Annotated in this window: 43 protein-coding genes, 2 pseudogenes and 2 riboswitches (1 of these 47 running past the window's edge); of the genes and pseudogenes, 7 read left to right on the top strand and 38 right to left on the bottom strand. The window is 59.5% G+C overall.

Annotation, left to right across the window (positions count from 1 at the left end):
* A protein-coding gene (locus G485_RS0121090) for a carbohydrate ABC transporter permease (RefSeq protein WP_027094169.1) crosses the window boundary here: on the bottom strand, window positions 1-159 show its start. The gene continues 1,137 nt to the left of window position 1, outside the view; the window shows 159 of its 1,296 coding nt (coding positions 1-159); its start codon is at window positions 157-159; its stop codon lies off the left edge, out of view.
* A gap of 88 nt (window positions 160-247) precedes the next feature.
* Entirely contained in the window at window positions 248-1,579 is a 1,332-nt protein-coding gene (locus tag G485_RS0121085; RefSeq protein ID WP_027094168.1) for a sugar ABC transporter substrate-binding protein, read from the bottom strand.
* A 456-nt stretch (window positions 1,580-2,035) separates the two neighbouring features.
* On the opposite strand from G485_RS0121085, the gene G485_RS0121080 reads away from it, so the two are divergent.
* Both G485_RS0121080 and G485_RS0121075 read left to right on the top strand, forming a co-directional pair.
* The gene (locus G485_RS0121080; RefSeq protein WP_027094167.1) at window positions 2,036-3,067 is read left to right on the top strand and encodes a LacI family DNA-binding transcriptional regulator; all 1,032 of its coding nucleotides are present in this window, start codon (window positions 2,036-2,038) and stop codon (window positions 3,065-3,067) included.
* Window positions 3,068-3,072: 5 nt separating this feature from the next.
* Window positions 3,073-5,076, top strand: coding sequence for a glycoside hydrolase family 15 protein (locus G485_RS0121075; RefSeq protein WP_035157569.1), 2,004 nt, complete (start codon window positions 3,073-3,075; stop codon window positions 5,074-5,076).
* Here G485_RS0121075 and G485_RS0121070 read toward each other — a convergent pair.
* From G485_RS0121070 to G485_RS0120975, 19 genes are all read right to left on the bottom strand, one after another.
* A complete protein-coding gene (locus G485_RS0121070) occupies window positions 5,061-5,882 on the bottom strand; it encodes an alpha/beta hydrolase (protein ID WP_027094165.1) in 822 nt (273 codons plus the stop codon). The genes G485_RS0121075 and G485_RS0121070 overlap by 16 nt on opposite strands.
* A gap of 706 nt (window positions 5,883-6,588) precedes the next feature.
* On the bottom strand, window positions 6,589-7,848 hold the full coding sequence (purD, locus tag G485_RS0121060) for a phosphoribosylamine--glycine ligase (protein ID WP_027094164.1): 1,260 nt from the start codon (window positions 7,846-7,848) through the stop codon (window positions 6,589-6,591).
* 2 nt (window positions 7,849-7,850) lie between these two features.
* Window positions 7,851-8,597 carry an IMP cyclohydrolase gene (locus G485_RS0121055; protein WP_084423431.1) on the bottom strand — a complete coding sequence of 249 codons (747 nt, stop codon included), beginning with the start codon at window positions 8,595-8,597 and terminating at the stop codon, window positions 7,851-7,853.
* A 20-nt stretch (window positions 8,598-8,617) separates the two neighbouring features.
* Window positions 8,618-9,796, bottom strand: coding sequence for a phosphoribosylaminoimidazolecarboxamide formyltransferase (locus G485_RS0121050; RefSeq protein WP_027094162.1), 1,179 nt, complete (start codon window positions 9,794-9,796; stop codon window positions 8,618-8,620).
* A 42-nt stretch (window positions 9,797-9,838) separates the two neighbouring features.
* On the bottom strand, window positions 9,839-10,456 hold the full coding sequence (gene purN, locus G485_RS0121045; RefSeq protein ID WP_027094161.1) for a phosphoribosylglycinamide formyltransferase: 618 nt from the start codon (window positions 10,454-10,456) through the stop codon (window positions 9,839-9,841).
* Between the two features lie 5 nt (window positions 10,457-10,461).
* Window positions 10,462-11,505, bottom strand: coding sequence for a phosphoribosylformylglycinamidine cyclo-ligase (purM, locus tag G485_RS0121040; protein WP_027094160.1), 1,044 nt, complete (start codon window positions 11,503-11,505; stop codon window positions 10,462-10,464).
* A 32-nt stretch (window positions 11,506-11,537) separates the two neighbouring features.
* On the bottom strand, window positions 11,538-13,268 hold the full coding sequence (gene purF / locus G485_RS0121035) for an amidophosphoribosyltransferase (protein ID WP_240489233.1): 1,731 nt from the start codon (window positions 13,266-13,268) through the stop codon (window positions 11,538-11,540).
* On the bottom strand, window positions 13,253-15,496 hold the full coding sequence (gene purL / locus G485_RS0121030; RefSeq protein ID WP_027094158.1) for a phosphoribosylformylglycinamidine synthase subunit PurL: 2,244 nt from the start codon (window positions 15,494-15,496) through the stop codon (window positions 13,253-13,255). Before purL ends, purF begins: the two co-directional genes overlap by 16 nt.
* 13 nt (window positions 15,497-15,509) lie before the next feature.
* Window positions 15,510-16,217: a phosphoribosylformylglycinamidine synthase subunit PurQ gene (gene purQ, locus G485_RS0121025; protein WP_027094157.1), complete on the bottom strand. Its 708-nt coding sequence runs from the start codon at window positions 16,215-16,217 to the stop codon at window positions 15,510-15,512.
* Window positions 16,218-16,222: 5 nt separating this feature from the next.
* On the bottom strand, window positions 16,223-16,465 hold the full coding sequence (gene purS, locus G485_RS0121020) for a phosphoribosylformylglycinamidine synthase subunit PurS (protein WP_027094156.1): 243 nt from the start codon (window positions 16,463-16,465) through the stop codon (window positions 16,223-16,225).
* Between the two features lie 41 nt (window positions 16,466-16,506).
* The gene (locus G485_RS0121015) at window positions 16,507-17,421 is read right to left on the bottom strand and encodes a phosphoribosylaminoimidazolesuccinocarboxamide synthase (protein WP_027094155.1); all 915 of its coding nucleotides are present in this window, start codon (window positions 17,419-17,421) and stop codon (window positions 16,507-16,509) included.
* A 128-nt stretch (window positions 17,422-17,549) separates the two neighbouring features.
* Window positions 17,550-18,848, bottom strand: a complete 1,299-nt coding sequence (purB, locus tag G485_RS0121010; protein ID WP_027094154.1) for an adenylosuccinate lyase — start codon at window positions 18,846-18,848, stop codon at window positions 17,550-17,552.
* A 6-nt stretch (window positions 18,849-18,854) separates the two neighbouring features.
* Entirely contained in the window at window positions 18,855-20,120 is a 1,266-nt protein-coding gene (gene purK / locus G485_RS0121005) for a 5-(carboxyamino)imidazole ribonucleotide synthase (protein ID WP_027094153.1), read from the bottom strand.
* Window positions 20,117-20,602: a 5-(carboxyamino)imidazole ribonucleotide mutase gene (purE, locus tag G485_RS0121000; protein ID WP_027094152.1), complete on the bottom strand. Its 486-nt coding sequence runs from the start codon at window positions 20,600-20,602 to the stop codon at window positions 20,117-20,119. The genes purK and purE overlap by 4 nt, the downstream gene beginning before the upstream one ends.
* A 193-nt stretch (window positions 20,603-20,795) precedes the next feature.
* A riboswitch (purine riboswitch) is annotated at window positions 20,796-20,897 on the bottom strand.
* Between the two features lie 296 nt (window positions 20,898-21,193).
* Window positions 21,194-22,924, bottom strand: a complete 1,731-nt coding sequence (locus G485_RS0120995; protein WP_027094151.1) for an ABC transporter substrate-binding protein — start codon at window positions 22,922-22,924, stop codon at window positions 21,194-21,196.
* A 92-nt stretch (window positions 22,925-23,016) separates the two neighbouring features.
* Window positions 23,017-23,856: a carbohydrate ABC transporter permease gene (locus G485_RS0120990; protein WP_420805810.1), complete on the bottom strand. Its 840-nt coding sequence runs from the start codon at window positions 23,854-23,856 to the stop codon at window positions 23,017-23,019.
* A gap of 85 nt (window positions 23,857-23,941) precedes the next feature.
* Window positions 23,942-24,910: an ABC transporter permease gene (locus tag G485_RS0120985; RefSeq protein WP_027094149.1), complete on the bottom strand. Its 969-nt coding sequence runs from the start codon at window positions 24,908-24,910 to the stop codon at window positions 23,942-23,944.
* Window positions 24,911-25,012: 102 nt separating this feature from the next.
* Window positions 25,013-26,548, bottom strand: coding sequence for a response regulator transcription factor (locus tag G485_RS0120980; protein ID WP_027094148.1), 1,536 nt, complete (start codon window positions 26,546-26,548; stop codon window positions 25,013-25,015).
* Window positions 26,549-26,552: 4 nt separating this feature from the next.
* The gene (locus G485_RS0120975; protein ID WP_169732351.1) at window positions 26,553-28,295 is read right to left on the bottom strand and encodes a cache domain-containing sensor histidine kinase; all 1,743 of its coding nucleotides are present in this window, start codon (window positions 28,293-28,295) and stop codon (window positions 26,553-26,555) included.
* 240 nt (window positions 28,296-28,535) lie between these two features.
* Here G485_RS0120975 and G485_RS0120970 point away from each other — a divergent pair, with 240 nt between their 5' ends.
* On the top strand, window positions 28,536-31,514 hold the full coding sequence (locus G485_RS0120970) for a glycoside hydrolase family 3 protein (protein ID WP_035157564.1): 2,979 nt from the start codon (window positions 28,536-28,538) through the stop codon (window positions 31,512-31,514).
* Between the two features lie 397 nt (window positions 31,515-31,911).
* Complete coding sequence (locus G485_RS27605) at window positions 31,912-32,805, top strand: transposase (protein ID WP_051318456.1); 894 nt, start codon at window positions 31,912-31,914, stop codon at window positions 32,803-32,805.
* A gap of 524 nt (window positions 32,806-33,329) precedes the next feature.
* On the opposite strand, the gene G485_RS0120960 is transcribed toward G485_RS27605, so the two are convergent.
* The 14 genes from G485_RS0120960 to G485_RS0120895 all read right to left on the bottom strand — a co-directional run bounded on the left by G485_RS0120960 (window position 33,330) and on the right by G485_RS0120895 (window position 51,401).
* Entirely contained in the window at window positions 33,330-34,724 is a 1,395-nt protein-coding gene (locus G485_RS0120960; RefSeq protein ID WP_027094145.1) for an NCS2 family permease, read from the bottom strand.
* Window positions 34,725-34,849: 125 nt separating this feature from the next.
* Window positions 34,850-34,949: riboswitch (purine riboswitch) on the bottom strand.
* 216 nt (window positions 34,950-35,165) lie between these two features.
* A complete protein-coding gene (gene mgrA / locus G485_RS0120955; RefSeq protein WP_027094144.1) occupies window positions 35,166-36,155 on the bottom strand; it encodes an L-glyceraldehyde 3-phosphate reductase in 990 nt (329 codons plus the stop codon).
* A 79-nt stretch (window positions 36,156-36,234) separates the two neighbouring features.
* Window positions 36,235-37,086 carry an AraC family transcriptional regulator gene (locus tag G485_RS27600; protein WP_035157561.1) on the bottom strand — a complete coding sequence of 284 codons (852 nt, stop codon included), beginning with the start codon at window positions 37,084-37,086 and terminating at the stop codon, window positions 36,235-36,237.
* Window positions 37,087-37,167: 81 nt separating this feature from the next.
* Window positions 37,168-38,688, bottom strand: a complete 1,521-nt coding sequence (guaA, locus tag G485_RS0120945) for a glutamine-hydrolyzing GMP synthase (RefSeq protein ID WP_035157578.1) — start codon at window positions 38,686-38,688, stop codon at window positions 37,168-37,170.
* 135 nt (window positions 38,689-38,823) lie between these two features.
* On the bottom strand, window positions 38,824-40,446 hold the full coding sequence (locus tag G485_RS27595) for a cellulase family glycosylhydrolase (protein ID WP_035157559.1): 1,623 nt from the start codon (window positions 40,444-40,446) through the stop codon (window positions 38,824-38,826).
* 17 nt (window positions 40,447-40,463) lie between these two features.
* Window positions 40,464-41,999, bottom strand: coding sequence for a response regulator (locus tag G485_RS0120935; protein WP_035157556.1), 1,536 nt, complete (start codon window positions 41,997-41,999; stop codon window positions 40,464-40,466).
* Window positions 41,996-43,912 (bottom strand): sensor histidine kinase, encoded by a 1,917-nt coding sequence (locus tag G485_RS0120930; protein WP_240489232.1) that lies wholly within the window; start codon window positions 43,910-43,912, stop codon window positions 41,996-41,998. The genes G485_RS0120935 and G485_RS0120930 overlap by 4 nt, the downstream gene beginning before the upstream one ends.
* Before the next feature lie 55 nt (window positions 43,913-43,967).
* On the bottom strand, window positions 43,968-45,650 hold the full coding sequence (locus G485_RS0120925) for a type 2 periplasmic-binding domain-containing protein (RefSeq protein WP_027094140.1): 1,683 nt from the start codon (window positions 45,648-45,650) through the stop codon (window positions 43,968-43,970).
* Between the two features lie 94 nt (window positions 45,651-45,744).
* Window positions 45,745-46,632, bottom strand: coding sequence for a carbohydrate ABC transporter permease (locus tag G485_RS0120920; protein WP_027094139.1), 888 nt, complete (start codon window positions 46,630-46,632; stop codon window positions 45,745-45,747).
* A 40-nt stretch (window positions 46,633-46,672) separates the two neighbouring features.
* Window positions 46,673-47,641, bottom strand: coding sequence for an ABC transporter permease (locus G485_RS0120915; protein WP_027094138.1), 969 nt, complete (start codon window positions 47,639-47,641; stop codon window positions 46,673-46,675).
* Between the two features lie 585 nt (window positions 47,642-48,226).
* Complete coding sequence (bcp, locus tag G485_RS0120910) at window positions 48,227-48,691, bottom strand: thioredoxin-dependent thiol peroxidase (RefSeq protein WP_027094137.1); 465 nt, start codon at window positions 48,689-48,691, stop codon at window positions 48,227-48,229.
* A 93-nt stretch (window positions 48,692-48,784) separates the two neighbouring features.
* Window positions 48,785-49,582 (bottom strand): ABC transporter permease, encoded by a 798-nt coding sequence (locus G485_RS0120905; RefSeq protein ID WP_420805809.1) that lies wholly within the window; start codon window positions 49,580-49,582, stop codon window positions 48,785-48,787.
* Window positions 49,583-49,588: 6 nt separating this feature from the next.
* The gene (locus G485_RS0120900; protein WP_027094135.1) at window positions 49,589-50,383 is read right to left on the bottom strand and encodes an ABC transporter permease; all 795 of its coding nucleotides are present in this window, start codon (window positions 50,381-50,383) and stop codon (window positions 49,589-49,591) included.
* Entirely contained in the window at window positions 50,376-51,401 is a 1,026-nt protein-coding gene (locus G485_RS0120895; RefSeq protein WP_027094134.1) for an ABC transporter ATP-binding protein, read from the bottom strand. The genes G485_RS0120900 and G485_RS0120895 overlap by 8 nt, the downstream gene beginning before the upstream one ends.
* 171 nt (window positions 51,402-51,572) lie before the next feature.
* Here G485_RS0120895 and G485_RS27590 point away from each other — a divergent pair, with 171 nt between their 5' ends.
* Window positions 51,573-52,586: an LCP family protein gene (locus G485_RS27590; protein ID WP_035157553.1), complete on the top strand. Its 1,014-nt coding sequence runs from the start codon at window positions 51,573-51,575 to the stop codon at window positions 52,584-52,586.
* 152 nt (window positions 52,587-52,738) lie between these two features.
* The gene (locus G485_RS0120885; protein WP_027094133.1) at window positions 52,739-54,055 is read left to right on the top strand and encodes a glutamate-1-semialdehyde 2,1-aminomutase; all 1,317 of its coding nucleotides are present in this window, start codon (window positions 52,739-52,741) and stop codon (window positions 54,053-54,055) included.
* 508 nt (window positions 54,056-54,563) lie between these two features.
* Here the strand turns inward: G485_RS0120885 and G485_RS28620 are convergent.
* The 3 genes and pseudogenes from G485_RS28620 to cas5c all read right to left on the bottom strand — a co-directional run bounded on the left by G485_RS28620 (window position 54,564) and on the right by cas5c (window position 57,221).
* Window positions 54,564-55,982: an S-layer homology domain-containing protein gene (locus tag G485_RS28620; RefSeq protein ID WP_051318455.1), complete on the bottom strand. Its 1,419-nt coding sequence runs from the start codon at window positions 55,980-55,982 to the stop codon at window positions 54,564-54,566.
* A 104-nt stretch (window positions 55,983-56,086) separates the two neighbouring features.
* A pseudogene (locus tag G485_RS0120875) lies at window positions 56,087-56,506 on the bottom strand (type I-C CRISPR-associated protein Cas8c/Csd1); the annotation flags it as partial.
* Window positions 56,503-57,221 (bottom strand): annotated as a pseudogene (cas5c, locus tag G485_RS27580) (type I-C CRISPR-associated protein Cas5c). The pseudogenes G485_RS0120875 and cas5c, both read right to left, overlap by 4 nt.
* A gap of 193 nt (window positions 57,222-57,414) precedes the next feature.
* Here cas5c and G485_RS0120865 point away from each other — a divergent pair.
* Window positions 57,415-57,671: transposase (locus G485_RS0120865; RefSeq protein WP_027094131.1), on the top strand; the 257-nt coding region annotated here is incomplete at its 3' end.

The following is a 57,671-nucleotide window of genomic DNA, read 5'->3' as shown; positions in this document are numbered from 1 at the left end:
CCACATGGCATGACCCAATCGGGTGGAGAAATAAGTTACGGCGACGATCTCGAACGCCAGAAAAAGAATTCCTTTCACAAACTGCCGGTTATAGATCTGACCGAGTCCCAAGGACAGCGCCGATAGCACGGCGGCAACGGAAGCTTTCTTCTGCGGCATGGTCTCCCCTGTCTCCCTTCGCGTAAAACGGAGGAATCACCCGCCGCTCCAGCGAGCAGCGGGTGACGGCTCCTTGCAAATTCACTGCTTATTTCGCCGTTCCGTTGTTCAGATCTTTGATTTGCTGCGCGGCTGCGTCCAGAGCGGCCTTCGGATCTTTGCCGTTGTCCCAGATCTCGGTCAGAGCGGCGCCGGCCGGAGACCAGGCGTTGTTCATTTCCGGAATGGAAGGCATCGGCTGCGAGTTGTTGAACTGGGTAACGAAGGCGCTGATAACCGGATCGTCCTTCACTTGCGGATCGTTCTGAGCTTCCTTGTTCGTCGGCACAGAGCCGACCAGCTTGTTCAGCTTCAGTTGAGCGTCCTTCGTCGAAGCGAAGCGTGCGAATAGCTTGGCCGCGTTCGGATATTTCGTGTACGAGCTGACATACCAGGCTTTGACGCCGGAGAAGGAGACGGACGGCTTGTCGCCGAAAGACGGAAGCGGAGCGACGCCCAGGTTGTCGCCCAGAGCGGCCTTGTAGCCTGCGAGCTCCCAAGGACCGTTGATGTCCATGGCGATGTCGCCGGCGGTGAATTGCCCGCGCTTGATGTCCGGCGTGATGTCGGCCGCTTTGACCGGCAGCACTTCCTTCAGGCTCTTGTACACCGTCATCGATTGAACGGCGCCGTCGTTGTTGATGCCGATATCGTTCTTGTCCGTGCCGTTGCTGCCGTACAGGTAGCCGCCGGTGGAGGCGATAAACGGATAGTTGAAGTAGAAGTTGCCGACTTCCCATTCGATGCCGAACTTGTTCTTCTTGGCGTCCGTCAGCGTTTTGCTGATCGCCAGCACATCGTCCCAAGTCTTGGGAGCTTCCTTCACCAGGGACTTATTGTAATAAAGCGCATAGGTTTCCGCGGCGCGCGGATAGCCGTAAATTTTGCCGTTGTAGGTGACGCCTGTGATGGCGCTGTCCGAGTTCTCTTGCTTGGTCACGTCGCCGAACACGTCGTTCTCGAGCACCAGGTTGCCCGTGACGGCGCGGCCCAGATGGTCGTGAGGGAAAATGACGACGTCGGCGCCCAGGTCGGAAGGTCCGTCCGTGGAGAGGCGGGTTACCTGATCGGTCGGCGCCACTTCGGCGATCTCGACGGGAACGCCGTACTTCTCCGTAAATTCCGCTGCGATCTCGTCGGTGAAGACCCGTTCGTCCTTGCTCTCCCAGACGAGCAGCTTGGCGCCTTCCTCCGGCTTCAGTTCGCCGGTCGCGGCCGAACCGGACGCGGATGCGGACGGCGATGCGCTGGAAGCGGAAGGCGAGACGCCGGATGCGGACGGCGACGCGTTGCCGGAATTGTTGCCCCCGCCGCAAGCCGCGAGAGACACGGCCATCAACGATAATGCGGAGACCATCGATAGCGTTTTGTTGAGTTTCACTTTGTTTTCCCCTCTCTTTTAGTGGCGAATCGGCCAGACGTTGTTGCGCAAACGTTTGAATCGCGAATGCAAATCAAGGTTTGAAATGATTCCATATCCGATCAAAATATGGATTTCAGTCGGAAGAATCGCTTTCAAACGTATGGAAGCGCTTCACGCCTCGCCTTTATACTATACAACTTTTCGAGGGGATTGCAAAAACGTTTGCACAAACAAATCCGGAAAGCAGCTAGACTTTATCTTCGAATTTCTTCTGATTTCTCGATTTTTCTAATGGATTCATCGGATGGGTCTTTTCTTTCCTTCTATTATAAATAGCCTGATCTGCACAATCGGAACGTGCAAGCGCGGTGCTTTTACCGCCAAAAGCACCCGTTTACAACGCCTTATTGTTCATGTAACATTAAGCTAAGAGCAAGCGCAGTTCAAACGGTTGCATAACCTGCGGAGGTCACAATGGCTGTCACGATCAAAGATGTCGCCAAGAAAGCGGGCGTTTCCCCTTCCACCGTATCCCGCGTGCTGTCCAACCATCCCCGAATCAGCAGGGAGACGGCCCGGAAAGTGAAAGAGGTCATGGACGAGATGGGTTATCACTCGAATATTATGGCCCGCAGTCTGGTATCCAATAAGACGTATACGCTTGGCATGGTTCTTCCCCGTCCGGCCGAGGAGCTGTTCCAGAACCACTTCTTCGCGGAGAACATCCGCGGGATTACGACGCAAGCTTCCCGCAACGGCTACGATGTGCTGATGACGGCAGGACATTCCGAACAGGGCGAGCTCGAAGCCGTTACCCGGCTCGTCAAGGGCCGGCGGGTCGACGGGATCATTCTGCTGCAATCGAGGCGCAACGATCCGATCATTCGCTTTCTCAAATCGGAAGCGTTTCCGTTTATTCTGATCGGCCACTACGCCGACGACGACGACATTCTGTGCGTGGACAACGACAACGTGCAGGCTTCGTTCGACGCGACGCAGCATCTGATCTCGCAAGGCCACGAGCGCATCGGCTTCGTCAGCGGACCGCCGAATTTGACCGTCTCGCAGGATCGGCTGGAAGGGTACAAGCGGGCGATGGAGGAAAACGGGCTGCGCATGCTGCCGGAGTGGATCGTGGAAGGCGAGTTTTTGCAGGAGAGCGGTTACCGGGCCATGTCGTTCTTCATGAACTTGCCCGAACGTCCGACCGCGCTCGTCGTCGTCGACGATCTGGTCACGTTCGGCGTGCTGCGCGGGCTGACCGAGCTCGGCTTCCGGGTCCCGGACGATCTGAGCCTCGTCAGCTTCAACAACATCGCATTGGCCGAACTGTCGTCCCCTCCGCTCAGCAGCATCGACATCGGCATTTATCAGCTGGGCTATATGGCCTCGCAGTTATTGATCCGGTACATTCAGGGAGACAAGCCGCAGCAGATGCGCGTCATCGTGCCCCACCGGCTGATCGTCCGCGAATCATCTCTCAAAACAATTCCTAAATGGAGCTGAACCCTATGACCCCCAACCTGGACAAAAAGCCTTATCTTATCGACGCCGTCATCGGCAATTCCCGGTTTCTGGCGTCGCTCCTCAAGACCGGAAGACTCGTGCGCTTCTGGTGGCCGCATGTCGACTTCCCGCAGCATGCGGACACGATCCGCAGCGGCATCCGCATGGCCGGAACGGACGCGCGCACGACCTGGTTCGACTCGGCCGAAGACGGCTGGAGCCATGAGTCCGGTTACGTGCCTCGCACGAACATTTATGCGGTTCGCGCTTCCTCGCCCCGGTACCCGCTCGAAGTCCGTTCCGAGCTGTACGCGGTTCCCGGCGAAGACGTCCTCGTTTTCGATTATCGGTTGACCAACACGGGCGCCGATCCGGTCTCGTTTTCTTTTTACTTCTATTCGTCCATCGCCGCGACCGAGAGCCCGTTCTATCATACGACGCAATTCCATCCGCAAGCCGATGCGCTCGTTCATTACCGCCACCGCTATTATTTTTCGGTCTCGAGTGCAAACGTATGCACTAGATACCAGGCCTGTCACGCCTGGGAAGCGGCCAACAGCGGCGAGCTGAACGGCGACAATGTGCAGATGGCATCCGACGGCGCGCTGGAATGGGCGTTCCGGGACGTCGCTCCCGGACAGACCGTCAACCTGACCGTCTATTTGGCCGCCGGCGATCGGCTGGAACCGTCTTTGGCCGCACTGGAGAAGGCCAAAGCGAGCGGAGCCGCCGCCTTGCGCGAACGCACCGCCCGTTACTGGCATGCGTTCGTCGATTCCGCGTCGCCTTGCCCGATCGGCCGGGAAGACGTCCGCGAGCTGTACGAACGCTCCGTCCTGACGATGAAGCTGATGTCCGACGAGCAGACCGGCAGCATTATCGCCGCTCCGGAATTCGACGAACATTTCTCGCGCTGCGGAGGCTACGCCTACTGTTGGGGCCGGGACGCCGCTTTCATTACGACCGCCCTCGACAAAGCGGGCCTGATGGAGCTGTCCACCCGCTTCTACGAATGGACGTTGACCGCGCAGGACGCGGACGGAGCCTGGCAGCAGCGCCACTACCACGACGGTTCTCTCGCTCCGAACTGGGGGCTGCAGATCGACGAAGGCTCTTCGATCCTCTGGGGGATGCATCAGCACTACCTGGCGCTTCCGGAAAGCGAGCGCGAATCGTTCCTCCGGCTCGTATGGGACGCGGTGCTTAGGGGCGCCGAATTCCTGGTCCGCTCGATCGACCCGGACAACGGCCTTCCCGCGGCGAGCCGCGATCTGTGGGAAGAGCGCGAAGGCCAGCATACGTATTCCTCCGCCGCCGTCTTCGCCGGTCTCAAGGCCGCCGCTTCCTTCGCCGCGCTTCGCGGCGAGACGGAGCTCGCCGCGAAGTGGAACGGCGTCGCCGATACGATCGCCCGGCAAATTACTTCGCTCTGCTGGAACGAGGAGAAGGGCGCCTTCTACCGCGGCGTCACGCTGACCGTCAATAAAAGCGAATACGAGCAAGCCGCTCAAGCCGGCCTGCCCGTATCCAGCATCGTGGATGCCAAAGGATATTCCCGCTATCGCCTGGCCTACGACCCGATCGTCGACGTCAGCCTGCTCGGCGTCTCCGTACCGTTCGCCGTCGTGCCTCCGGAGCACTCGCAAGCCGTCCGGACGGCCGATGCGGTCGAGAAGGAGCTGACCGTCGCGGGGGTCGGGGGAATCAAACGTTACGAGAACGACTCGTACATCGGAGGCAATCCGTGGATTCTGACCACGCTGTGGCTGGCCCAATACCGCGCCTGCAGCGGCCGCGTCGACGAAGCCCGGAAGCTTCTCGATTGGGCGGTCCGGCATCGCACCTACGCCGGTCTGCTGCCCGAGCAAGTCGACCGCCATACCGGCGAGACCGCATGGGTCGTACCGCTCACATGGTCGCACGCCATGTTTATCCTGACCGTCCATCTGATCGCCGAAGCTTCCGCAGCCGACGCATCAGCGTCGCAAGCCGCTCAGATGCTCCAGTGATACCATTCCTGCTGCCGCTGTTCATAGCCGTTCAGCCAATCGGCTGTCGCTTTGAACAGCTCTTTTTTATGCTCGCCGCGCGAATAAGTGTGATCCGCCTGGAAAATGATCACCTTCTCGCAGCGCCCTTCGCCCCTTAGCCAGAACGTTTTTTCCAGCAAAAAGGTGTAGTCGACCGGGATCGTCTCGTCCCCCGTTCCATGCACGAGGAGCACGTCTCCCGAAAACTTCTGCGTCTCCTGGAACGGCTGGTGGCGCAAAAGCGCGTCGAAAAAGTTCGGCGTAAGCGAGTAGCCCAAGTAATCGGCCGCCCCTTTCGTCACCGCCTCGTCGTACGTCTTCCGTCCCACAATCCGCATGATGTCGTTGAACGGATAACCGACCGGCGACCAGAGCACGAGCGATTTGACCCGCCGGTCGCGGACCGCGGTCAGCAGCGCGACGGCGGCCCCCAGGCTGTGGCCCAGCAGCGTGACCCGGCACGGATCGACGATATCCAGCCCCAGCGCGTAGTCGAGCACCGTCCGCGTCTGCTCGATCATCGAATCCAGCCCGTGATCCCCGTAATTGCCTTCGCTCTCGCCGCAGCCCGCGTAGTCGAACCGAAGAACGAGGTGGCCTTGCTGCGCCAACTCTCTCGCCGCCAGGACGAACAGCCGGTCCACGCCGATCCGGGTGCCGGCGAAGCCATGGTTGATGATGACGAGCGGCAGCTTCCGGTCACCCCGCTCTCCCGCCTGCTGCGGATAGTGAATAGTCGCGGCTAGCGCCAGTCCTTCGTAACGTATCGTCAGCGAGTGTACCATCCTGAGTCCTCCTCAAATTCCGGTAATTCCGATTATTTTAGTATGTATTAAATCCTATCACCCGGAGACGTACCTGTCAATACGGTTCGCCCAAGAGAGAACTCCGTCGCTCATCGCCTCGCACGCCCATGCTCATGAGCGGCTCGGTTCATGGGTATCCTAACCAAAGAAGCGCTATCGAATTCGATCATCCCAAAGGAAAGGAGCTCCTTCGATGGAAGCGTTCGTCTCCTGGGTTTCGCACCATGTGTTGACGTCGATTCTGATTATCGGCACCATTTTCGCGATCGTCTACGTCATTAGGAACCGCAAGGCTTTGTTCTGGAAGGAATGAAGGGGCGCATCCCCCCGGGGACCGGGCTCTCAACGGACAAACCGTCCGCTGATCGCTCCTTTGCGCTCGTGCCTATCCCTAACGGACACACAGTCCGCTATTTGCCGAAAATAAGGCGAATCCAAACTCTAACGGACGCTGGTTCCGTTATTTCCCGGATTTCCCTCGAATGTGGCGCCTTCGCAAGCGTTTAACGGATCTCCTGTCCGTTACGGAACCAAAAACGGCCCCATACCCGGAAATAACGGCCGTACGGTCCGTTAAATCTGCCGCCGCGCCATCAAAAAAGAGTCCGACGTGAACACTCTGGCTGATCTAATAAAACAAAAGAATGTCCCGCCGGTCTTTCCGGACCGGCAGGACAACCCTGGATCATACAAGCGCCTTGGCGGCGATATCGGTGCGGTTCATCTTGCCTTCGAACGCAATGCGGTTCGCCGCTTCGTAGGCTTTGTCGCGGGCGGCGGCAATATCGCCGCCCAGACCGACGACGCCGAGCACGCGGCCGCCGTTCGTCACGATCCGGCCGTCCTTCACGGCCGTGCCCGCATGGAACACCAGCGCGTCGCCGGCCCGATCCAGCCCTTCGATCGGCAAGCCCTTGGCGTACGAGCCGGGATAGCCTTCCGACGCGAGAATGACGCAGACCGCCGCTTCGTCGCTCCAGGCGATGTCGATCTCGTTCAGGCGGCCGTTCAGCGACGCCAGAATAATGTCGACGAGATCCGTCTTCAAGCGCGGGAGCACCACTTGCGCTTCCGGGTCGCCGAAGCGGGCGTTGAACTCGATCGTCTTCGGGCCGTCCTTCGTAATCATCAGCCCCGCGAACAAGACGCCGCGGAACGGGCGGCCTTCCGCGACCATGGCGCGCGCGGTCGGCTTGATAATGTTCTCGATCGCGTCGTCCACGATCGATTGCGGGATGTGCGGCAGCGGCGAATACGTGCCCATGCCGCCCGTGTTCGGCCCCTTGTCGCCGTCGAACACCGGCTTGTGGTCCTGCGCCGGCGACATCGGGCGAACCGTCTCGCCGTCGACGAACGCGAGAATGGACATCTCCTGCCCCTCGAGGTATTCCTCGATGACCACCTTGTCCCCCGCCGCGCCGAACGATTTGTTCACCATCGCGTCGGCGAGCGCCTGCTCCGCTTGCTCGCGGGTGAAGCAGACGGTGACGCCTTTGCCCGCCGCCAGGCCGTCCGCCTTGATGACGATCGGCAGCGGCTGTCCCCGCAAGTAGGCGAGCGCCGTCTCGTAGTCGGAGAACGTCTCGTACCTGGCGGTCGGGATGCCGTATTTTTTCAGCAAATTTTTCATGAAAATTTTGCTGCCTTCGATTTCCGCGGCGTTTTTGCGCGGTCCGTACACGGGAATGTTCGCCGCTTCGAAGGCGTCGACGATGCCCGCCGCGAGCGGGTCGTCCGGTCCGACGACGACGAGATCGATCGCGTTGTCGAGCGCGAATTGAACGAGTTGGTCGAATTCGAACTCGCCGATGGCGACATTCTCGGCCAGCAGAGCCGTTCCCGCGTTGCCGGGCGCGCAGTACACCTGCTTCACTTTCTCGCTCCGCTTGAGCGCCCAGATGATCGCGTGCTCGCGGCCGCCTCGTCCGATCACGAGAATGCGCACGATCAGGCCCCTCCTTCGGATTCCTTGTTGATCACCGTCAGGGAGACCGCGCCGCCCTCGATGCGGATCGTCTTGACGAGCAAGGAAATTTTGTTGTCCTCGTTCAGCAGATTCCAGTAGAACCGCGCCGTCTCCCGCTCGTCGTCGAACAGCGGAGCGAGCTGCGGCTCGCCTGCGAACGAAGGCAGCGGATTGCCGTCTCCCTGGTACGTCGAGATGAAGTGGCCGTAACCCGGAATCGCTTTTTCATAGTGGAAAAATTGGCGGGTCGTCTGGGCCTCGTCGTTCTCGTTCGTCTTGAGGATGGACAGCTTGTAGGCGTTCTGCGGATCGTTCAGATCGACAATGCCGGAGATGCGCGGCGTGAAGTTCGGCGGGTCCGGCTCATAGGTGCGCTGCGCCAAAGCCTGCTCGAACGTGCCTCCCTGCCGCAGCGTCTCCCAGATCGTATCGGTCTGATCGCCGTTCGTCACGATATGCGCGCCGCCTTCGTGCCGAAGCGGATAATAAATGATGAGCGAAGGATCGGACAGCTTCGCGGGATCGCGCGCTTCCGTGCGCAGAAATCCGTTCTCTTCCGGCACGAATACGCGGTTGCGGCTGTTCTCGCTTCTTCCCATAATCCAGTAAACCTGTACGTAACGCGAGGCGTCCGGCGTCAAGCCGATGATAATCCCGCGTCCCGGATAAGCGTTCGTCTTCAATTGCCGGACGGTGCGATCCGCCAGCGATTGCCATTTCGTAGACAAATTCGTCGTCCCCTCTCCCGTCAATGGTGGAACAGGCGCACGCCCGAATACACCATCACCATGCCGTAGTCGTTCGCCGCCTTCACCACTTCTTCGTCCCGCAGCGAGCTGCCGGCCTGAATGACGTATTTCACGCCGCTGCGGCTTGCCCGGTCGAGATTGTCGCGGAACGGCAGGAAGGCGTCGGAGCCGTACGAGACGCCGGTCAATCCTTTGAGCCATTCGCGCTTCTCCTCCCGCGTCAGGCGGGCCGGCACGACTTCGAAGCAGCTCTCCCAAGCCGCTTGCTCGACCGGCGTCACTTCGTCTTCCAGCCACAGGTCGATGGCGTTGTTCTGCTCGGCGCGCGCCAGCCCTTCGCGGAACTTCATGTTCAGCGCGGCCGGATGCTGCCGGAGATACCAGCGGTCCGCCTTGTCGCCGGCGAGGCGCGTGCAGTGAATACGCGACTGCTGGCCTGCGCCGATGCCGATCGTCTGGCCGTCAAGCGCATAGCAGATGGAGTTGGACTGCGTATATTTCAGCGTGATAAGCGCCACAAGCAAATCGCGTTTCGCGTTGTCCGGCAAATCTTTGTTCTCCGTGACGATGCGGTCGAACACCGAAGCGTCCGGCACGGCGTTGTTGCGCTCCTGCTGCAGCTTCAGGCCGAACAGCGTGCGGGTCTCGATCGGGTCCGGCACGTAATCCGGATCGATCTGCAGAATGAGGTATTTGCCGCCCTTCTTCTGCTTCAGAATGTCGAGCGCTTCCGGCGTATAGCCCGGCGCTACGACGAGATCGGACACTTCGCGCTTCAGCAGCGCCGCGGTCTGCACATCCACCACATCGCTAAGCGCAGCGGCGTCGCCGAAGGAGGACATGCGGTCGGCGCCGCGCGCGCGGGCGTACGCGGTCGCAAGCTCCGACAGCTCCGCGCCTTCGACGAAGTACGCTTTCGCCAATTCGGGCGTAAGCGGCGAGTACACGGCCGCTCCGGCCGGGCTCACGTGCTTGAAGGAAGCCGCGGCCGGAAGCCCGGTCGCTTGACGAAGCTCGCGCACGAGCTGGAACGCGTTCAGCGCGTCGAGCAGATTGATGAAGCCGGGTTCTCCGTTCAAAACCTTCAGCGGCAGCGGCTTGCCGTCCGCCGTCAGCTTCGCTTCTTTCTGGTGCGGGTTCATGCCGTATCGCAGCGCAATTTCGTAATTCTCGCTCATGAATCGTTCTCGCCCTTTCTCGTATCCCGTTTTCGCACGGCCTTATTCGCCGCGCCGAACTGTCACTTTCCTGCCTTCCAACGCCACGCGCCCTTCCGCGATCCAACGGACCGCCCGCGGCAGCAGCTCGTGCTCGACCGCGTGCACCCGCTCCGTAAGCGACTCTTCCGTATCGTCGTCCCGAATCTCAACGGCCTGCTGGGCGATAATCGGCCCCGAATCCATGCCGCCGTCGACGTAATGAACGGTGACGCCCGTCAGCTTGACGCCGTATTCGAGCGCCTGACGGACGGCCCGCACACCCGGAAAAGCAGGCAGCAGCGCCGGATGAACGTTGATCATGCGGCCGTAGTACGGCTTGACGAGCACGTCCGTAATCAGTCTCATATAGCCGGCGAGAACGACGAGCTCCACGCCCTCGTCCCGCAGCCGGCCCAAGATTTCCGCTTCGTAAGCTTCGCGGGAAGGATAAGATTTCGGGTCGAAAAGAAACGTCGGCACGCGCAGCGCCTCCGCCCGCCGCACGACCCCGGCCGCCGGCTTGTCGCAGACGAGGAGCGCGATCGTCGCGGGAAGTCCCGCGTCCCGAATCGCTGCGGCCAGCGCCTGGAAGTTGCTTCCGCTGCCGGACGCGAACACCGCGATTCTGAGTGGCGACATTCCCATTACAGCTCGACGCCCCCGAACGTTACGACCTTGCTTCCCGGGGTCACTTTGCCGATGACGTACGCCTGCTCCCCGTTCTCCTTGGCGATCGCCACCGCTTGCTCGGCCTGCTCCCTTGGCACGACGAGCACCATGCCGATGCCGTTGTTGAACGTCGTGAACATGTCGCGGTCGCTAATGTTGCCGTCCCGCTGCATCAGCTTGAAAATCGGATGCACCGGCCAGGAGCCGAGCTCGATGTCGACGTTCACGCCTTCCGGCAGCACGCGCGGAATGTTCTCGATGAAGCCGCCGCCCGTAATGTGCGCCATGCCTTTGATTTTCACGCTTTCGAGCAGCTTCAGGACCGGCTTCACATAGATGCGGGTCGGCTCGATGAGCACTTCGCCCAGCGTCTTCCCTTCCAGCTCGGGAAGCCTGTCGCCGTAAGCGTATCCCTTCTCTTCGAGCAGCAGCCGGCGGACGAGCGAATAGCCGTTGGAGTGCACGCCGCTGGAGGCCAGCCCGATCACGGCGTCGCCCGGCGCGATCGTGGAGCCGTCGATCGCTTTCGGCCGGTCGACGATGCCGACCGTGAAGCCCGCGATGTCGTATTCGCCGGCCGGGTACATGCCCGGCATCTCCGCCGTCTCGCCGCCGATCAGCGCGCAGCCCGCCTGCCGGCAGCCTTCGGCTACGCCGCTGACGATCGCTTCGATCCGCTCCGGAATGAGCTTGCCGCAGGCCAGATAGTCAAGGAAAAAGAGCGGCTCCGCTCCGGTCACGACAACGTCGTTCACGCACATGGCGACCGCGTCGATGCCGATCGTGTCGTGCTTGTCGAGCGCGAACGCCAGCTTCAGCTTCGTGCCGACGCCGTCCGTCCCGGAGACGAGCACCGGCTCCTCGTATTTGTCCTTGTTCAGCGAGAAGAGTCCGCCGAATCCGCCAAGCCCCGTCAGCACCTCAGGACGGAACGTCTTCTTCACGTGCTTCTTCATCCGCTCGACCGCTTCGTTGCCCGCGGCAATGTCGACGCCGGCCTGTTTGTACGCTTCGGACACTTCGTTCACTCCTTGGTTATCTCGTTAAATGGTCAATCGCAACTGCACGTCGTCGCTTTGGCGTGCTCGAACTGCACCCGCGTCGGGTAATCGTGATCGAAGCAGCTCATGCACATGCCGCGGTTTTTCTCGTTCTCGTGGCCGCCGACCGCCTCCATCAGCCCTTCCTTGCTCAGGAAATAAAGCGAGTCGGCGTTGATCGCCTTGCGGATCTCTTCCACGGTCTTCGTGTTGGCGATCAAATCCGCGGGATTCGGCGTGTCGATGCCATAATAGCACGGGTTCATAAAAGGCGGCGACGTAATCCGCACGTGCACCTCGAGCGCACCCGCTTCGCGCAGCAGGTTGACGATCCGAAGCGACGTCGTGCCGCGGACGATCGAGTCGTCGATCATGACGACCCGCTTGCCCTCCACCACTTTGCGGACGGCGGACAGCTTCATTTTGACGCCCTTCTCGCGCAACTCCTGCGACGGCTGGATGAACGTCCGGCCGGTATATTTGTTTTTGATCAGTCCGAGCTCGTACGGAATGCCCGTCTGCTCCGCGTAACCGATGGCGGCGGAAATGCTCGAATCCGGCACCCCCGTCACGATGTCCGCGTTGACGAACGACTCCAGCGCAAGCCGCTGGCCCATCCGTTTGCGGGCGGAATGCAGGTTGATCTGGTTGATGTCGCTGTCGGGGCGGGCGAAGTAAATATATTCCATCGCGCACACGGCGCGCCGCTCCAGGACGGCGAAGCGCTCTTCGCGCAGCCCGTCCTTGTCCAGCACGAGCAGCTCGCCCGGCTGCACGTCGCGCACGTATTCCGCGCCGATCGTCTCGAAGGCGCACGTCTCGGACGCGAACACATAGGCGTCGCCGAGTCGTCCCATCACCAGCGGACGGAACCCGTTCGGGTCGCACGCCGCGATGAGGCGGTCCTTCGTCATGATGAGGAAGGCGTAGCCGCCGATCAGCCGGGAGAACGCATCCTTGACCGCATCGACCAAATCTTTGGGCGAGCGGGCGATCAGGTGGGCGATCACCTCGGTGTCGCTCGACGTCTGGAAAATCGAGCCCTGCGCCTCCAGCTCGCGCCGGATGACCGGCTCGTTGACCAGGTTGCCGTTCGTGCAGACGGCCAGGTCGCCGTCGCGGTATTTGAACACGAGCGGCTGGGCGTTGGCGAGGCGGCTCGCGCCGGCCGTCGAATAACGGACGTGGCCGATCGCCCGGTCGCCGACGAGGCCGTCCAGCCGGTCGCGGTCGAACACTTCCTTGACGAGCCCCATCCCGCGGTGGTAATGGAAGTCGCCGTCGTCCGACGTGCAGATGCCGCAGCTCTCCTCGCCGCGGTGCTGCAGCGCGTGCAAGCCGTAGTACGTCAGATGGGCCGCGTCGGGGTGCCCGAACACCCCGAACACGCCGCACTCTTCCTTTAATTTATCGAAAATCTCTTCCTGACCGTTGCCCTGATTATAAAAGTCTCCGGTCCAGAACCGCGCCTGGGCGGAACTCGGGCGTCCCGCTCCGGCTCCGCTCGCCGGCAAAGCCGTGCGGGCCGCCGGCACGGCCGCGAGGACCGCCGGCGCCGCGCGCAAGCCGGCGGACGGCTGCGGCGCAGACGCTTCGTTGCCCGGCAGCGCCGATGCAGCGTCGCCGGGTATGGCGCTCGCGCCGGCGGGCCGCGATGCCGCGAAGGAGCTCCCCAGCTTGACGACGGGCTGGTCCGCCCAGACGGCGCCGGTCCCGGTTCCGGACTTCACTGCATCCGGCATGGGATCGCTTCCTTCCATTCTTTGAGGAATTCGTTCAGCGGAGCGTCGATGGCCGTATGACCGTTAACGGCAATCGTCAGGCGGTCGCCGCCGACCGTTCCGAGCTTCTGCAGCGGGACGTCTTGCGATCTCAGATAAGCGGCCAGCTCGGCGGCCTGTTCCGGTTTCGCGGACAGCAGAATGCGCGATTGCGATTCGCTGAACAGAGCGAGGTCGGGACGCAGGTTCGTCGCGAAATCGACCTTCGCGCCGAGGCCGCGGCCGAAGCCGGATTCCGCCAGCGCGGCCGCGAGGCCGCCTTCGGACAGGTCGTGCGCCGAAGCGACGAGCCCTTGCCGGATGGCGCCCAGCACGGCTTGGTGCAGACGCCGTTCCGTCGCCAGGTCGAGCTCCGGCGGACGGCCTTCGGTTACGCCGTGGACGGCGTATTGGAACTCGCTGCCGCCGATCTCCGCTTTGGTCTCGCCGAGCAGGAAGATGACGTCGCCTTCGGCTTTAAATTCTTGCGTCGTAATATGGTCGATATCTTCGACAAGGCCGACCATGCCGACGACCGGCGTCGGATAGATGGCGCCCTTGGCGTTCTCGTTGTAAAGGGAGACGTTGCCGCCGATTACCGGCGTCTCCAGGAAGCGGCAAGCCTCGGCCATGCCGTCGACCGCCTTCTCCATCTGCCAGAACACTTCCGGCTTCTCCGGCGAGCCGAAGTTCAGGTTGTCCGTAATCGCCAGCGGCTCGCCGCCGGAGCAGACGATGTTGCGCGCCGCTTCCGCGACCGCGATTCGTCCGCCGACTTCCGGGTCGAGGTACGCGTAACGGCCGTTGCAGTCGGTCGTCATCGCCAGCGCCTTGCGGGTGCCGCGAATCGTCACGACCGCCGCGTCCGAGCCCGGAACGACCGCCGTCGACGTGCGCACCTGGTAGTCGTACTGGTTGTACACCCATTCCTTGCTGGCGAGCGACGGGGAGCCGAGCACTTTCTTAAGCGCGGCGTTCAAGTCGGTCACCTGCTCGTAGCGGGTCGTATCGACGGAGCCGTTTTTCAGATAGTAGTCCGGCACTTTGGAAGGCTTGTGATAAACCGGGCAATCGTCGACGAGCGCCTTGACCGGCATGTCGGCGACTTGCTCGCCCTTGTGGAACAGACGCAGACGGCCGTCGTCGGTCACTTTGCCGACTTTGGCGCAATGCAGCCCCCAACGCTCGAAAATCGCCTTGGCCTGCGCTTCGTGCTGCGGCTCGGTGACGAACAGCATCCGCTCCTGCGACTCCGACAGCATCATCTCATAAGCGGTCATGCCTTCCTCGCGCTGCGGCACCTCATCGAGGTACAGCTCCATGCCGTTGCCGGCTTTGCTCGCCATCTCCGCGCTGGAGCAAGTTAGCCCCGCCGCGCCCATGTCCTGAATGCCGAGCACGATGCCGGAGGCGATCAGCTCAAGCGTCGCTTCCATGACCAGCTTCTCCATGAACGGGTCGCCGACTTGCACGGCGGAGCGCTTCGCTTCGGACTCGGCGGTCAGGTCCTCCGACGCGAACGTCGCGCCGTGGATGCCGTCGCGGCCGGTAGCCGGGCCGACGTAGAACACCGGGTTGCCGACGCCCTTGGCGACGCCGCGCTGGATTTGGTCGTGGTCGATCAGGCCGACGCACATCGCGTTGACGAGCGGGTTGCCCTCGTACGCTTCGTCGAACATGACTTCGCCCCCGACGGTCGGGATGCCGATGCAGTTGCCGTAGCCGGCGATGCCGCTGACGACGTGCTCGAACAGGTAGCGCACGCGGTCGTTCTCCAGCTTGCCGAAGCGCAGGGAATTCAGCAGCGCGATCGGGCGGGAGCCCATCGAGAAAATGTCGCGGATAATGCCGCCCACGCCGGTAGCCGCGCCTTGATACGGCTCGACGGCGGACGGATGGTTGTGCGATTCGATCTTGAACACCACGGCCTGGTTGTCGCCGATGTCGACGATGCCCGCGCCTTCGCCCGGTCCCATCAGGACGCGGGGGCCGGTCGTCGGGAACCGCTTCAGCAGCGGCTTCGAGTTTTTGTACGCGCAGTGCTCGGACCACATGACGCTGAACACGCCGATCTCCGTATAGTTCGGCTTGCGGCCGAGAAATTCGCAGATCAGTTCGTATTCGGAATCGGACACGCCGAATTGCTTGTATATTTTCTGCTCCGCGATCTGTTCGACCGTCGGTTCTTTCGCTGCTGTCTGCTGCGCCACTTCCGTTCCCTCCTTAGCGGGCTCCGGCGCCGCTTCCCGCGCCGGTTTGAGCCTTCGATGCAAAAGCGTTGAGTACAGACTTGAACATTCTCGCCCCGTCCTCGGAGCCGAGCAGCTTGCTGACGGCGCGTTCCGGGTGCGGCATCATGCCGACGACGTTGCCCCGCTCGTTGCAGATGCCCGCGATGTTGTCGACCGAGCCGTTCGGATTTTCACCCGCATAGCGGAACACGATCTGGTTGTTCGCTTTGAGCTTGGCCAGCGTCTCGTCGTCGCAATAGAAGTTGCCTTCGCCGTGCGCGATCGGAATGCGGACGGTCTCGCCTTGCGCGTACGCGTTCGTGAAGGCGGTATTCGCGTTCTCGACCGTCAGATCGACGGGATGGCAGCGGAACTTGAGGGATTTGTTGCGGATGAGCGCTCCCGGCAGGAGGCCCGCTTCCGTCAAAATCTGGAATCCGTTGCAGACGCCGAGGACGAACTTGCCCTGCTCGGCCGCCTTGCGCACTTCGCTCATGACCGGAGCGAACCGGGCGATCGCGCCGCAGCGCAGGTAATCGCCGTAGGAGAAGCCGCCCGGCACGAGGATGGCGTCGTATGCGGACAGGTCGGTGGACGTATGCCAGACGTAATCGACGGGCTGCTGCAGGACGTCCTCGACGGCCTTGTACATGTCGATATCGCAGTTGGAGCCCGGGAATACGAGAACCGCGAAATTCATGAGGCTCAACCCTCCAATTCGAAGCGATAGTCTTCGATCACCGTGTTCGCCAGCAGCTTTTCGCACATCGCCTTGACGCGTTCCTCCGCTTGGGCGCGGTCGTTCGTGTCCAGCTGAAGCTCCATATATTTGCCGATCCGGACTTTCGCGACTTCGCCGAAGCCCATCGTATGCAGCGAGCTCTGGACGGCGTTGCCTTGCGGATCGAGCACGTTCTCTTTGATCGTCACGTAAACCGTTGCTTTCATAGGGGGTTCTCCTCCTGGTTGGGGGATGGATTTTGAAAGGGTCAGGGTCGTTCGGCGCCTGTCGCGGTTCCTTCGGTCAAACGGCGTTGGATCTCCTTGTATCTGGCGGAAGTCGCTTCGACGACCTCTTCCGGAAGCCGCGGCGGCGGGCTGTTCTTGTCCCAGTCCGAATTCGCGAGGTACGCGCGTACCGGTTCCTTGTCCATGCTGTCGATCTCGACGTCCAGTTTGTAGTTCTCTTGCGCCCAGAAACGGGAGGAATCGGGGGTGAAAAGCTCGTCGATCACGATCATTTGATCGTCGATCAGGCCGAATTCGAACTTGCAGTCGGCGAGAATGATGCCTTTGCGTTCGCAGACCGTCTTGCCGTACTCGTACAGCAGCAGACTTCTTTTGCGCAGCCCTTCCGCTAACTCCGCACCTACGCGCCGGGCCATCTCTTCGAACGATATGTCTTCGTCGTGGCCGACGTCGTTTTTGCCTGCGGGCGTGAAGATGGGTTCGGACAGCTTGGCGTTCTTGCGCAGCCCTTCCGGCAGCTTGATGCCGTTCACTTCGCCGGTGGACTTGTATTGGCGCCAGCCGCCGCCGGTAATGTAGCCGCGGACGACGCATTCGATGTCGATGCGCTTCGCTTTGCGGGCGACCATGATGCGTCCCGCCAGCTTCGGCTTGTCGGCTTCGGCGACGATGCCGCCCAGCTTGTCGACGTCGGTGTGGACGACGTGGTTGGGAAGCAATTCGGCCGTATGCCCGAACCAGAAGGAGCTGAGGCCGTTCAGCACCCGGCCTTTGTCCGGCACGGGCGGGTCGAGCACATAGTCGAAAGCGGAGATGCGGTCGGTGACGACGATCAGGAGATGCTCTCCCAGGTCGTACAATTCCCGCACCTTGCCTTTGTGGATGAGGGGAGCATGAATGAGTCCTTCGGCGGTGGACAGCGCTTCTGTCGGCATGGCAGCCTCCTTGTGGTGCGGTAGTTTGAGTCACGGCAATCTATGGTGAGACTCGGTAGAGCCGGCGCCAGCGCGGCTCTGTAAGCCGACTTCTGCGGCTTACAGGCAACATCCGGCGCGCCCAACCGCTATTCGTTCAGGCCGAGCCGCTCGAAAATCGTGTCGACGTGCTTCAGATGCCAGCTCGGATCGAAGCAGTCGGCGATCTCCTCGGCGGAGAGCACGCTCGTAATTTCCGGCGTCGCGGAGACGATGTCGCGGAAGTCGCGCTGCTCCTCCCACGCCTGCATCGCGCGCGGCTGCACCGTGTCGTACGCCTGCTCGCGGCTGAAGCCTTTGTCGATCAGCTTCGTCATGACGCGGCCGGAGAACGGAACGTTGTACGTGCTCCTCATGTTGCGCTTCATATTCTCCGGGAACACGGTCAAGTTCTTCACAATGTTGCCGAAACGGTTCAGCATATAGTTAAGCAGCATCGTCGCGTCAGGGAGAATGATGCGCTCGACCGAGGAGTGCGAGATGTCGCGCTCGTGCCAGAGCGGCACGTCCTCGTAGGCGGAAATCATATGGCCGCGAATGACGCGGGCGAGGCCGCTGATGTTCTCGCAGCCGATCGGATTGCGCTTGTGCGGCATCGCGGACGAGCCTTTCTGGCCCTTGGCGAACGGCTCCTCCACTTCGCGGAATTCGCTCTTCTGCAAGGCGCGAATCTCCGTCGCGAACTTGTCGAGCGACGTGGCGATCAAGGCCAGCGTCGCCATATATTCCGCATGGCGGTCGCGCTGCAGCGTCTGCGTCGAGATCGGCGCCGGCTTGATGCCCAGCTTGGCGCAAACGAATTGCTCGACGAACGGGTCGAGATTGGCGTACGTGCCGACCGCACCCGACATTTTGCCGAACTGGACGCCGTCCGCCGCCCGCCGGAACCGCTCGAGGTTCCGCTTCATCTCTTCGTGCCACAGCGCCATTTTCAGCCCGAACGTCGTCGGTTCCGCATGAACGCCGTGCGTTCGGCCCATCATAGGCGTAGATTTGTATTTGATCGCCTGTTCGCGTACGATCTCAATGAAGTTAACCAGATCGCGCTCGAGAATCTCGTTCGCCTGCTTCAGCAAGTAGCCGAGCGCGGTGTCGACGACATCGGTCGAGGTCATGCCGTAATGGACCCATTTGCGCTCCGGTCCGAGGCTCTCGGAGACGGCGCGGGTGAAGGCGATGACGTCGTGGCGCGTCTCCTGCTCGATCTCGTATATGCGGTCGATGTCGAATTTGGCGTTCCGGCGAAGCAGTTCCACGTCTTCCTTCGGAATGTGCCCGAGTTCGGCCCACGCTTCGCAGGCGCACAGTTCGACTTCCAGCCAGGCTTTGAATTTGTTCTCTTCGGTCCAGATCGCCCGCATCTCGGGACGGCTGTAGCGTTCAATCATGTTCGGTCAGACCCTCCATATATTCGATTGGGCAATCCACGCCAACGCGGCTTCCACGTTCGGAGCCAGCACGTTGACGTGACCCATTTTGCGCTTGCGCTTCGCCTCGGCCTTGCCGTACAGGTGCACCTTCGGCTCGACCCCGAGGCGCTCGGCCGCCGGATCGTGCGAGGCCATCCATGCGAGCAGCGGTTCGACGTGCTCGCCGAGCACGTTGGCCATGACGACCGGCGTCAGCAAGCCCGTGTCGCCGAGCGGCAAGTCGCAGATGGCGCGAATGTGCTGCTCGAATTGGGACGTGCGGCTCGCCTCGATCGTGTAATGGCCGGAGTTGTGCGGACGCGGTGCGAGCTCGTTGATGAACAGCGTTCCGTCTTCCTGCACGAACATCTCGACCGCGATCAGGCCGACGACGCCGAGCGTCTCGGCGATCGACACTGCGAGGCGCTCCGCTTCCCGCCGCACTTCGTCGCCGATCCGGGCCGGCACGATCGACAGGTGCAAGATGTTGTCCACGTGAACGTTCTCGGCCGGAGGGAACGTCCGGATCTCTCCGGAAGGCCTGCGGGCCGCGATGACGGAAATTTCCTTCTCGAAGCGGATGTACTTCTCCAGCACAAGCTCGGTTCCCGCGCGCGAAGCTTCCGCCCAAGCGGCCGACAGATCCGCTTCCGAACGCAGCACCCACTGCCCTCTGCCGTCGTAGCCGCCCGTCGCGGTCTTCAGCACGGACGGCAGGCCGAGCCGCGACACCGCTTCCCGCAACTGCTCGAGACTCGCCACCTCCGCGTACGGAGCCACTCGCGCCCCCGCCGCTTCGATCGCGCGCTTCTCGCGAAGCCGATGCTGCGTCGTATGCAGCAGAGCGCTGCCCTGCGGCACGTACGATTCTGCCTCCAGCATGGCCGCGACGCCCGCGTCGACGTTCTCGAACTCGTACGTAATGACGTCCGAGCGGCGGGCCAGCTCGCGGGCCGCTTCGCGGTCGTCATACGCCGCGACGATCTGCGCGGCCGTCTGGCCGCAAGGCGCGTCCGGCGTCGGATCGAGCGCCACGAAGCGGTAGCCGAGCCGGCTGCCGGCATGGGCCAGCATCCGGCCGAGCTGTCCGCCGCCGAGAATGCCGACGGTGGCGCCGGGAAGGATCGGCTGTCGGGGCGCTTCCGGCGAGAAGCCGCCGTCCGGCTCGCCCGGCACCGCGCAGAACCCGTCCGCGCACATCATGCCATCCGAAGAGGCCGACAGGTTGACAAGCTTGATCTCTTGGCTCATTCCAGCTCACCGTTAGCCAGCACTTCGGCCGTAATCCGCTCGCGGCGCGCCGCGATCCGCGCTTGAACATCCGGGTCGAACGCCCCGATGATCTGCGCGGCGAGCAATCCCGCGTTCGTTGCGCCCGCCGCGCCGATCGCCACCGTGGCCACCGGGATGCCGCCGGGCATCTGAACGATCGACAGCAGCGAATCGAGCCCGTTCAAAGCCTGGGACTTGACGGGCACGCCGATGACGGGGAGGACGGTCTTGGCCGCGACCATTCCCGGCAGGTGGGCGGCGCCGCCCGCGCCCGCGATGATGACTTTAAGCCCGCGAGAAGCCGCGCTTTCGGCATATTCAAACATCAGATCCGGCGTCCGGTGCGCCGAGACGACTTTCTTCTCGTAGGCGATGTTCAACTCTTCCAGGACGTCGCATGCACGCTTCATCGTCTCCCAATCCGACGTGCTGCCCATGATGACGCCGACTTGTGCCGACATGCTTCCACCCTTCCCCGCTCGCAATCTGGTCCTTAAACACACAAAAAGGCCGATGGGTATACCGTCAGCATTCCCCATCAAGCCCATCTTCTCTCTCGAACGAACCTTGGCAATTCAGGCTTCGGCCCATTGGACGCGACAAAGGCGCAATGCCGGGAGCTCGGAATTTGTCGTTCCTCGATCCGGCATTCCACCTGTTTGTCCAAGAGCTCGTAGTCCGAAAATTTAAGGTTTCCGGGTAGAGACGATCGGGCCATATTCCCGAAAATATACGAGCCATTTACGCTTATTTTTACGGTTATAAGTTTATCCTAACCTGACATGGATGTCAAATGAAAGGCGAACGCTTTTTTAGCTGCAAAATACGAATGTTCGGATTTTGACACAAAGCGAGGGACGGTCGTTCGTTTTATATTTCGACATAAACCGTCTCTGCCCGGTGCGATTTTACGAGAAAAAGCGCAAGCTCGTTCCCTTCTCCTCCTGTCTGGCGCCGCGAAATGGAGCCGGCAGGCGCGCGGATAAAAAAAATCATAGCGGCCAGGCGAGATCGCTCCCCGCCGGACCGCTACGATTTTCCTAAAGCTCAGACTACTCGTTCCACAATTTGATCCGGTCTTCCACCAATTGCTGGCGCAGCTCTTCGGCTTTGTGAACGCCCGCTTTCTCCAATTGCGCCACGTAGTCGTCCCACACCTTGTCGAAGTCCGCCGGCTTCGCCAGAATCGCTTGCGGAATCATCTTCCAGGTGATCGTCTTCAATTTCTCGTCGAGCACCGTAACTTCGCTGTCGCTCGGAACCGGAATGTTCCATGCTGCGCCCCACGGCTTCACCGGGAATTCGCTCTCGTTCGGGAACAGGTCCTTCCAGGTCTTCGCGTTATAGTGCGACAAAACGTCCTTTTCCACATCGTTGAAGCTGGCTTCGATCTGTTCCGGGAAGTTCGTCGTATAGTAATTGCCCGTCGAATCCTTCACGCCGTCGCCGTAGTGCGGGCCCATCGTCGTGTAGGTGCCGATGCCGGTTTCTTTCTGGAAGTTCGCGGCGTCGTTGACTTTGCGGTCGTTGATGTCCTGCGGAATGACGCGTTTGCCGTTCTCGACGTTGTAATGCTTGCCCTCGATGCCCCAGTTGACGAGCACTTGTCCTTCGTCCGAAGCCAGGTAATCGAGGAACTTGATGGCGCGGACCGGATCCGGGTTCGTCTTGGAGATGGCAATGCCGTAGCCGCCGAGGAAGCCGGTCGATTGGAACGAGCGATCCTTGATCGATTCGTTAAGCGTCACCGAGTAGTGGCCGTAGCCTTGATCGAACTTGCCGGCCGCCTTCAGCGCTTTCTCGCCGTCGCCGTAGTCCCAGTCCTGGTCGATCAAGCCGAGCACGCGGCCGGAAGCGACCTTCGCCTTGTATTGGTCGTACTTCTGCACGAAGCTCTCCTTGTCCAGCAAGCCGATGTCGTTCATATGGTTCAGCCAGCGGAAATATTCCTTCTCTTCCGGACGCAGGTAATGGTAAGTCACTTTATGCGTATCGTCGTCGATATGGTATTCCCCGTCGTCGGAGCCGCCGGTGACGAAGAAGGCCGGGTTCGTAACGGAAATGTACATATGCCAATCGTCCGCGTTCAGCGAGAGGCCGATGTTTTTGTTGCCGTTCTCGTCGGTCGGATGCTTCTCCAGATACGTTTTGATCGCGTTCTCGTAATCTTGCAGCGTCTTGATTTGCGGATAGCCCAGCTCCTTCACGACGCGATGCTGCAGCTCGAAGCCTCCGCCGGCGTTGAAATACGTCTGGCCCACACCCGCATACGTCGGAAGGACGTAAATGGCGTGATCGTCGTTGCTGTAACGCAAGCGCTTCAGCTCGTCGCCGTACACTTTCTTAATGTTCGGGCCGTATTTGTCGATCAGGTCCGTCAAGTCGATGACCGCGCCCGCGTCGACGAATTTGTTGATGCTGTTCTTGGCGCTGATCAGATCGGGGTATTTGCCGCTGGAGGCGATCAGGGCCGACTTCTGCACCGGATCTCCTACCGCGAATTCGGCTTGCAGCGTAACGCCCGTCTTGGCGGTAATCGCTTTGCCTACGTCGTCCTGCATGTTGTTCCAGTTCGGATTCCCATCTTCGCTGTAGAAGCTGAATGTAATCGGCTTGAGATCTTCCGCCGCACCGGAGGAAGCGCTTGCAGTCGAAGCGGATCCGGATGCGCCTGCGCCTTGAGAATCGCTGGCGGCGTCGTTGTTGTTGCCGCATCCGGCCAACAAACCGGCGAGAAGCGAGGTCGTCATGAGGGCGACCGGCCATTTCTTGTTTGTTGCCATTTCTTTGTACCCTCCCAGTTATATTGGTGCAATCTAATGTATAACAGATGCCCTGTTAATACCGAATGGGATGCCCGAAGGCCGTTAGAGGATCAGCCCTTGACGGCTCCGAGCGTCATGCCCTTCACAAAGTACCGCTGCAGGAACGGATACACGAGAAGGATCGGAACGGTGACGACAATCGTAATCGCCATTTTGACCGATTCCGGCGATACGGTGGCCAGAACCTGAGTCATGCTGGTGGCGTTATGGTAATCGCCGTTGTTGCCCGTCGTCGTGCTTTGCAGCACCTTCATCAGCTCGTATTGCAGCGTGGTCAGGGACGGGCTCGTGGCGTTGTACAGATAAGTGTCGAACCAGGAGTTCCACTGCCCGACGGCCACGAACAGCGCGATCGTCGCCAGCGCCGGCGTCGTCATCGGCAGAATGACGCGCCAGTAGATCGTGAAGTCGTTCGCGCCGTCGATCTTGGCGGATTCTTGCAGCGCATACGGGATGCCGTCGATGAAGGAACGGATGACGAAGACGTTGAAGGCGCTGACCAGCCCCGGCAGCACGTAGACGGCGAAGGTGCCCATCAGATGCAAGTCCTTGATCAGCAAATAAGTCGGAATAAGCCCGGCCGACACATACATCGTGACGGCCAAGTAGACGGACAACGCGCGGCGCGCCTGAAAATCGGGGCGGGCGAGCACGAACGCCAGCATCGAGGAGCTGATCAACCCCAGAATCGTGCCGACGATCGTCCGGAGCACGGAAATTTTAAACCCGGTAAGCAGTCCTCCGAACGAGAAGATGACGTTGTAATTTTTGAGCGTGAATTCCCGCGGGAAGATCGTAATGCCGCCTCGAACGCTGTCGGTCGAATCGTTGAGCGATAAGGCGAGAACGTTCAGGAACGGATAGACCGTCGCAATCGCGACTACGATCATGACGACGACGATCGCGGCGTCCAGTACGCGTTCCGACACAGGTGCGCCTCTGCGGATGCGTGCGGTTGTCATAGCGGCGCCCTCCTTACATGATGCTTTCTTTCGTCGTTCTCTTGAAAATGCCGTTCGCCAGGAACAGCAGCGCCAGGCTGACGACGGAGTTGAACATGTTGACCGCCACGCCGAACGAATAGCGGTTCATTTGCAGCCCGTATTGCAGCGAATACAAATCGAGCACTTGCGAATAATCGACCACCAGATTGTTGCCGAGCAGGAACTGCTTCTCGAACCCGATGCTGATCAGATGGCCGATGGACAAAATAAGGAGCACGACGATCGTACTACGAATTCCCGGAAGCGTGATATGCCAAATTTGCCGAATTCGGCTCGCGCCATCCACTTTAGCCGCTTCGTACAGCTCGGGTCCGATGCCCGATATGGCAGCCAGATAGATGATGGCGTTCCAGCCCGTCTCCTTCCAGACGTCCGACACGGTCACGATACCCCAGAACAAATGGCCGTTGGCCATGAACTGGATCGGTTCGTGAGTGATGCCCAGTCCCATGAGGAGGTCGTTCACGACGCCGTGATCGCTGGACAACATGCGGGTGACGATGCTCGCCGCTACCGTCCAGGAGACGAAGTGGGGCAAATACGAGATCGTCTGGACGATTCGCTTGAACGCCATACGGCGCAGCTCGTTCAGCAGCAAAGCGAACACGATCGCCGTCGCGAAGCCCGCGACAAGGCTCATCAGACTCATGGCCAACGTATTGCGCATGACCAGATAGAACGTATCGTCCCGGAACAGCGTCTTGAACTGGTCGAATCCGACCCATTGCTGTTCGAGGATCGATTTGCCCGGTTTGAACCGCTGAAAGGCCATCAGCCAGCCCCATAAAGGGTAATAGCTGAAGATGAACACCCAGACCACAAACGGCAGCGACATGAGGTACAAGTACCGATTCCGAAGCGCGATCGTCCAGAACCTCGAACCCCGCTTAGCCGCCGGTCTGACGTCTGCCGGGACAGCGGCCTCTGATACCGCTTTCATGCCATCCCTCCTTGCTGTATGTCTAAATGATAAGGGATGGGTACCGGCTGCACTACCCGAAGGATTCGGGACAAAATCATATAAAAATTAGTGAAAGCGCACTCATTTGCGAAAAGCCGAAGGCGACGTGCCGACGTATTTGCGGAACTTGCCGTGGAAGTAGTCGACGTTGGAGTAGCCGACCCGCTCGGCCACCTGGTACACCTTCATCCCTGCCCCGAGCAGTTCCTTCGCTTTCTCGATCCGCACTTTGTCGAGGTACGTGTTGAACGATTCTCCCGTCGCGTTTTTGAACAGCTTGCCGAGATACGAGCTGTTGTAGCCGAACAGCTCGGCGAGCGATCCGAGCCTCAGGTTTTCCCGGTAGTTCCGGTGAATGAGATCGATCATCTTCTGCAGCTGCTTGTCGGGCCCCTGGCCGCGGAACGCTTCCGCCATGTCGCGAACCCGCTCCGTCAACGTTCCGATCAGACCGGAATAGCGGTATTCGGCGTAAATGTCCAAAACTTCCGAAGCGAACGCCTGGGCCCGGGCACGAAGCTCCGGACGGTTCTGCTCCAGCCTGCCCAGCGCCGTCGTCACGAGCTGCACGAAGCCGGCCTTGATTCCCTGCTCGGTCGTTCCCGCGGCCACCATCGCCGCGCCGGTATCCTTCACGATCGACACCGCGTATTCCTCGTTCCCGATGTCCAGCGCCAGGAACAGCTTCTCCCCGGCCGCTTGCAGGTCCGGAGCTTCCCGGCGTTCGCCGGCGGCCGGTTCGGCGGGCGCGGCGTCCCGGACGTGCACCCGATCTCCTTCGAGCGTGAACCGGCCTCGCATGAGCTTCTGCGCGTTCCGGTACGATCGGTGCAGCTCCAGCACCTCGCTCACTACCCCGCCGCCGACCGCGGTAAAGTCCAGTCCGAAGCCGGCGCATGATTTGGCGATCGTCCGGTACGCGGCGTCGTGCGCTTCCGCTTCGTCCGCGACGTTCTTCAGCACGACGGCCAAATACGGGTCCGCGGAAAGGACCGCGCCCCTGTCGGAAGCTTCGTAAGCGGCGATCAGACTCCGCTTGACGCCGGCGGCCGCTTCCGGGTCGATCTCCTTGCGGCTTTGCAGCTTGATGAGCAGCGTTTCGAAGGAGGAGCCGGTCAGGCCCGCTTCCGCGATCGCCTGCTCCGGCGCCCGCTCCCCGTCTCCGGTCAGCAAGGAAGCGATCGTGCGCTCCCGGCTCCACCCGGATGCCGCCGGCTTCTTGCGGTTTCCGTCGCGTTCCGCGTCCAATATCGTTTTAAGCTTGACCAGATGCTCCGCCAGCTCGTCCTCGTCCACGGGCTTCAGCAAGTAGCCGTCCGCCCGCATCGCCAGCGCCTGGCGGGCGTATTCGAAATCCGCATGCCCGCTCAGAATGAGAAAATGAGGCCGGGGGCCCGGCCGCTCCTGCAGCGTGCGGATGAGGCTCAGCCCGTCCATGCCGGGCATGCGGACGTCGACGATCATCAGATCCGGCCCCAGCTGCGGCGCCTTCTGCAGCGCATCGACGCCGTCCGAAGCGCTGCCCGCCACTTCAAACCCCAGTTCCGCCCATTCGACGATCGTCTGCAATCCTTCCCGAATGAGCGGCTCGTCGTCTACGATCAACACTTTGTACATTCGTTCAACCCTCCAACGGAATCCGGAACGATATTCGGGTTCCCTTATGCTTCTCGCTGTCGATTCGCAGCCCGGCAGCCGGGCCGTACGTCAGCTGCAGCCGCTGGTGCACGTTGAGAAGCCCGATTCGCTCGGCGTCCTGCTCGCCGAGCGATTGGCGGACGCTGTCCAGCTTCTCGGGCGTCATGCCTACGCCGTTGTCCTCGACGCAAATTTCCAGCTGCTCTCCCTCCGTTTTCCGGGCGCTTACTTTCACTTTGCCGCCCTCGAAGCTTCGCTCCAGCCCGTGAATGACCGAATTTTCCACGAGCGGCTGGATGAGCAGCGGCGGCAGCTTTACATGTTCAACGGCCGGGTCGATGTCGAGCTCGTAATCCAGCCGGTCTTCATGGCGGAACTTCTGAATGTCCAGATAGCAGCGGCTGATTTCCAGCTCGTCCTTCAGACTGACCGCCTGCCCCGTCATTTCCAAATTTTTGCGCAGCAGCTTGCCCAGCGTCTTCACCGCCTGGGATATCTCCTTCTCCCCGCTGATATGGGCTTTCATCCGGATCGACTCCAGCGCGTTGTACAGAAAATGCGGGTTGATCTGGCTCGCGAGCATCTTCAGCTTAATCTCGCTTTGCCTCCGCTCCAGCTCGCTGGCATGCTGGTGCGACAGCGTCACCTCGTCCATCAGTTCCTTGATGTTCGCGACCATTTGGTTGAATTGCCGGGCGATCTGACCGATCTCGTCCTTCCCGTCGACCGCCAGCTCCGCATTGAAGTTGCCGGTCGACACTTTGCTGATTTGCCGGCTGAATTTGAGCAGCCGATTGGTCAGCATCGTGCAAATCAAGTAAATGAGCAGGACGGACAACACGACGAAAACGGCGATAATCCGCATGCCCAGCTCGCTGATCCGGTTCGCTTCCTTCACGATGCCGCCGATCGGGAAAATCGTGACGATGTTCAAGCTCGTGTAGCTTTTATCCGGAGTCAGGCGGTCGATCATCACTTTGGATTTGACGCCGTCGATTGACATTTCGTACTCGCCCGGCTTTTTCTCGCCGATCTCCGGGCCGAGCTTAGTCTCGCTAAGCGGTTTGCCGATCAGATTCGGACGGTTGGAAGCGACGACGTAACCGCGCGCGTCCGTGATGAGCGTCTCGGAATTTTCCTGCCGAAGCATCGAATTCAAATCATCCGTGTTCACGTCGATTGCCAACACGCCGAACGATTTGGTCTCCTGGAAATAGACGCTGCGCACGAGGCTCAGCATGCTGTCCGGGGTTCGCGTCTCGTTCGGGAAGTAATACCAGCCGATCAGCCCGACGTGGCTCATCGCGGCTTTGTACCAGAACGTATTCTCCGTCTCCGGGCCGATCGGGAAAAACTCCCAGTTGTTGAGCAGCGTGTCGTTCTCCACGAACAGCTTGATTTGCGAGATTTCCGGATTGAACTCCAGATAGGTTTTGAAAGTGTTGTAGTCCCGGTAGGCGTCCACGACTTCGCCCGCATTCCGGTAATGCGTCGTCGCGATCTGCTCCATCGCGGTATCCAGCGACAGTCTGCTGGAGAGGTTGATGGCGACGTCCAGCGTCTCGGACGTGCGGTTTTTGACCCGTTCGACGGCGTTTTCGGTTTGCTCGATCGCCTTGTCCAGCGCGGATTGGCGATATTCCCGAACGATGAAGAAACCGACGATCATGACCGGCAAAACAAAAAATAAGATATACGACAAAACCATTTTGTTGCGCAGTTTCATATCGTTAAACCGCATCGATAACCGCCGCAGTGCGCATCCCCCCGATACTGCCGCCCCCTCCTGTAAGCGCATACAGAAGCCGGGCCGCGTTACACGCCTTATTTTGAGCCATTCCGTCGTGTCCTTGCAAGGGCTTGTATAATTTGTCGTGGATTTTAGATAGAATTGTGCGGGTATTGCCGAGCTCCGGAAAATAGTAAAATGATAGCAGACATGAATGCGCTTGCATAGAATCGGAGGATGGTTGCCTTGAACGAACCGTACCGCTATCCCTTTCAAAATCCCGACCTTCCGCTCGAAACCCGGGTGAACGACCTGGTGGCGAGATTTACTTTGGACGAGAAAATCAACCTGATGTGCCAATACCAGGACGAGATTCCGCGCCTCGGCGTCAAGAAATACAAGCACGGCACCGAAGCGGCCCACGGCATCGCCTGGCTTGGAGAGGCGACCGTCTTTCCGCAGCCCGTCGGCTTGGCCTGCACTTGGGACACCGACCTGCTGAGGCGGGTCGGCGAAGCGATCGGCACGGAGGCGCGCGGCTTCTATCGCCGCGATCCGGCGATGAACGGCCTGACGCTGTGGGCGCCGACCGTGGACATGGAGCGCGACCCCCGATGGGGCCGCAACGAGGAAGGGTACGGGGAAGACCCGATACTCGCGGGCAAGCTGACGGCCGCGCTGGCGCAAGGCATTCAAGGGGACGATCCCTTCTACTTGCGCGCGGTCGCCAGCCTGAAGCATTTCATCGGCAACAACAACGAAGCCGGCCGCGGCGAATGCTCCGTCAGCATCGACCCGCGGAACATGCGCGAATATTACTTGAAGGCGTTCGAGCTGCCGTTCAAGGAAGGCGGCGCGCAATCGATGATGACCGCCTACAACGCGGTAAACGGCGTTCCGGCCAATCTCAACCCGCTGGTGAACGAAGTCGTCAAGCGGGAATGGGGCATGAACAGCTTCGTCGTCAGCGACGCGGGCGACGTGCTCGGCACGGTAAACGATCACAAGTATTTCGATAACTACAAGGACGCGGTGGCGCAATCGATCAAAAGCGGCATCGACAGCATCACCGACGACCACCCGATCTCCAAGCAAGCGATCCGCGACGCCCTGGCGGACGGGTCGCTGACCGAGAACGATCTCGACGTCGCCCTGCGCAACACGTTCCGCGTCCGATTCCGGCTCGGGGAGTTCGATCCGGACGACCGCAACCCGTACGCGGCCATCGACGAGTCGGCCATCAACGCGCCGGCGCATCGGCAATTGTCGCTCGAAGCCGCCCGCAAGAACGTCGTGCTGCTGAAGAACGAAGGCGCGCTGCCGCTCGATGCGTCGCGCTTGGCCAAGGTGGCCGTCGTCGGACCGCTGGCCGACGTCGTCTACCGCGACTGGTACAGCGGAACGCCGCCCTACAGAGTGACCCCGCTGGAGGCGATCCGGGCCAAGCTGGCTAAGCGCGCCGAGGGGGCGGAACAAGCCGTGGCGACGAGGAAAGCCGAGGGGGCAAAACGAGCCGAGGTGACGATGAACGCCGAGGAGGCGGAACGGGCCGAGGTCACGTACAGCAGTGGCAACGACCGGATTAAGCTCAAGCTTGCGGGCAGCGGCAAATTTGTCGGGCTGAACGCCGAAGGCATCCTGGCGGCCAACGCGGAGGACGCCGAAGGAGCCGAGACGCTGGAGAGGACGGATTGGGGCTGGCGCGCCAATACGTTCCGGCCGCTTAGCCGGCCGGACAAGTTCCTGACGACGGAAGGCGACCGGAACGTATCGGCTTCCGCGGACGAAATTTTCGGCTGGTTCACCAAGGAAGTGATGTTGGTCGACGACCAAGGGGACGGGCGGATCTCCCTGTCCGCCTGGAACGACGGTCCGATCGCCGTTGGTGAAGACGGCTTGCTGACCGTATCCGAAGGAGGGGCGGCGAGGGACGTTCACGGCCATTGGGTCGGCCAAGGGGAGGCTTCGATGCCGGCGTGGTCGGCCGTCTTCGAAACCGTAACCGTAACGGACGGCATTCGCGAAGCGGTGGAAGCGGCGCGCGGCGCGGACGCGGCGATCGTGTTCGTCGGCAACCACCCGCTCGTGAACGGCAAGGAGACGATCGACCGGCCGGACCTGACGCTGCCGGAGGCGCAGGAGCGCCTCGTTCGCGAAGTTTACGCGGCGAATCCGAACACGATCGTCGTCATCGTCGGCAGCTATCCGTTTGCAGTCAACTGGGCGGACGAGCATGTGCCGGCGATGCTGTACACGTCCCACGCCGGACCGGAGCTCGGCACGGCGCTGGCGGACGTCCTGTTCGGCGACTATGCGCCGGCGGGCCGGCTGAACATGACGTGGTACCGGTCGGTGGACCAGCTGCCCGATTTCATGGACTACGACATGATCAAGGGCGAGCGGACGTACCGTTACTTTAAAGGCGACGTGCTGTACCCGTTCGGGCACGGCCTGACGTATTCGACATTCGAGCTGGACGACTTGCGGCTGAGCCGCTCCGCCATCGGTCCGGACGACGAGATCGTCGTCAGCGTGAACGTCCGGAATGCCGGCGATCGGCCGGGCGAAGAAGTCGTCCAACTGTACGGCAGCGCCGGCGAGTCGCGCGTGAAGCGGCCGCTTAAGCAATTGCTCGGCTTCCGCCGAGTCGGGCTCGCGCCCGGGGACAGTTCGACGGTCGAGTTCGCGGTGCGAGCGTCCGATTTGGCGTTCTGGGACGTCACGCGCGACCGATGGTGCGTCGAGTCCGGCACTTGGACGCTGCGAGTCGGCCGCTCCTCCGCCGACTTCGCCCTCGCCGCCGAGCTTCGCGTCGACGGCGAGACGGTGCCTCCCCGCGACCTGCGCAAGGCGACGGCCGCGGTCAACTACGACGACTATGAGGGCGTCGTCGTCGACGAGTGCAAGGAAGGCGGCAGCAGCGCGGCCGCCGTTCGGGAAGGCGCTTGGCTTCGCTACGCCGACGCGGCGTTCGGCGACCGCGAAGCCGTCTGCTTCGAGGCAAGAGTGTCCTCTGCAGCCGGAGGCGCGATCGAAATTTGGGCGGAGAGCCCGGGGCAAGAGGCCGTCGCCGTCGGAACGTGCCCCGTCCCCGCTACGGGGGGCGCCCAGACCTGGAACACCGTAACCTGCGCGGTCGACCGTTTGAGCGGGCGTTGCGACATCGTGCTGAAGCTCGCCCCCGGCGTCCGAATTTCTAAGTTCAGATACGTTTGAGACGGCAGATCGGGCAAATCCGTTCTTCTCTGAAAGAATGGGTTTGCCCAGCCCATCTTTTGCCACCTTAACCGCATCGCCCCTCTCCCCCTTTTTGCTCCGCCGACTATTCTTTTTTTCCTTTTTGTAAGCTTGTCCCCATACCTCAGCCGGTCTATTCGCTATATCGGGAACAGCTCTTCCCGTACCTCAGCCAGTGGATTCATCTGGCCATGTCGCGGCATTTCGCCGTCCCCCAGCTGGTATCGCGTTTTCCCACACATTTGTAAGCTTATCCCCGTACCTCAGATGGCGTGGTCGTTTCTTCTTCTTACTAAAAAATCGCCCTTGAAATGAGAACATTTGTTTGGTATAATCAAAATATAGGAACATATATTCGGTTTGAGGGGGAGCCGCGATGGATTGGAGCCTGTCTATGGAGGCCTTCTGCCGGCGTTTTGCTACCGAAGAAGCCTGCGCACGCAAGCTGTACGAGATCAAATGGCCGGACGGCTATGTCTGCCCGTTGTGTCGCCATCGGGAGGCTTCCGTGACGCGTACCCGGCGGCTTCCCCTCTATGAATGCGGAAGATGCCGTCACCAGACGTCGTTAACCGTAGGAACCGTGATGGAGAAAAGCAAGACGCCCCTTCGCAAATGGTTTCTGGCGATTTATTGCATTGCAAGAGGCGCTAACGCCCGCGAGTTATCCAAAGCGATCCGGGTAACGTACAAGACCGCCTGGCTGATCGCCCACAAGATTCGCCACGCCATCCGTCTGACCACATCCGAGCTTCCGCTCACCGGTCATGTGCGGGTCAATGAAGACCGTCATGGGCCGACCTCTCTTTACTCCGTTTATAGGCGAAATGTGAAATACCGGCCTTTGATTACCGCCGCCTCCATCTCGGAGGAGGGCCATCTGCTCCGTGTGAAACTGCACCAGGTGGCAGAGGAGCAATTGTTCATGGGAGTGACGACGAGATACGGCATGCGGTGCTTCCTTCAGCAATGCGTCGCATCGGAAGCCGACCTTAAGGTCGCTCCCGGCATCTACAACTCTGCTCGTTATCGGCCTTTAAACGCTTTTTGCTATCAAATGTCGCGCTATATGAACGAGATCTACTGCGGGATTGGTCCCAAGCATTTGCAGGCTTACTTGGACGAGTACGGTTACCGATTCAACTTCACTTCCAGCAAAGATTCGATCGTTCGGGATCTGCTTCGGCAGTGCGTCTCGCGCCCCGTCATTACCTACCCTCAGCTTACCCGCAAGGCCGCTCGAAGGATTTACGGCCAAAAAGCCAGCTAGACAGTTTCCAACTCAACGCCTCCACACTAATCTCAAGTCAGAGCCGCCATAAATGATGAAGACCCGCCGGAGTGTACTATTGCGCCGTTCGCTGAAGCGTTTTATTGTGCTGTTCGCTGAAGCGTTTTATTGTGTTGTTTTCAGTGCGTGATATTGTGCTGTTTTCATTTTGTGATATCGTGTCGTCCACCAAATCGTTCTCCTGTACTTTTCACCTGAGCGTTCTATTGGACTGTTCGCTGGGAACGCTCTATTCTACCGTTTAGTTCATAAGAGAGTTTCCCCGTTCGTCTTTGGTTAAGCGATAAAGCGAACACAAGCCCCTCTGCTGAGCAGCGGGGATAAGCTCACAAATGCGGAGAAAAGGTGATGAGGCGCGGCACCTGGAAGTTAATGGGAATTGACGAAATCTAAAAGCCCGATGCAAAACAAAGCCGCTCCCCGGGGTGGGAAGCGGCGGACAGAACCTTCGCGCGCTTTGGAGCGGTCGGCAGATCCTTCGCACGTTTTGAAGCGGCTGCGTTTTAGCCTTGCGAGCCGATGAACAGGTATCTTGCAATGACGAGCACGAACAGGATCCACATCAGCCAGTGGACGCTGTATTTTTTCTTGCCGAACCAGCTCGAGGCCGAGGCAAGCACAATGTACGACACGATGCCGAACGAAATGCCGTTGGCGATGTTGTACGTAAACGGCATGAGCGTTACCGTCAGGAACGCGGGAATGCCGATCACCAGATCGGTGAAGTCGATCTCCTTGATCGACTGCATCATCAGGACGCCGACGATGATGAGCGCCGCGCTGGTCGCCGGAGTTGGCACGAGCAGCGCGATCGGCGCCAGGAACAGCGAGAGGAGGAACAGGACGCCGGTCGTCGAAGACGTCAGACCGGTGCGGCCGCCTTCCGCGATGCCCGCGGAGCTCTCCACGAAAGCGGTCATCGTGCTCGTACCGAGCATGGCGCCGCCGCTGACAGCCAGGGAGTCGACTACCATCGCTTTGCCGATGAGCTTTTGGCCTTCCTCTTTGTTCTTCAAGAGGCCGGCGCGGTTGGCCGTACCCACCAGCGTGCCGAACGTGTCGAACAGCTCGACGAACGTAAACGTCGCGATGGCTGACAGCAGGCCCGTCGAGAGCAGATCGCCGAAGTCGAGATCCCAGAAGTTCAGCTGGCTGAAATCGGGAACCCAATCTTGTCCTTTAAGCGTGCCGAAGTCGACGACATCGACGCCCGGAATGGCACCGATCAGCGTCGTCAGCAGAATGCCGATCAAGATGGCGCCGCGCACGCGCAAAACCATCAGGAGGCCGATCAGAAAGAGGCCGACAACCGTCAACCATACCGTCGGTTGGGTCAAATCGCCCAGATGCAGGACGGTCTCGCTTCCGCCGAGGTCCGTATAGGAGCCTTTGGCAAAGTCGCGGCCGAACGCGTCGAGCGAGATGGTCAGCAGGCCGCTGTTTTTCAAGCCGATGATCGCAATGAACAAGCCGATGCCGACCGTAATGGCGTGTTTCAATCCGTCAGGCACGGCGACGACCAGCAATTGCCGAATTTTGGTGACGGTCAGGATCAAGAAAATGATTCCCGAAATAAACACCGCCGCCAGCCCCATCGAAGGAGTGATCGGGTGATCCGTCGCCTTGGAAGCGACGACCGTCGTGGCGAAGTACGCGTTCAGCCCCATGCCCGGCGCAAGCGCCACGGGGAAGTTGACGAACAAGCCCATCGCGAGAGTGAAAATTCCCGCCGCCAGCGCCGTCGCCAGGAAGATGCTGTACGTATCGAGCCCGGAGCCTCCCAGTATGGCCGGGTTGACCGCCAAAATGTAAGCCATCGTCATGAACGTCGTAACGCCCGCCATGATCTCCGTACGCACGTTCGTTCCGAGTTCCTTTAGCTTGAAGAATCTGTCCATAACTAGGGCAAGCCCTCCTTCGAATTGACTGAATCGTAAGAAACAAAAAACCCAGAAGATGCCTCTTCTAGGTTCCGCACAACGACGAAAAAGCATACCGGGGGAATCGCGCGTTTTCCCGCCGGTCTGTCTTTCCCGTTTTCCGTAGCCGGATCATTTGCGGTGATCCCTAGAGACTCCCGGGCCGATTCCCGGGATTATACGAAAAATACGATTCAGTTTGTTGTCCTTCCTCATTCTAGGTATAAGTCGCTGCTTCGTCAATCGGTTTTACGAACTTTTTTGTATTTCCTTGACGAATTAGTTCGTTTTGATAGCGTTTTCAATTCTGTTGATCGTGAAAAAGAACCCATTTACTTCCCAAAATCGGCAATAATCGAGAAAAAAAGAACGCCCCGCGGGGCGTTCCGTCCGGCTTCGTTTATTTGCCTCTGCGAGGCATCAGCCCAAAAAGGCGTCGATGCGCGCAAGCTCTTCGTCGGTGAAGCTCAGGTTCCGCACGGCACCGACGGCGTCTTCGATCTGGCTCACCTTGCTCGCGCCGATGAGCGCCGAAGTGACGCGCCCGCCGCGCAGCACCCACGCGAGCGCCATCTGCGACAGCTTCTGCCCTCGCTCGGCAGCCAGGTCGTTCAGCTTCCGCACTTTCCCGATCGTCGCCTCGTCGAGATCCTCCGGCTTGAGGAAGACGCTCGGGCCTGCGGCGCGGGAGTCCGGCGCGATCCCGTTCAGGTAGCGGTCCGTCAGAATGCCTTTGTTGAGCGGCGAGAAGGCGATCGATCCGATTCCTTCCTCCTCCAGCACGTCGAGCAAGCCGTTCTCGATCCAGCGGTTCATCATCGAATAGCTCGGCTGATGAATGACGCACGGCGTGCCAAGGCTCTTCAGAATGCGGGAGGCTTCGCGCGTCTGCTCCGGGCTGTAGTTGGACACGCCGACGTACAGCGCTTTGCCTTGACGCACGACCAAATCGAGAGCCGCCATCGTCTCTTCGAGCGGCGTATCCGGATCCGGACGGTGATGATAGAAAATGTCCACGTAATCGAGCCCCATCCGCTTCAGGCTCTGGTCGAGGCTGGAGACGAGATACTTTTTCGAACCCCAATCTCCGTACGGTCCCGGCCACATGTAGTAGCCCGCCTTCGTCGAGATGATGAGCTCGTCCCGGTAAGGAGCCAGATCCTGCTTAAGCGCTTGTCCGAACGTCTCTTCCGCGGAACCCGGAGGGGGCCCGTAATTGTTGGCGAGATCGAAATGCGTAATGCCCAGATCGAACGCCCGGCGTAGCATCGCCCTGCTGTTCTCGTACACGTTAATGCCGCCGAAGTTGTGCCACAGCCCCAGAGAGATCGCCGGCAGCTTCAGCCCGCTTTTTCCGGAACGGTTATATGTCATGTTGTCGTAACGGCTCTCGCTAGCCAAATACCCCATCGTCGCTTCCTCCTCGTTATCGGATGTAATTCATCATAGCTCTAACGGGAAGGCAAGCCTATGTCAAGAGGGAAGGGTTTTATGGAATAATGTCAGGAATGTCATAATCGCCCGAACGGAACTCGGATGGGGAGACGCCCGCGTATCGCCGGAACATTTTGGAGAAAAGAAGCGCATCCTCATACCCGACCGATCTCGCAATTTCGCCGACGGAGAAGCCGCTGCCCCGAAGCAATCCGCAAGCCTTGCGCATCCGGTATTCCATCAGATAACGCTGAGGAGGAACCCCTGTCGCTTCCTTGAAAATCGCGGACAAATATTTGCGGTCCAACCCGAGGTCCGAAGCGAGCTGCGCGATCGAGATCGGCTCGCTGTAATGGGCGTGCATGAACTCCATCGCTTGATGAATATACGCGTGGTGCTTGCGGGAATGGTTCTGCCCGCCCGGCTGAATCGGGGCGGCTTCGACCAGCGCGGCCATGAACCGGTAAGAGAGCGCATTCAGGCGCAAATCCCGGTTCCGCCCGTGCTTCAGCGCGTCGGATAACTGTTCGATCAGGCTCGGCATCACTTGCAAATCCATGGGAAAAACGGGCCGCTCCGGCGTCAATCGGGTTCGGGAGAGCAGCTCCTCCACCCGTCCTCCGTAGAACGCGCAATAAGAGTAGGTCCATGGATCGGCCTCGTCCGCCTCGTAATAGATGACGACGTTCGGGTAAATCAGGAAAGCTTCCCCTGCCGAGAGTTCGTAGGTGTGCCCCGCGACGCGGACGATTCCGCGGCCCCGATGGATGAAGTGGAACTTGTGCACGTCCCGGATGCCGGGACCGAACGAATGGCGCGGAGCGCAATCTTCCTTGCCCCAATGGTTGACGTACAGATCGGGATGGTCCCGGTAAGGTTTGTCGGGGTTGTAATGGAACAATTTCACGAATCTCGAAGCCTCCGATCGGCAGTCAAAACCGCCAGCAGCCGCATTCGCATGCGGCTTCTGACGGTTCCCGAAATTCCTTTATTCCCACTCAATGGTCGCCGGCGGCTTCGACGTAATGTCGTAAACGATCCGGTTGACGTTCTGCACTTCGTTGACGATCCGCACCGAAATTTTCTCCAGCACGTCCCACGGAATGCGCGCCCAATCGGCCGTCATGCCGTCGATCGAGGTGACGGCGCGAATGCCGACCGTATACGAATACGTGCGCCCGTCGCCCATGACGCCGACGCTCTTCATGTTCGGCAGCGCCGTGAAATATTGCCAAATCTCGCGGTCGAGCCCAGCCTTCGCGATCTCTTCGCGCAGGATCGCGTCCGATTCGCGCACGATCTCCAGCTTCTCCTCGGTCACTTCGCCGAGCACGCGGATGGCCAGCCCCGGTCCCGGGAACGGCTGGCGCCAGACGATGGCGTCCGGCAGGCCGCATTCCGTGCCGACCTTGCGCACCTCGTCCTTGAACAGCGCCTTCAACGGCTCGACCAGCTTGAACTTCATATCCTTCGGCAATCCGCCGACGTTGTGGTGCGACTTGATCGTCTGCGCCGTCACCGTGCCGCTCTCGACGATGTCGGTGTACAGCGTGCCCTGGGCGAGGAAGGCGAAGTCGTCGAACTTGGCCGATTCTTCCTCGAACACGCGAATGAACTCCGTACCGATGATTTTCCGCTTCTCCTCGGGGTCCGAGACGCCGCGCAGCTTGCCGAGGAACCGCTCCCGGGCGTCGATCTTCACGACGTTCATGTCGAACTTGCCGACGAACGTGTCCATGACGCTCTCGGCTTCCCCTTTGCGCAGCAGCCCGTGATCGATGAACATGCAAGTAAGCTGGTCGCCGACCGCCTTGTGAACGAGCGCCGCGACGACGGACGAATCGACGCCTCCGGACAAGGCGCACAGCACCTTCTGGTCGCCGACCTGGTCGCGGATCTCCCGGATGGTGTCCTCGATGAAGGAGGACATGCTCCAGTCGCCCTTGCAGCCGCAAATTTCATACAGGAAGTTGCGGATCATCTCATTGCCGTGCACGGAGTGCCGAACTTCGGGATGGAATTGTACCGCGTAAAGTCCCCGGGATTCGTCGCTCATCGCCGCGACGGGAGCGTGCGGCGTGCTCGCGTCCACTTTGAACCCGGAAGGAAGCTCCGTCACATGGTCGCCGTGGCTCATCCATACCGTCTGCCGGCTGTCCAGGCCTTGGACAAGCTTGCAGTCATGCGCGAAGTCGACGTCCGACTTGCCGTATTCGCGCTTGGTCGCCGGCTCGACCTTGCCGCCCTGCTGGTGCGTAATCAATTGCATGCCGTAGCAAATGCCGAGAATCGGAACACCGAGCTCGTACACGCCGGGATCGACGGTCGGAGCCCCCTCCGCGTAAACGCTGGCGGGACCTCCCGAGAAAACGACGCCCTTCGGCCGAAGCTCGCGAAGCTTGTCCGCGCTCGTATTGTGCGGCAGCAATTCGCTATAGACGCCAAGATCGCGGATGCGGCGGGCGATGAGCTGATTGTACTGACCGCCGAAGTCGAGGACGACGATCATTTCATGCGGATGGTTGTTCACTTTGCTAACCGAGCCTCCTGGTACATTCCCTTAGATTGAAGTAATTATAGCTTTGCGCGTTCGACAGCGTCAAGGCAAGCCTGTCGGCCCGCGCGCATCCGCCGCTAGGGAATGTTATCCTTCCGACCGCTCGAACACAAGCGATTCCAGCCGCACCTTGCCTTCGCGGGCCGTCACAACGATGCGGTGTCCGCCTTCCGCAAGGGGCGGCAGCTCGAGCGGCGCCTCCGTCCAATCCGCCTCGGCCTTGGCGACGCCGAGCGCCGTTCCGTCGACAGCGGCCGCAACGCTCGCCGGTCCGTCCGGGGCGTTCAGCCGGATTTTCAACCGATACGTCTGCCCCCCCGTTTCTGGAGCGACCGTGAAGTCGTAGGCCAGCCAATCGCCCGGCGCGAGCTGAACGCACAGCCCTCCGCCCGTGTCCCAGCGATGCCAGCCCGGCTCGGTCGGCGGCGTGCGGGGGCGGCCGTCCAAATAACGAATCTCCACCCCGTCGCCCCTCCGGTAGCCGGCTACCCAATCGCTTGCTTTGGCGATGGCGAAGCCGATGCCGGGCCCTTGGAAGCCGTAATGGATCGCCGGAATCCGCACGGGCAGCCGCCGGAACAGCGCCCGGACGACTTCGGGCCGATAGCGGCACGCCTCCAGCGGCAGCGCATCCAAATACGCCGTCAGAATCCGGCTTGCCGAGGCGCGATCCGGCTTCTCGCCTCCCTGCAAATAGCCGGCGAGCTTCTCCCAGCCTTCCGGCCGAGCGATCGAGCAAGGGGAGTTGTCGGTGTCCATCTTTTTCCACGTCCAGAAGTTCCAGCTGATCCCGTGGTCCTCGAACAGCCGAAAAGCGCCCGCGTACCAGTCGAGATCGTTCTCTCCGCCCTCCCCCATGAAGATCGGCGCTTCCCACGCTTCCCGGAAGTCCAGATAGCGCCGGATGCTCTCCGTATCCGGGTTGTTCCAATATTTATGAAATTGATACAGCACGTTATCGTCCAGACGTTCGGTGAAAATCGACCAGTCCGTCGCCCAATGCACGCCTTCGACGATGATCAGGTGCCGGTCGTCCACTTCCCGGATCGCGCGAATCATATCGCGGTATAGCGGCTGAACGTCCGCATGATAAGCGCCGTGGTAATCCGGAAGCGGCTCGTTCAGCAGGTCGTAGCCCGCGACGATCCATTCGTCCCGATAGCGGCGCGCCAGCATGCGCCACATCCCGATGGCGGCCACCCGATGCCGCTCGTTCATGAACAGCTCCGGCCGATCATGCTCCGAATCGTCGATATTCGCCCCGGTCTGGCCGCCAGGCGCGCCGTGCATGTCCAGAATGACGTATAAGTTCCAGGTTCTGCACCACCGGATCACGCGATCCAGCAGCCGCAGCGCGGCTTCGTTGTAGCCTTCTCCGTTCAACTCTCCCTCCAGCAGCATACGGGCGTTGAACGGCACCCGGACGGAGTTGAAGCCTTCCTCCGCGATCCGCCGAATGTCCGCTTCGGCGATATAACGGTCGCGATACGCTTCCCAGAAGGAAGCCGCTTCCTCGTCGCCGACGAGCTCGGCCACCATCCGCTCGATCCGTCTCGGCCGGTCTCCGCCCTCCGGCAGCTTCCACATATAGCCTTCCGGGAGCAACCAGCTCCCGAGCCCGACTCCCCGCAAAATCAATTCTTCTCCGCGCCCGTTGACCAGCCTTTTCCCTTCGGCGCGCACCCATCCGTCCACTTCCGTCCGCTTCATGCCCGCTCCCCCTTCGGTTAGACCAAACCGGTCTCTTTGCTTCGGTATTCCATCGGCGTAATGCCTTCCGCTTCCTTGAACACTCTCGTGAAATGCTTGACGCTGTCGAAGCCGGCCCGCGAGCAAATCTCGTACACTTTAAGATCGGTTCCCGCCAGCAGCTCCTTCGCCTTGGCCAGCCGCAGCTTCCGCAAGTAGGCGGAGAAGCTCTCCCCCGTATACTCCTTGAACGCCTCGCTGAAATACGTGTAGTTCAGCGAGATATGGTTCGACACGACCGCCATGTTGACGTCCTCGTGGTAATGCTCCTGCAAATAGTCCACGGCCTTCTGCATATCCTTCCGCTCCGCATGGGCCGATCGCACGCGGGCGACATATTCGTCCAGCCGCTCCAGCAGCCGCTCGACATGGTGATAGTAATCGTGGAAACGGTCGAAGTTGTCGATATGCCCCGCCTTCTTGTACAGCTTCAAAATTTCCACGGACTCCTCCCCGTAAGTGCGGAACACCCGGTCGAACACCTCTTCATTGAACAAGCGGCTGATGGCCAGCAAGTAGCCGATTTCGCAGCGGGAGACGACGCGGATGTCGAGCGTCGCCTTCAGCAGCCGCTTGATCTCCGGCAGCCGGCCCATGCCGATCAGATTCGATATTTTGCGGATCGGTTCGACCGGCACCGGACAGCCCGAGTCAAGGCTGCGGACGGCGTCGTACTCGATCGTTCCGGCATCGGGGTGCAGCAGAAAATATTTCGAAGCCTGACGCGCCTGGCTGTAGGCGAGCCTGAGCTGGCCCATGCCCGCGACTCTGGAGCTGAGCGCGAGGAACGGGTGCCCTTGGGCGCTGCCTCTCAGATGCTCCAGCATTCGGGAGAACAATCTGGAATCGCGTGCCGCCAGGATGCTCTCCCCTTCCCGAATGCTGCATCTCGCCCATTGCGGCTGCCCCGCCAGCCACTGCTCCAGCCGGGACGACACGGCGAGGGCGTCCGAAGTTCCGGCCGGCAGCTTGAGAAGGCCGACCGTATATTCGCCGTCCATCCAATCGAGGCCGGCCTCCAGCAGCAGCTCGCGAACTTCCCGCTCCCCGACGCTCTCCCGCAGAAGCACGTACGCGAGCCGGTCGGACTCGCCCGCCGCTCGCTTCCCGTCCGCAGCCGAGCCTTGCCGTTCCCGCTGCCGAAGCTCCTCCTCCAGCCGCTCCAGCACCGCGAACAGCTCGCCGCGAACGATCGGCTTGAGCAAATATTCCCGCGCCTGGTAGCGGATCGCCGCCTTGGCGTACGGAAAATCGTCGTAACCGCTCAGGATGACGACCGCCGGCTTCTCCGGCAACGCTTGCAGACGTTCCAGCAATTCGATGCCGTCCATGACGGGCATGCGGATATCCGTCAGCAGAAGCTGAACTCCTCCCGCGGAGAGAAGAGCCAGCGCTTCGCTGCCGTTCTCCGCGAACGCGAACTCGTACCGGCCCGGGTACTGGCGTTCGATCATGGCCCGCAGGCCGTGACGGATATTCGTCTCGTCGTCGGCAATGACCAGCTTGCGCTTCATCGGCTCTCTCCTCCGGTCAGATTGAATCTCGGCAGCGTCATGACGACCCGGGTGAAGCTTCCCTCCACGCTCTCGACCCGGATGCCGCTCTCCTGCCCGTAGGATATGACGAGCCGCTGGTCGACGTTGCGGAGCCCGATGCCGCTCCCTTCCTTGCCCTTGGCGAATTCGCTGCGGAGCTCCCGGTAATCGGATTCTTCCATCCGGAGCATCCGGTTCAACCTCCTCAGCGGCTCTTCCGGCATGCCGCTGCCGTTGTCCGCGATCTCGATCACGCACTGGTCGTTCCGGACGGCCGCCGTCAAGGCGACCAGCAGCTTCCCGTCCTTCAGGCCGGACGCATTCATGCCGTGCTTGACGGCGTTCTCGACAATCGGCTGAAGCGACATTTTGAGCACCTCCTGGTCCATGCATTCCGGCGGAACGTCCAGTCTGAGCTCCAGCCGGCCATCGTACCGGATGTTCATGATCGCAACATAGTTGCGGATGTGGTCGATCTCGTCCCGCAGCCGGACGCGGTCGTGCGTCCACTGCAGGCTGTAACGCATCATGCCGCCCAGCGACGTCAGCGCGTCCGAGATCGTATACTGGCCCTCGATTTCCGCGAGCATTTTCAAATTTTCCAGGGTGTTGTACAGGAAGTGGGAATCGATCTGATTCTTGAGCGAGCGAAGCTCCGCTTCCTTGGTCGCCGCCTGGCGGTTCACCTGCTCCACGATCAGCTCGTTGATCTTCTTCAGAAGCTGCCGGTAATGGTGGCCGAGCTCGCCCACCTCGTCCGTGCCGTAGACGGGAACGTCCAGGTGGAAGTCGCCTCCCCGCACTTTCTTCATCGAATCCCGCAGCACCTTGAGCCGCTTCAGAATAAGCGAATGCATAAAGGAAGAGATGACGATGAGCACGGCGGCGAGCATTAGGACGACGAACACCAGGTTGGTGCGGGTGCGCCGGAGATCGGCCATCGTGTCCGCCAGCGAGACGACGTTCACCAGATGGATGCCTAGGCGCGGAATATAGGATTGAACGGCCAGATACGACTGCCCGCCGTAGCGGAACGCTTCGGTGCTGTCGCCCTCGTCCGGCGTCAACCGAATCGCGTCGATCAATTGCTTCGCAGACGCGTGCCGGAAGATGGCCGCATCTTCGTCCGTGAAAATCTGGCCGTTGCGGGACACGACGAGCAGCTGGGAGCTGGGCTCCTGGACGCTGAACGTCTTCGTAAAAAACTGTTTGATATCCATATCGACTTCCAGAACGCCGTTATGCGACTGGTCGGGATACGTAATCTCCCGCAGCAGGGATACGGTCGGGCCCTGATTGTCAAACCCGGACGTCGTATTCGACAGAATCGAGTCGCTGCGTTGAATCTCCCACCAGACCATTCCGCGTTGCCCGAGGACGGTATCGTACCAGCTTTTGCTCCGGATTCTCGACTCCTTCAGAACGACCGGCCAAAATTCGTACACGCGGGGATTGCTCGTATACAGCCGAATGCCCGAGATACGGGGGTTGTTGAACAGGAAATGCTCGAAGTTGCTGAAAATTTTCGTCTTGAACTCCAGCAGCGAAGCGGTGTCCATCTCCTCCTGCGTCTGCAAATAATCGTTCATGTCCTGATTCGACAACGCCAGCTGCCCCGTCCACTCCATCAGGTCGATGTTGTTCTGAATGTTGTTTTTCTCGATGTCGAGAATGTTCTCGTTCTTCTTCGCCATCTCGCGGATGGATTGGTCGGAGATGCCGCTAAAAACGTACCAGGCGAAAAGGACGATCGGAATAAAAATAATCAGCACGAACGATAAAATAAGCTTCGCCTGAATCGGCAAGCCTTCGGCAACCCGGCGAATCGCCCCCATCCAGCCTCGCCCCGCTCTTCTTACACCGTTCACATCGCTGCCCGGTAATGACCGCAAGCCCGACCGTCCCGTTTAGGACGGCCAGGCCGGCTGCGTTTGCGAATCCGATGCGCTATTTGTTCAGCGACTCCAGCTTCTTGACGTTCGCCTCGTATGCTTGCTGGCGATACGCCTCGATCGCATCCTGATCGCTTCGGTCCTTCAAATAAGTGTCGAAAATATTATCGAATTCGGCGTCCGATTTGGCGAGCAGCAGCTTCGGCAGCGTCTTGCCCCACAGGCGGGCGTTCTTGCTGCTGGCGACGCCTTCCTTCGTCGTCGGCGGCGGATCGAGGTTGTCGAACTCCGACATGCTCATCGAATGGCCCTTCGTCCAGTCTTCCAGCTGCTTGGCCGGCTCAACGCTGGGCGGCGCCCATTGCAGATTCATGTTCGTGTCCATAAGCATCCAATATTTATAGGAAGCTCCGTATTTCTGGTCGAACGCCAAGCGATCTTTGTTGAGCAGATCGACCACTTCCGGCTTGAATTGGTCTTTGCCGTCGATCGTGTCGTACGTGACGCCCTTCTCGCCGAGGAACAAGTCCTTGTTGCCTTCTTCGCTGATGAGATAGCTCAGGAAGGAGATCGCCCGCTTCTTGTCCTTCACGTTCTTGGAGATGAGCGTAACCGTCCAGCCGGAGATGCCCGGACCCGACAGCGTCGGCGCGTCCAGCGCGGCGTTGGAAGGCCCGTCGACCGCGATGTAGACGGAGTTCGGGTCCTTCTGATAACGCGCGAGGTTCTGCGTTGCGAAGTCGGAGCGTTGATAGAGCATTGCGAAGTAACGGCCTTGCGCGATTTTCTCCTCCATCTGCGGGCGCTTGTCAATGAAGATGTCTTTGGCCAGCAGGCCCATCTCGTTCGCCTTGCGGAACGTCTTCAGCCAGCGGAGATATTCGGGATCCTGCCGGCGGTCGTACAGCTTGCCGTCCTTCTGCTGCGGGATCGCCAGGAAATTCTGCAGATAGGATTCCAGCGAGTAGTTGCCGGTGTCGGTGAATTCGTGCAGCCCGAGCGGGATGAGCGGCTGTCCGTCCACTTCCGGGAACTTCTCCTTCGCCAGCTTCAGGGCGTTCAGGAAGCCTTCCGGCGTGCGCATGTCGGGTTTGCCGATCGCCTCGTAAATATCCTTGCGAACCTCGAACGTCTGGTTCGACGTGAAGCTCTGGCCGTACTTCTCGTAGTCGGCCGGGGAGGACGATGCGTTCGGGTAGCCGTACACGTTGCCGTCGGGCTGCGTGAACCAGCCGAGCTTGGCCGGATCGGCCACTTTGTAGAAGTAGGCGTCGTACTGGTCGGCCAGCTCGTTGAGCGGCAGAACGAGCTTGCCGCTGATCATCTTCCGGACGGCTTCGTCGGTGGCGGCTAGGGTGATGAAGTCGGGCAGCGAGCCGGAAGCGAGCATCGTGTTCAGCTTCTCGTTCTCGTTGCCGGCCGGCACGATGAAGTTGAGGCTGACCCCGGTTTTCTTCGTCACGTACTTCGCCACGACGTCGTCGCCCCACTTCGAGTTGAACCAGGAGAAGTTAATGTACCAGTCGAACGTAATCGGCGAAGTGTCCGCCTGCCAGCCCGGCGCGTCGCCGCCGGACGGTTGCGCGCTGGACGACGCGGCCGAGGATGCGGAAGGCGGTGCGGCGCTCTCCGAAGCCCCGCTGTTTGCGGCTTTGTTGCCTCCGGAGGAGCAGGCGGCGAGCGACAACACCGTCGTCGCGGCGAGCAGGGAGGTCAGCAGCTTGCGTTTGGTTCCCATATTTTCGGCCCCTTTAAAAAATGATGACTTGCCTTTATTACCAGCCGGCGCGCTTGGCGCCAGCGGATAAACGAATGCGCGCAATTTGCCGGTGTCAGCCCTTGAGCGAGCCGATCATGAAGCCCTTCACGAAATATTTCTGCAGGAAGGGGTAGACGATGACGATCGGGGCGGTGGTGACGACCATCGTCGCCAGCTTGAGCGATTGGCTCGTCACGCCTACGGCGACGCCGCTCGGCATGGCCGCGATCATCTGGTTGGAGCTGGCCTGCGCCACGACCCGGTACAAGTAGGTCTGGATCGGCTGCAGGTCGGTCTCATTAATATAGATCATTCCGGTAAAGTAATCGTTCCATTGGTAGACGCCGTGGAACAAGGCGATCGTCGCGACGACCGGCATGGAGACGGGAATGACGATCCGCAGGAAAATCGTGAAATCGCCGGCTCCGTCGATCTCTGCGGCCTCGGTCAGGCCGTCGGGAATGTCCCGGAAGAAGGTGAGGAAGATGATCAGGTCGAAAAAGCTGAACATCGCCGGGACGATATACACGATAAAATGGTCGAGCATCCCGAGGTCGCGGATGAGCAGGTACGTCGGTATAAGGCCGCCTCCGAAAAACATCGTGATCGTGCCGATCAGCATGTAGAGTTTGCGGCCGATCAGCTCGCCCCGGGACAGGGCGTAGGCGACCATTGCCGTGAACAGGACGTGAACGACCGTGCCGACGACCGTCTTGGCTACCGTTATGCCCATCGCGGTCATAATGCCGCTGCTTTGGAACACCGTCCGGAAGCTGTCCAGGCTGAACTGGCGAGGCCACCAGTAAATGCCGCCTCGCATGCCGTCCGTCCCGTCGTTGAAGGCGTTGACGACCACATACCAGATCGGATACAGCGTCAGAAAGCAGATGACGAGCATCAGGACGCCGTTGGCCCAGTCGAACGCGGCTTCGCCCGGCGTCCGGCGCTTAAGGATGAACATGAGCGCTTCGCCGCCTTTCTTGGAGGGTGACTTGAATTCGTCAGAAGAGGGAGGTGTCGTTCAGCTTCTTCGTCACGTAATTCGCCCCGAGCAGGAGGCCGAGCGCGATGACCGACTTGATCAGGCCGACCGCCGTCGAATACGAATACCGGCCGTCCGCGATGCCCGTCTGGTACACGTACACGTCGATGACGCTGCTGGCGCTCTCGTTCAGCGAGTTGCGCAGCACCAGAATCTGATCGAAGTTCGAGTTGAGCAGGCCGCTGACCGCCAGGATGAACAAAATGGCGATCGTCCCTTTGATGCAGGGGAGCGTAATGCTCCGCATTTTCTGGAACCGCCCGGCCCCGTCGATGGTCGCCGCTTCGTACAGCTCCGGGGAGACGCTGCTCATCGCCGCCAGGTAGATGATGGCCGACCAGCCGAGCTCCTTCCAGATGTCCGAGGTGACGACGATGGTCCAGAAATACCGCGGCTCCGCCAAATAAGAGATCGGCGTATCGATGAAGCCGAGCGCCAGCAGGATTTTGTTGACGATCCCGACGTCCGCCAGCCACGTGGCCAGAATGCCGCCAAGAATGACCCACGACAGGAAGTGGGGCAAGTAAGAGATCGTCTGGATCGACTTCTTGAACCGGGCGGAACGGATCTCGTTAAGCAGCAGGGCGAACAGGATGGGCAGCGGAAAACCGACGATCAGCTTGATCAGGCTCATGCCGAGCGTGTTGCGAATGACGTTGCCGAGATTGTCGTCCGTCAGAAATTCCTTGAAATGCTCCAGCCCGGCCCACGGCGCCTGGGACATCGGCAGAATAATGTCGTAGTCCTTGAAGGCGATGAGGATTCCATACATCGGAATGTAATTGAACACCACCATCCAGGCGACGCCGAGCAGCGCCATCAGCTGCAAATACCGCTGCCGGTAGAGCTTCCGCAGCCATTTTTTCCTTCTCTCGCTGCCGAAGGCTCTGACCGCCGCCGGATTCGGCGCCTCTGCGTTCGCGTTCATTTATGCGGCACCTCCTCGCCGTAAGCATTAAATGTAAACCCTTTCATGGAAGTAATTGTACAGGCGAAAGCGCCCGAAGAACAGACACCTCATTCAAGGTAAGGTGCCTTTTTTTCGGGTGGGGCGGTGGGAGAAGGGGGATCGGCGGAGGGGGCGGATGTAGCTCAGATTCTGAGCCGCTTTGGCCGATGTTCGACGAAGGGGGCGGATGTAGCTCAGATTCTGAGCCGCTTTGGCCGATGTTCGGCGGAGGGGGCGGATGTAGCTCAGATTCTGAGCCACTTTGGCCGATGTTCGGCGGAGGGGGCGGATGTAGCTCAGATTCTGAGCCGCTTTGGCCGATGTTCGGCGGAGGGGGCGGATGTAGCTCAGATTCTGAGCCGCTTTGGCCGATGTTCGGCGGAGGGGGCGGATGTAGCTCAGATTCTGAGCCGCTTTGGCCGACGTTCGGCGGAGGGGGCGGATGCAGCTCAGATTCTGAGCCGCCTTGGCCGATGTCCGGCGGAAAACGAGAAAGAGGATGCCCAAGACAAGCCAAAGAAGACCTTCTGGAACATCCCCTGGCAGCGCAGAAAACGGTGCGCCCTACCCCCGCACAGCCGCGAGCACCTGCTCCGTATGGCCTTTCACGCGGATGTTGCGCCACTCCTCGCGAAGTACGCCCTCCTCGTCGATGAGGAACGTGGAGCGCACAATGCCCATGTACGTGCGGCCGTACAGCTTTTTCTCCTGCCAAACGCCGAACGCTTCCGCGACCGCGTGATTCTCGTCCGACAGCAGCAGGAAAGGCAGCCCGTGCTTGCCGGCAAACTTGACGTGCTGCTTTACGGGATCCGGGCTGATGCCGAGAATGACGGCCCCCGCCCGTTCGATCTCCGCGTTCGCGTCCCGGAAGTCGCACGCTTCCTGGGTGCAGGTCGGCGTCAGATCTTTCGGGTAGAAATAGAGGACGACCTTGCGGCCGCGAAACTGGCTCAGCTTGACGTTCTCCCCGTTCGACGCGGGCAGCTCGAAGTCGGGGACGGGTTGTCCGATTGCGATTGGCGTCATCTTGGTTGCTCCTTTGACAGCTTGGTTTTCCGTTAACAGCTCGGTCTTCCGTATAGATTGCCCCGATCCCGGCCTCGCGCCCGACGGCGGCCCTTACGACCCCGCGCCCCGGTACCGCTTCACGCCGCGGTTCCACACGTACAGGCCGAGGGCGAAGAAGATGACGCCCATAACCGGTGTCAGCCACGCCATGACACGATCGTGATGCCGGTCCAGGAAAAACGAAGCCGGGTAGACGCCGACGAAAGCGAACGGCAGCAACCAGGTCAGCAGGAAGCGAATGCCCTTGTTGTAAATTTGAATCGGATAGCGCCCGTAGTTCTGGATGTTGTACATGAGCGGCGCGATGCCCGTCGGGGCGTCCGAGTAGAAGGAGATGGCCGCGAGCGCCGTGTACAAGCCCATGTAAATGAGCACCGAACCGAGCACCATAACGATCAGCACGAGCGGATCGTACCAATGCAGCGGAAGCCCGAGCTTCGCCCAAGCCGCCGCCATGATGCCGAGTCCGACGAGCGAGCCGAGGAGCGAAGGCGGATCGACGTTTTCCAGCATGACCTGCGTCAGCGATCCGGCCGGGCGGGTCAGAATGCGGTCCATCTCCCCCTTCGTAATGTACCTGTCGCTGAAGTTCCACAAGTTCATGAACGTGCTGAAAATGCCGTAAGGAATCATGAAGTAGCCGTACACGAACACGACTTCCGCTTCGGTCCAGTCGCCGAGGGCGGGCGTGTGCGTGAACACGACGAAGATGAAGATCAGATTCATCGCCGAGAACATCAGATCGGAGAACACCTCGACCCAGAAGTCGGCGCGGTACGTCAGCTTCGTTTTTATATAATTGGCCAAGTACTCCCGAAATAGCGACAGCGCAAAACCCATTTTCCGCATGGCCGCTTACCCCCCTTGCACGAACAGCCGCTTGCGCGCCGCCCGCCACATCAGCCAGATCGGCACGATCAGCGCCGCGAACCAGACGAATTGGACGAGCAGCGCGTTCCAGGCGTCCCCGCCGCTCAGTCTTCCCGTGAACACGGAGCCCGGCAAATACGTAATCGCCTGAAAGGGCAGCCAGTCGAGAATCGCCCTGGCCCAGCCCGGGAAGAACGTCATCGGCAAAATGACGCCCGACAGCAGATCGATCAGCACGCGTTTGAGCCGCATGAGGCCTTCGTTGTTTTCCACGAAGAAAGCGAACAGTCCCGTCAAAATGTTAAGCTGCGAATTAATGAGGAAGCTGAACCAGATCATGACGAAGAACATCGCCCAGCGAAGCGGATCGGTCGGCAGCGACACCGGGAAAATGAGGATGGCCACGATCATGCCGGGCGCCATGAACAGGAGCAGCCGGAACAGGCCTTCGCCGAAGCCCTGCATCATTTTCACCATGAGATAGGAGATCGGCCTCGTCATCTGCACCGCCACGCTGCCGTCGCGGATTTCGTTCGATATTTCCCGGTCGAGATTATTGAAATAAAAAGCTCTCGCCATCCAGGAGACCGCGATATAAGTCGTCATCTGCGCGACCGTAAAGCCGCCCAGCGTCTCGGCGCTTCCATAGATCGCCTTCCACATGAAATAGTAAGCGCCGATGTTGATGGCATAAATGACGATGCCGCTGTAATAATTTACGCGGTAAGCGAGCATCATCAGGAAACGGATGCGAATAAAGTCAAGGTAAGCGCTAGCCACGGACGGCCTCCTTCGCCTCCGGGCTTCCGGTGCGGTAAATTTCGCGCACGATTTCGTCGGTGTTCGTCTCGAAAATTTTAATGTCGCTGATCTCCGCGGACGATCCGACGACCCGGGACAGCACGTCCGACACGTTCAGCTCGCGGGGAATCCATACTTTGGCCGTCACCTCGTTCTCCTTCGTCCAGCGCACGTCCAAACCGCTCGTGAGCGCGGATACGGCCGCCAGCGGGATCGGATCGGTGAACTGGAACTGAACCTCGCGGCCTTTGCCCCAGCGCTCCTTCAGCTCCTCCAGGCCGCCGTCGTAGATGATTCGGCCGTCGTCGAGCATAATAACCCTGGAGCATAACGCTTCAATGTCCTGCAGATCGTGGGTCGTAAGCAAAATGGTCGTGCCGTGCTCGCGGTTCAGCTTTTTGAGAAACTCGCGAATTTCCGTCTTGACGACGATGTCCAGGCCGATGGTCGGCTCGTCCAGGAACAGGATGGACGGCTGGTGCAGCAGCGCCGCCACAAGCTCGCACCGCATGCGCTGGCCGAGGCTCAGCTTGCGGACGGGCCGGTTGAGCAGATCGCCAAGCTGCAGCGTCTCCACCAGCTCGTCCAGCCGGCGCTTGAAGTCGGCCTCGTCGACCCGGTACACCTTGCGGAGCAAGCGGAACGATTCGATGACGCCGATGTCCCACCACAATTGGCTTCGCTGCCCGAACACGACCCCGATGCCGCGAACGAACTGCTCGCGCTCTTTGTAGGGAACGTAGCCGTTCACGAGAAGGCGTCCGGACGTCGGCACGAGAATGCCCGTGAGCATTTTGATCGTCGTCGATTTGCCCGCGCCGTTCTCGCCGATGTATCCGCAAATCTCCCCTTGGGGAATCTGAAAACTAATATCCTTGACCGCCGTCACCTCGGTATGCTCCCGCTTGAACAGATCGAGCAACGCTCCCTTGAGGCCTTCGCGGTTTTTTTGAACTTTGAATTGCTTGCGCAACTGGTGCACGTCGATTGCCAGCATAGGCTCATCGTCCCCCCCAATTCGACAAAACTTGATTCTATATGCGGCATAACTTTATAATTTTACAATATGTAATCATAATACGCTAAACATACCGCGTAAACGGCAGCGGAACCGGACCCGCAAGCGGCTTGATCCGGGCTGCCATACCGGCGAAAGGATTACGTCAACATGAGAAAAAAGTGGAAATGGACCTTATTTAGCGTACTGGCTCTCGTGGTGGTCGCCCTGCTGCTTGTCGGGTGGAAAGTATACGGCACCTACCACGAGCTGGGGGAAATGTCGAAGTCGAAGGACGAATCCCGCTTCGGCCAATTCGAGGACAAACCGGAGGAGAAGCCGCCGGAATGGACGGGCACCGAGCGGGTGAACATTCTGCTCATGGGCGGCGACGAACGCGGCCTGCGCAAGGGCGAAATCGCCCGCTCCGACTCCATGATGGTCGCTTCCTTCGATCCGGTGACGAAGAAAGCGCATCTGTTCTCCATTCTCCGCGATACGTACGTAGACATTCCGGGGTACAAGAACAACCGGATCAATACGGCGATTACGCTCGGAGGCCCGAATCTGGCGATGAAGACGGTCGGCAACCTGCTCGGCCTGGATATTCAGTATTACGTCTATGTCGATTTCCAAGGCTTTATCAAGCTGGTGGACGCGATCGGCGGGGTTGACTTCTACGTCGAAAAGGATATGCATTACACGGACGCAGCGGACGGACACGTCTATGACATCGATCTGAAAAAAGGCCAGCAGCATCTGGACGGCGAGCATGCGCTGCAATACGTGCGTTTCCGTCACGACGCCATGTCCGATTTCACGCGGACCGAACGCCAGCGCGCGTTCCTGAAGGCGGTCGCCGACAAGCTGAAGAACGGCTGGAACCTCATGAAGCTGCCCGAAATTCTGAACAAGGTGAATCCGTACATCGAGACGAACCTGTCCGCGAACGATATGCTGAAGCTGGCGAGCCTCGGGTACAAGTCGCATCAGGCCGGCTCCGCCCAGATTCCGCCAATGGATCTCATCTCCGACGAGCGCGAAGCCGGCGCTTCGGTGCTCGGCGTGAAGGACCCGGAAGCGCTCAAGGAATACGTTCAGGAAGAGCTGCAGAAGGACGAGACGACGGCTCCGGCAAGCCCGTCCGCGTCGGCGTCGGCTTCGCCTTCCGCGAGCGCGGAGTGAGGAGCGGCGGATTCGCTGGATCACCTGGCCACAGACCGGCCTAGCGGTTTGCCGATTCACCCGGTCATTTATCGAGTCATCGTTTTAGCCGCACAAGGGGGCCGTCGCCGAGACGGTCCCCGGTTGCGTTAACCCGAAGGAGGCGTTGGAATATGCAAGAGAGAGTCCGATCGGCGCAATTGTACGAAGAAGCGAAGCGGCATATCGTCGGCGGGGTGAACAGCCCTTCCCGCTCGTTCAAGGCGGTGGGCGGAGGCGCCCCGGTGTTCATGGAGCGCGCGCAAGGCGCCTATTTCTGGGACGCGGACGGGAACAAGTACGTGGACTATCTGGCGGCGTTCGGGCCGATCATTACCGGCCACGCGCATCCGCATGTGACGGAGGCGATCGTGCGCGCGGCGCGGAACGGCACGCTGTACGGGACGGCGACGGAAGGCGAGATTAAGCTTGCGCGCATGCTCAAAGAGGCGATTCCGTCGATGGACAAGGTGCGGTTCGTCAATTCCGGCACGGAGGCGGTCATGACGACGATCCGCGTCGCCCGCGCCGCGACGGGTCGCAACAAGATCGTGAAGTTTGCCGGATGCTATCACGGCCACTCCGATCTGGTGCTTGTCGCCGCCGGCTCCGGGCCGTCGACGCTCGGCATTCCCGACAGCGCCGGCATCCCGGTCAGCATCGCGAACGAAGTCGTCACCGTGCCGTTCAACGAGCTGGACGGGCTGAAGCTGGCGCTGGAGCGCTGGGGCGACGACGTGGCAGCCGTCCTGGTGGAGCCGATCGTCGGCAACTTCGGCATGGTCATGCCGAAGCCGGGCTTCCTCGAAGGCGTCTGCCGCCTGGCGCGGGAAGCCGGAGCGCTCGTCATCTACGACGAGGTCATCACGGCGTTCCGCTTCCATTACGGGTCGGCGCAGACGTTCGCCGCGTTCCCTGACCGGGCGGCGATCGAGCCGGACTTGACAGCGCTGGGCAAAATTATCGGCGGCGGGCTGCCGATCGGCGCCTACGGCGGGCGGCGCGAGGTGATGGAGCAGATCGCGCCGCTCGGTCCGGCCTACCAAGCCGGCACGATGGCGGGCAACCCCGCTTCCGTCGCGGCGGGCATCGCCTGCCTCGAGGTGCTGCGCGAGCCCGGCGTCTACGAGCGCATGGAGGCGCTGGCGACGCGGTTGACGGACGGTCTGCGCGACTCGGCCGCCCGGTACGGGGTGCCGCTGACGATCAACCGCATCGTCGGCGCGTTCTCGACCCACTTCTGCGACCACCCGGTCACGAACTACGCGGAGGCGCAGGATACGGACGGCGAGCTGTTCGCGCGGTTTTTCCGCGAGATGCTGGAGCGCGGCATTTACCTGGCGCCGTCCAAGTACGAAGCCTGGTTCCTGACGACGGCGCACACGGACCGGGACATCGACGACACGCTGGAGGCGGCGGAAGCTTCTTTCAAGGCGATCGCGCGGAGGTAACGTCTATCAAGTTCCTGCTTCGCCAACCCAGGCTCGCCGATTCGCTCTCGGCAGCCTGGGATATATTTCAATCCACGCATCCCTGCGGATCCGACGATTTGTGAAATATTTCACAAATTAATTATATCAAAAAACTGTCTTGACATCTTGCAGCACCATAAAAAGCCACAAATACGGCGGTTTCTTGTGCGACTAAGTTCTTGTCTTATAACGTAAAAACTCCCTTCTGACACCATCAAAAGCTTAAATAACTCCAGCTTTGCCCTGATTAAAAAGCTTATTGGGCTCCCCATTCGATGGAACTGTGTGGACATAAAATCCAGCAGTTCTGTACTTAATTGAGGTTGAAGCAGCATTTACAAAAGTTTTAAACCTCAAAAATCCGGTATCTCTGTCGAAGTCAAGATTATCAGCATGGGCTATCTCTAAAAACGGAGAAGAGACGATAATGGACAATAATAAACCTAAGACAACTTGCCTAAGCTGTTTAAGCACTTTTCCACCTCAATTACTTGATTAACTTATAATTGGTGGTAAAATCAGTGTAAACAAAGGGATGATAATATCCCTTAGTATTGTAAATGAGAGGAATATCCGAGTAACCCTTATAAGTGACACCTACTTTGGGATCGATAGAAGTCATATCCCAAATCTGACCCCAAAAAATAGTCCACTCCAACGAGTGCTCCCCATCCCAATTGAAGGCACCTTTATCGGCGGACACTACCTTAAACTCAAAAGTGGAACGCAAATAGCCTGTTCCATAGTAATAAAACATCGAGGGTTGTGGAGTTACACTTCCGATAGTTACCAGCTTATTCGTTTTCACCCATTGGACATAATCATTAATACTCTTCTTAACTTCTGCCCTACCTGCAGCATTTTGACCAGCAGCGTCCAAAAGATTGTAGACCTTATTAGCCCAAGAAGCAGAAATGGTCCTATAATCCACATTGAAAATGAGATCATAGAAACTCTTAGCTTCATAAACAGCCTTATCGATAACTTCTTTATTGTAACCATACTCCGCCATAATACTTGCAGGAGTAACAAGCTTTGCAAACTTGTCTCCACTCTTAAACGGCATTTCATACATCTCATTCGGAACGTTCTTCAAGATGTACGGATAACTAGCGGCGTTCTTCGGAAGATTCGTGGTACGAATTACTTGACCCCACAAGTCTTTCTTTCCGCTAATTTCATCTTGAGCGCTGTCTACAGCGGATTGATCTACGGGTAATGTCTCACCTGCCCTTACTTTAAGAATACGCTCGATAATAGCTACAGCTTGCGCACGAGTAGTAGTCCCATCCAAATCCAAGTTACCGTTACCCGTACCCGTAATAAGACCAGCCTTTGCCGCCAAGAGAATGTAACTAGCGTCATCATTAGCAGCTTGGTTAATCCCTCTTACAGCCACTCTAGCCATCTCAGAGCGTTTCATAGCGACAGGGTATCCGTTTACACCGAATTCATTTTGGGTAACAAGTCCGCCCTTGACCGCTGCCTCTACATAATTGGTATACCAAGGAACTCCAACTCTAGCGGGTTCCAAGCTGTATCCAATTGCAACAACTGCCATCTTGATAAACTCAGAACGACTTACAGGTTGATCTGGTTTAAAGCTTCCGTCAGTGTACCCATTAACATAACCTTTTGCTACAGCATCTCGGATGACAGATTCGGCCCAATAACCAGCTTTTACATCCTTAAAGTTAGTAAGCTTATTTTGAGTCGTGGATTGAGTAGAAACAGCAGCGATCTTTACATCTTTCCCAAAAAACTGCATATCCTTCAAAGGAACATAATCATGATCTACGGATTCAATCTCCGTACGAGGAACAGCGTTTGCAACACCTACATAACCCGGAAGAATCGTGCTAGCTACGATGATTACAGCACCAGTTGCAGTAGTAAACTTATTCATTTGCGACCTCCATCTTTCGTTATCTAATCTTTATTAAAGAAATTTGAATTTGTGATTTCAAGGTCTTTCTTAGAAAACTCTACAGAAATTAAACCTCTGATTACCGAATTGAACTCCTTAACCTTTTGTACTATTTCCGTTGCGTAGGGAGAATGAGCCCAATTATGCAGTTTGTCGATATAGTATGTATAGGGGTTCTCCTTTTTGATCTCCCCGCCATAGACGGCAAAGTCTCCCGCGACGTAGCTCAACTTGTCATGCAATGGATAAGGGGCGATCTTCGCGCCGGCCCGGCTCGCCGAGTCTTCGGTACAGGGAATCAACGTACTCGCTTCGTTCTTGTCGACGACAGTTGCCGAGTGGAATTCTCCCTCTTCCGTTATGTTCACTTCGATATGAGCATTTTGCGTCGTGTGGGAGATTGGCAGCAGCGTATATTCCTGCTCGTTGCGCTTCTTCTTGGACTTGCCAACCAAGTCCAAATTCGATTCATAGGTCTCGTACAGTTGAAGCAGCCAACTCATAGATTCTCCCCCTCTTCCAATTGCGTCAACAGATCGTCCGCCGATAAAACATTCGAAGAATCAAAGCGCTTCGGTTCCATGTCGGTAATCAGGCGGATCTGCGTGCACGGTTCGGGTCGAATAAATTGGATTATGCCATTCTTCATGACCGGGCTCCATAGACGCGCTTCCATCCGATTGCGCCCTGTCTCGTCCGGGTAGTTGATGCCATGGAGCATGGGCCCGAGATGAATCTCGCCGTAGCCGTCGTAGTAACCTTCCCCCTCGCCGAACGTGCATGGCTCGACGTAAGACTGACATTCTCTCGCGCCTAGGAAAATGTCCCTTCGACCTCCAGCCCGGAGCGAACGCTTCATGATGTTGTGATGCTTGTGCTCGTTGCGGTCATATGCCATGTCTGGACGATTCAGGTTGAATTCGAAATGGGCTCGCACCTGATAGCTGACATCCTTCAAGTACGTACAGTTGGCCAGCGTATTCCCTCCGCCGTAGTCGATCGGTCGAACTCCTTTGGACTCCATTCGGATCGGCTTCATGATGCGAACCTCGTCGACGTAAATAAGCAATGTAGGCTTCCAGTAAATTGATTCGACTATCCCTTTTAGGGCTTGGTACGTGGGTACCTGATAGGATAATTTCTCCCCCCGAGCTTGGTGAGCGGGTCGGTGAACAGGGCGTAATCTCCATAGACGACAAACTCAATGCTATTGCGCATGGGACTCACCACCTTCCTAATTCGACATTATACTCCAATATTATCCTAATCCTAATTACCTAGTCAAAAAATATCATGTTAGAAAGAAAAAAACCTACCATCTAAAAGTCCGGTGAAAAAGTCCGCCAAGCAGGCTTTTACCACGGTTTTGTCGAATTATACAGTAACACGACCATTGAAAGAGTGATTGAGCATGAAAGCAAGTAAGTCGTCGACCATCCAGCCTCAGTTGTTCCAATTCATCGACATGGATGAACTCGTGCCGAAAAAGCACATTTTGCGCCAGTTGAACGAAGCTATCGATTTCTCTATGGTCTATGATTGGGTGGCACCACTGTATACGGAGAGTACTGGGCGTCCCGCTGCCGATCCGGAGCGGATCGTCCGACTGACGTTGCTTTCGTATCTGTTCAACCACTCCGAACGGGAACTGTATCAACTACTGCCCAT

The sequence above is a fragment of the Cohnella thermotolerans DSM 17683 genome, assembly GCF_000429825.1.
Taxonomy (GTDB): domain Bacteria; phylum Bacillota; class Bacilli; order Paenibacillales; family Paenibacillaceae; genus Cohnella; species Cohnella thermotolerans.
Note: the sequence above shows the minus strand (reverse complement) of the source record. Positions and strands in the feature narration are given on the sequence as shown.

Bases quoted from the DNA above. Each gene is read 5' to 3' on its own strand.
- purF (WP_240489233.1), bottom strand. From the start codon at position 13,268: ATGCCGGATGCAGTGAAGTCCGGAACCGGGACCGGCGCCGTCTGGGCG.
- G485_RS0120915 (WP_027094138.1), bottom strand. From the start codon at position 47,641: ATGAACGCGAACGCAGAGGCGCCGAATCCGGCGGCGGTCAGAGCCTTC.
- G485_RS0121075 (WP_035157569.1), top strand. From the start codon at position 3,073: ATGACCCCCAACCTGGACAAAAAGCCTTATCTTATCGACGCCGTCATC.
- G485_RS0120985 (WP_027094149.1), bottom strand. From the start codon at position 24,910: ATGAAAGCGGTATCAGAGGCCGCTGTCCCGGCAGACGTCAGACCGGCG.
- G485_RS0120970 (WP_035157564.1), top strand. From the start codon at position 28,536: ATGGTTGCCTTGAACGAACCGTACCGCTATCCCTTTCAAAATCCCGAC.
- G485_RS27605 (WP_051318456.1), top strand. From the start codon at position 31,912: ATGGATTGGAGCCTGTCTATGGAGGCCTTCTGCCGGCGTTTTGCTACC.
- G485_RS0120935 (WP_035157556.1), bottom strand. From the start codon at position 41,999: ATGAAGCGCAAGCTGGTCATTGCCGACGACGAGACGAATATCCGTCAC.
- G485_RS0120885 (WP_027094133.1), top strand. From the start codon at position 52,739: ATGCAAGAGAGAGTCCGATCGGCGCAATTGTACGAAGAAGCGAAGCGG.
- G485_RS0120895 (WP_027094134.1), bottom strand. From the start codon at position 51,401: ATGCTGGCAATCGACGTGCACCAGTTGCGCAAGCAATTCAAAGTTCAA.
- purK (WP_027094153.1), bottom strand. From the start codon at position 20,120: ATGAGCCAAGAGATCAAGCTTGTCAACCTGTCGGCCTCTTCGGATGGC.
- purS (WP_027094156.1), bottom strand. From the start codon at position 16,465: ATGAAAGCAACGGTTTACGTGACGATCAAAGAGAACGTGCTCGATCCG.
- G485_RS0121050 (WP_027094162.1), bottom strand. From the start codon at position 9,796: ATGAGCGAGAATTACGAAATTGCGCTGCGATACGGCATGAACCCGCAC.
- G485_RS0121015 (WP_027094155.1), bottom strand. From the start codon at position 17,421: ATGCCGACAGAAGCGCTGTCCACCGCCGAAGGACTCATTCATGCTCCC.
- guaA (WP_035157578.1), bottom strand. From the start codon at position 38,688: ATGATCGTCGTCCTCGACTTCGGCGGTCAGTACAATCAGCTCATCGCC.
- G485_RS0121070 (WP_027094165.1), bottom strand. From the start codon at position 5,882: ATGGTACACTCGCTGACGATACGTTACGAAGGACTGGCGCTAGCCGCG.
- G485_RS0120975 (WP_169732351.1), bottom strand. From the start codon at position 28,295: ATGAAACTGCGCAACAAAATGGTTTTGTCGTATATCTTATTTTTTGTT.
- G485_RS0120980 (WP_027094148.1), bottom strand. From the start codon at position 26,548: ATGTACAAAGTGTTGATCGTAGACGACGAGCCGCTCATTCGGGAAGGA.
- bcp (WP_027094137.1), bottom strand. From the start codon at position 48,691: ATGACGCCAATCGCAATCGGACAACCCGTCCCCGACTTCGAGCTGCCC.
- G485_RS27590 (WP_035157553.1), top strand. From the start codon at position 51,573: ATGAGAAAAAAGTGGAAATGGACCTTATTTAGCGTACTGGCTCTCGTG.
- G485_RS0120995 (WP_027094151.1), bottom strand. From the start codon at position 22,924: ATGGCAACAAACAAGAAATGGCCGGTCGCCCTCATGACGACCTCGCTT.
- G485_RS0120920 (WP_027094139.1), bottom strand. From the start codon at position 46,632: ATGTTCATCCTTAAGCGCCGGACGCCGGGCGAAGCCGCGTTCGACTGG.
- purE (WP_027094152.1), bottom strand. From the start codon at position 20,602: ATGTCGGCACAAGTCGGCGTCATCATGGGCAGCACGTCGGATTGGGAG.
- G485_RS0121080 (WP_027094167.1), top strand. From the start codon at position 2,036: ATGGCTGTCACGATCAAAGATGTCGCCAAGAAAGCGGGCGTTTCCCCT.
- purN (WP_027094161.1), bottom strand. From the start codon at position 10,456: ATGTCGCCACTCAGAATCGCGGTGTTCGCGTCCGGCAGCGGAAGCAAC.
- G485_RS0120905 (WP_420805809.1), bottom strand. From the start codon at position 49,582: ATGCGGAAAATGGGTTTTGCGCTGTCGCTATTTCGGGAGTACTTGGCC.
- G485_RS27595 (WP_035157559.1), bottom strand. From the start codon at position 40,446: ATGAAGCGGACGGAAGTGGACGGATGGGTGCGCGCCGAAGGGAAAAGG.
- G485_RS0120990 (WP_420805810.1), bottom strand. From the start codon at position 23,856: ATGATCGTAGTCGCGATTGCGACGGTCTATCCGTTCCTGAACGTTCTC.
- G485_RS28620 (WP_051318455.1), bottom strand. From the start codon at position 55,982: ATGAATAAGTTTACTACTGCAACTGGTGCTGTAATCATCGTAGCTAGC.
- purQ (WP_027094157.1), bottom strand. From the start codon at position 16,217: ATGAATTTCGCGGTTCTCGTATTCCCGGGCTCCAACTGCGATATCGAC.
- mgrA (WP_027094144.1), bottom strand. From the start codon at position 36,155: ATGGGGTATTTGGCTAGCGAGAGCCGTTACGACAACATGACATATAAC.
- purB (WP_027094154.1), bottom strand. From the start codon at position 18,848: ATGATTGAACGCTACAGCCGTCCCGAGATGCGGGCGATCTGGACCGAA.
- G485_RS0120960 (WP_027094145.1), bottom strand. From the start codon at position 34,724: ATGGACAGATTCTTCAAGCTAAAGGAACTCGGAACGAACGTGCGTACG.
- G485_RS0120925 (WP_027094140.1), bottom strand. From the start codon at position 45,650: ATGGGAACCAAACGCAAGCTGCTGACCTCCCTGCTCGCCGCGACGACG.